Consider the following 48,614-nt stretch of genomic DNA (forward strand, 5'->3'; position numbering starts at 1 on the left):
AAGCGCGAATTCCCCGTCGAAGACGACGGAGCCGAATAGGAACGTCTGATAGATGCTGTATTTCCTCGTCGAGTTTGCCGACCATTTCTCCGCGCTGAACGTGTTCCGCTACATCACGTTCCGGACCGGCGGGGCGATCATGACCGCCATGCTGTTCATCTTCCTGTTCGGACCGATGATCATCTCGTCGCTCAGGCTGCGCCAGGGGCACGGCCAGCCGATCCGTGCGGATGGTCCGCAGAGCCACCTGCTGACGAAGAAGGGCACGCCGACGATGGGCGGCCTGATGATCCTGTCGGGCATGCTGGTTGCCACGCTGCTTTGGGCGGACCTGCTCAATCCCTATACCTGGATCGTGCTCGGGGTGACCGTCGGCTTCGGTGCCATCGGTCTTTACGACGACTATCTCAAGGTGACGAAGTCATCCCACAAGGGGTTCAGCGGACGCAGCCGGCTCGGGCTGGAATTCCTGATCGCCGGCCTGGCGGCGTGGTGCGTGACCGTGCTGGAGGAAGGAGCCTACGGCACGTCCATCGGCTTCCCGTTCTTCAAGGATCTTGCCTTCAACCTGGGCGTCTTCTTCATCCCCTTCGCCGCTTTCGTCATGGTCGGCGCGGGCAATGCGGTCAATCTCACCGACGGCCTCGACGGCCTGGCCATCGTTCCGGTGATGATCGCCGCCGCCTCGTTCGGCCTGATCGCCTACCTGTCGGGCAATGCGGTCTTTGCCGATTATCTGCAGATCCATCATGTGTCCGGATCCGGCGAACTCGCCGTCCTTTGCGGTGCGGTGATAGGTGCGGGTCTCGGCTTCCTCTGGTTCAACGCTCCGCCAGCGGCGATCTTCATGGGCGACACCGGGTCGCTGGCGCTTGGCGGCATGATCGGCGCCATTGCCGTTGCCACCAAGCACGAGATCGTTCTGGCGATCATCGGCGGACTGTTCGTGCTGGAAGCGGTCTCGGTCATCGTGCAGGTGGCCTCGTTCAAACTGACCGGCCGGCGCGTCTTCAAGATGGCGCCGATCCACCATCACTTCGAGCATCTCGGCTGGACCGAGAGCCAGGTGGTGATCCGCTTCTGGATCATCGCGGTGGTTCTCGCCCTCGTCGGCCTCGCCACGCTGAAGCTGAGGTGAGGCGATGATCGCGGTCAGCTGCTTCACGGGCAGGACTGTCGCCGTCTTCGGCCTTGGAGGGTCGGGGATCGCGACGGCGCGCGCGCTTCTTGCCGGTGGCGCCAGGGTTGTTGCATTCGACGATAATCCGGCCGGTTGCGAGACGGCGCGCACCGCAGGGATCGAGGTCGCCGACCTGCGCCAGGCCGACTGGACCGGCATCGCGGCGCTGGTATTGGCACCCGGCGTTCCTCTGACCCATCCGCAGCCGCACTGGAGCGTCGATCTTGCGCGGGCGCACGGGGTCGAGGTGATCGGCGATATCGAGCTTTTCGTCCGCGAGCGGAACCGCACTGCGCTGGATGCGCCGCTTGTCGCGATCACCGGGACCAACGGCAAGTCGACGACCACGGCCCTGATCGCGCATGTCCTGAAGGCGGCGGGCCGGGACGTGCAGATGGGCGGCAATATCGGCGTTCCGATCCTGGAACTGGAAGAGGCGAGCGCCGGTCGCATCCACGTGATCGAATGCTCCTCCTACCAGATCGATCTGGCACCCTCGCTTGCGCCGTCTGTCGGCGTTCTGCTCAACATCACGCCGGACCATCTCGACCGACACGGCACGCTTGCCGGTTACGCGGCCGTCAAGGAGCGCCTGATCGCCGGCAGCCGCATGGCCATCGTGGGTGTCGACGACAGCCTGAGCGCGGCGATCGCCGATCGGGCCGGGCAGGGGGGAACCGAGACCCTGCGCATCAGCGCGCGCCATCCGGTGGCCGACGGCGTCTATGCCGAGGGCAGCAGCGTATGGCTGGCGCAGGCCGCGATGCAGACGCCGTTTGTCGACCTTGCCCCGATCACCTCGCTGCGCGGTGCGCACAACGCGCAGAACGCGGCCGCCGCGATTGCTGTTTGCCGGAAACTGGGTCTGTCGGATGAGGAGATCCGCGGCGGACTGGAGAGCTTTCCCGGACTTGAACACCGGATGGAAGTGGTGGCGCGCGCAGGTCGCGTGCTCTTCGTCAACGATAGCAAGGCGACCAATGCCGATGCCGCGGAGCGTGCGCTGGCAAGCTATGAGCGGATCTACTGGATCGCCGGAGGGCGTGCGAAGGCCGGCGGGATCGACAGCCTGCAGCCGTATTTCGGGCGGATTGCCAAGGCCTACCTGATCGGCGAGGCGGCGGATGCCTTCGCCGCCACGCTCGATGGGCGTGTGGCTTTCGAGACTTGCGGCACGCTGGCTGAGGCAACCATGGTGGCCGCGCGCGACGCGGGCCGGGACGCCCATGACGAGCCGGTGGTGCTGTTGTCGCCGGCCTGCGCCTCCTTCGACCAGTTTCCCAATTTCGAGGCCCGCGGGCGGGCGTTTTCCGAGGCGGCACGGTCCGCCGCCTCGCGCCACGCCGGACAGGAGGTTGCCTGATGGTCAGCCGCGCAGATCGCAGTCCCTTTGCCGAATGGCTCTGGACCGTCGACCGGTATCTGGTTGCCGGCTTCATCATCCTCATGATCGGCGGCATCGTCCTGTCCTTCGCCGCCAGTCCGGCGGTGGCCGAAAGGCTCGGGATCGACAGCTATCATTTCATCAAGCGGCAGGCGATGTTCCTGCTGCCGGCTCTCGCCTTGATGCTGGCGATCTCGGCCCTGAGCCCGCGCATGGTGCGCCGGGCCGCTCTCCTGCTCTTTGCGGTCGCGCTGGTGATGATGGTGGCGACACTCTTCATTGGTCTGGAGGCCAAGGGCGCCCGGCGCTGGATCAACCTGCTCGGCTTCTCGATCCAGCCCTCGGAGTTTCTCAAGCCCGCACTGATCGTTCTGGTTTCCTTCCTGCTGTCGGAAGGAGGTCGCCGGCCAGAGGTTCCCGGCACCCTGTTCTCGCTGCTGCTGTTCATCATGGCGGCCGCCTTGCTTGTCGCCCAGCCCGACTTCGGCCAGACCATGCTGCTGGCCCTGGTCTTCGCGGCGCTGATCTTCCTGAACGGCCTGTCATGGATGGCAATCGTGCCGATCGGCACGCTCGGCATCGGCGGCCTTGTCGCCGCCTATGTCATGCTTCCGCACGTGCAAAGCCGTGTCGACCGGTTCCTCGATCCAAGCTCGGGCGATACGTTCAACATCGACCGGGCGATCGAGGCCTTCGTCGCGGGCAGCTGGTTCGGCCGCGGGCCCGGCGAGGGCACCATCAAGCGCGTCCTTCCGGAAAGTCACACCGATTTCATCTTCGCTGTCGCCGCGGAGGAGTTCGGCATCGTCGTCTGCCTGCTGTTGCTTCTGGTCTTCACCTTCGTGGTGCTGCGCGGGCTCTCGCACGCCGCACAGGACAGCGACCCCTTCGGCCGGTTGGCGACCGCAGGACTGATGGTGCTTTTCGGCATCCAGGCCTGCATCAACATGGCGGTGAATCTCAACCTGATGCCCGCCAAGGGCATGACCCTGCCCTTCATCTCCTATGGCGGTTCCTCTCTGCTGGCGACCGCCATCTCGATGGGCTTCGTCCTGGCGCTGACGCGACGACGCCCGCAAGCCTCACGCTCCGACAGCGTGGTCGTCTCGCGGCTGTCTCCCGCCAGCCTGTCGTAAGCGAGGCGTCATGACACGGACGTTTCTCCTTACCGCCGGCGGTACCGGCGGCCATCTCTTTCCCGCGCAGGCGCTGGCCGGCGAACTGGTCCGGCGCGGCCATGTGGTGGAACTTGCCACCGATCACCGGGTCAGCGACTACGGCTCCGACTTTCCCGCCCGTGCGGTTCATGTGGTTTCCTCGGCGACGCTGGGTGGGCGGTCGCCCGTCGCGCTCGTGCGCACAGCGTGGAAGCTCGGCAAGGGGCTTTTGCAGGCGCGCGCGCTGATCCGACGTCTGCGGCCCGATGCGGTGGTCGGCTTCGGCGGCTATCCGACCTTCCCGCCGATGTTCGCGGCCTTCCTTGCCGGCGTGCCGAGCGTGCTGCACGAGGCGAATGCGGTGATGGGCCGAGCGAACCGGATGCTTGCCGGTCGCGCGAGCGCGGTGGCGACGAGCTTCCCGCTTGTGGGAGAGGCCGCCGGAGAGCATGCGGCCAAGTCGGTGCGAACCGGCAACCCCGTGCGCGAGGCGGTCATCGCGGCAAGCGGAACGCCCTATTCGGCGCCGCGCGCCGGCGAGCCCTTCGACCTTCTGGTCTTCGGCGGATCGCAGGGTGCGCGTTACTTTTCCCAGGTGATGGCGGGTGCGCTGGAGTGTCTTGCGCCGGAAACCCGTGCCCGTCTTGCGCTGGTACAGCAGTGCCGCGCAGAGGACATCGACACTGTGCGCTCCGCGTGCGACCGGCTTGGTGTGACGGCGGAACTCGCGCCGTTCTTTTCCGACATGCCGGCGCGGATTGCCGGCGCGCATCTGGTGCTGTGCCGCTCGGGCGCTTCCAGCGTCAGCGAGTTGGCCGTGATCGGGCGACCGTCGGTGCTGGTCCCATTGCCGCATGCACTGGACAATGATCAGGGCCGCAATGCGGAAGTGCTGGCGCGTGCCGGCGGTGCCTGGCCGGTCAACCAGGCCGAATTGAGCCCGGAACGGCTCGCGGCGTTGCTCACCGAGCTGATGGATACTCCGGAGCGTCTCGCGCAGGCGGCGGAGGCCGCGCGCGCTGCGGGTCGTCCGGATGCGGTCTCGCTGCTTGCCGATCTTGTCGAACATGTCGCCGCGAGGACGCCGCTGGACGCGCTTGCGGCGCGCGAAACCCAAAACGGAGACGCATCATGAAGATGCCCCAGGACCTTGGTCCGGTTCATTTCATCGGTATCGGCGGCATTGGCATGAGCGGCATCGCCGAAGTGCTGCACATGCTTGGCTACACGGTGCAGGGATCGGACCTTTCCGAGAGCGCCAATGTCAAGCGGCTGCGCGACAAGGGCATTGCGGTGAAGGTCGGTCACGACGGCGCCAATATCGGCGACGCCCGTGTCGTTGTCGTCTCCTCGGCGATCAAGCGCGACAATCCCGAGCTGATCGCCGCGCGCGAACGGTTCCTGCCGATCGTGCGCCGCGCCGAGATGCTGGCCGAGCTGATGCGCTTCAAGCAGGCGATCGCCATTGGCGGCACGCACGGCAAGACGACGACCACCTCGATCATCGCCGCCGTGCTCGATGCCGGCGGTCTGGATCCGACCGTCATCAACGGCGGCATCATCAACGCCTACGGTACCAATGCGCGCATGGGACAGGGCGACTGGATGGTGGTGGAGGCGGACGAAAGCGACGGCACCTTCGTCAAGTTGCCGGCGGATATCGCCGTCGTCACCAATATCGATCCGGAGCATCTCGACCACTACGGCGACTTCGACGGGGTGCGCGACGCCTTCCTGCAATTCGTCGAGAACGTGCCGTTCTACGGTTTCGCGGTGATGTGCCTCGACCATCCGGAAGTGCAGGCCATGGTCGGGCGGATCGAGGATCGCCAGGTGATCACCTATGGCCAGAACCGGCAGGCGGACGTGCGGTTCTTCGACCTTCGCACGCAAGGGGCGGCGTCGGTGTTCTCCGTCGAACTGCGCGACCGGGTTGCCGGCACGGCCGAGACGGTTGAGGACCTGAGCCTGCCGATGCCCGGGCTGCACAATGTCTCCAATGCGACGGCGGCGATCGCGGTTGCCTGGAAGCTCGGCATCTCGCCCGAACAGATCCGCAAGGGCCTGGCCGCTTTCCGGGGGGTCAAGCGGCGCTTCACCCATACCGGCTCGGCGGACGGGATCGAGGTCTTCGACGACTACGCCCATCACCCGGTGGAAATCCGCGCCGTCCTGTCGGCCGCCCGCGCCGTTGCGCCAGGCAAGGTGGTCGCGGTTGTCCAGCCGCATCGCTACACACGGCTGGAAAGCCTGTTCGACGAGTTCTCCGCCTGTTTCAACGACGCGGACCACGTGATCTGCGCGCCGGTCTATGCGGCGGGCGAGGCACCGCGCGAGGGCATCGACCATCATGCGCTTGCCAACGGCATCCGCGCCAGCGGGCACCGCAGCGTCCATGCCATCGCCAGCGAGGACGAGCTTGCCGGCACGGTGGCGCGGATTGCGGAGCCGGGCGACTATGTCGTCTGCCTGGGCGCGGGGAGCATCTCGCAATGGGCCCAGCTTCTCCCCGAAGCGCTGACGGCCGCACGCGGCGGTGCCGGGGCATGAGCTTTCCCGATCTCATCGGCAGGCACGGGCTGGACCGCATCGGGCTGCGAGGCAAGCTGACGGCGAACCAGCCGCTTTCGGCGGTGACCTGGTTTCGCGTCGGCGGACCGGCGCAGCTTCTGTTCCAGCCCGCCGATACGCAGGACCTGGCCAACTTCCTGTCGCACCTGCCGGACGAGGTTCCGGTGCTGCCGGTCGGCCTGGGATCGAACCTGCTGGTGCGCGACGGCGGCATTCCGGGCGTGGTGATACGACTTGGCGCAAAGGGGTTCGGCTCGGTCGTCGTGGAAGGCGACGGTGCAATCCGCGCCGGCGCGGCGGTGCCCGACCGGCGGCTTGCCGAGGCGGCGGCGGAAGCCGGGCAGGGTGGTTTCGCCTTCTATGCCGGCATCCCCGGAGGAGTTGGCGGGGCCCTGCGCATGAACGCTGGCGCGCATGGCAGCGAGACGGCGGGTGTGGTCGTCGAATTGGCCGGCGTCACGCGGGCCGGGGAGATCGTGCGCCTGAGCCGTGCCGACATGGATTATCGCTACCGGCACAGCACCCAGCCCGGCGACACGGTCTTTACCGAGGCAGTGTTTCGCGGAGAGCCGCGCGAGCGCGAGGCGATCCGCGCCGAGATGGCCGACGTCCAGGCCCATCGCGAGGCGGCCCAGCCGATCCGCGAAAAGACCGGCGGTTCGACATTCAAGAACCCCCCGGGACATTCCGCCTGGAAGCTGGTCGAGGCGGCCGGCGGGCGCGGGCTGCAGATCGGCGGCGCCCGGATGTCGGATATGCACTGCAATTTCATGATCAACACCGGCGAGGCCTCGGCGGAAGACCTGGAGCGGCTCGGCGAGACGGTGCGCGCCCGCGTCCTGGAAACCAGCGGGATCGCGCTGGAGTGGGAAATCAAGCGGCTCGGGCTTTGGCCGGACGGGGTCGAGATCGCGCCATTTCTCGGTGCACGACAGGAAGAGGACGCATCCCATGGCTGAGCGCAAGCATGTCGCGGTGCTGATGGGGGGCTGGTCCGCCGAACGCCCGGTCAGTCTGTGGTCCGGCGAAGGCTGCGCGGCGGCTCTTGAACGGGCCGGTTACCGGGTGACCAGGGTCGATGTGCAACGGGATATCGCCGCCGTACTCCAGGAGCTGAGGCCGGATGTCGCCTTCAACGCCCTGCACGGGCCGTTCGGAGAGGATGGCTGCATCCAGGGGCTGCTGGAGATCCTGGGCATTCCCTATACGCATTCCGGCGTGGCCGCTTCGGCGCTCGCCATGGACAAGCAGAAGGCCAAGGCGGTGATGAAGGCAGCCGGTATCCCGGTCGCCGAGCACAAGGTGCTGCACCGGCTTGAAGCGGCCAAGGCGCATGCGCTGCCGCCACCCTATGTCGCCAAGCCCGTGCGCGAGGGATCGTCCTTCGGCGTGCTGATCGTCAAGGAGAATGCCGAGCATCCCCCGCAGGAGCTTTACCGCGAGGACTGGCCCTACGGGGATATCGTCATGGTGGAGCGATACATCCCCGGCCGGGAGCTGACCTGCGCGGTGATGGGCAATGTGGCGCTGGGGGTCACCGAGGTGATGCCGCTCGGCCACGGCTTCTACGATTTCGACGCCAAATATGCGCCCGGCGGATCACAACACGTCCTGCCGGCAGAAATTTCACCATTTGTTTACCAAGAAGTACAGAAACTCAGCTTAAGGGCGCATCAGGCACTCGGTTGCAAGGGCGTTACACGGGCAGATTTCCGCTTCGACGAACAGCGAGGCGGTGGCGGCGAGCTGATCTGTCTTGAAGTGAATACACAGCCCGGAATGACCCAGACCTCGCTTGTGCCGGAGATCGCCGCGCATGCCGGGCACTCGTACGAAGACCTGACCAGCTGGATGGTGGAGAACGCAAGTTGCGGACGATAAAGGCAAAACGGGGTGAGGACATGGTCCTGCCGATCGAGGCGGCGCTCGCGCCGCGCGGTCGCGGCGTGCCCCGATTGCATCGGCGTCCCCTGTGGCGCGCCGCCGGCTTTCTGCAGGACCTGCCCGAGTGGACGGGCACGGCCGGGGCGCTGGCCTTTCTCTCGGCAACGGTTTTTTACGCTCTGGTTGTGGGCGGCTACGCGCGCACGGTAAGCGAATCACTGACGTCGGCGGCCGGATTCGAGATCGCGGCCGTCAAACTTTCCGGCCAGAAGGAAACCACCGAGTTCGAAATTCTCGAGGCGCTGGAAATCCAGGCGGGGACGTCGCTGGCGCTGTTCGATGCCGCGGCGGCGCGCGAGCGGCTTTCGCGGATTCCGTGGATCGAGACGGTTTCGGTGCAGAAGCTCTATCCGGGAACGCTTCAGGTCAGCATCGACGAGCGCGACGCCTTCGCGCTCTGGCAGCGCGGCGACAGCCTGTCTGTGATCGACGCCAAGGGGCAGGTGATCAGCGACGATGTCGACGGGCGTTACGCCAACCTGCTGATGCTGGTCGGCCACGGCGCGCAGCATCGCGGGGCGGAAGTCCTCGACGCGCTCGGCGCCGTGCCGGAACTGCGTTCGCGGGTGCGGGCCGCCCGACTGGTGTCGGACCGCCGCTGGGACCTGCTGCTGGAGAACGGCATCACCGTGCGCCTGCCGGAACATGATGTGGCGCGCGCGCTGGACGATGTGATGCGCATGGACAACGAGACGGGCCTTTTGACCCGGGACATCACCGTCGTCGACATCCGGCTCCCTGACAGGGTGGTCGTGCGGCTGACGGACGAGGCGGCCCTGCGCCGCAAGGCCGAGATGAAGACACGCAGCAAGACGCGACGGTCGGGAGGCGACGCATGAGCCGCCAGAAAACCCCGATCTACCTGCCGCGCATGCGCCCGCTCCCCGGACGCCGTGCGGTCGTCGTGTCGGTTCTTGACATCGGCTCGACCAAGGTCTGCTGCCTGATCGCCAAGCTGAGCCCGCGCAACGACGATTGCGTGCTGCCCGGGCGCACCCATGCGATCGAGGTGCTCGGTTATGGCTATCAGCGTTCGCGCGGCCTGAAGTCGGGCGTGGTGGTCGACATGGATGCAGCCGAACAGGCCATCCGCCTGGCGGTGGACGCGGCCGAGCGGATGGCCGGACTGACGGTGGAATCGCTGATCACCAACGTCACATGCGGCCGGCTGCATTCCGAGATCATCACCGCCAGCGTGGGCCTTGCCTCCGATGCGGTGTGCGAGGCGGACATCCAAAGGGTGCTTTCCGCCGGCAGCGCCCACACGGTCGCCGAGGGGCGGGCCGTCATGCATGCCCTGCCGATCGCCTACACGCTCGACGGCAATCGCGGCATGCGCGACCCGCGCGGCATGATCGGGCGCCGGCTGGGGGTCGACATGCAGGTGGTGACCGCCGAAGTGGCGCCGGTGCGCAACCTGGAGCTTTGCATCAATCGCGGCCATCTCGCGGTCGAGACGATGGTCGCGACCCCTTATGCGAGTGGTCTTTCGACCCTGGTCGAGGACGAGACCGAACTCGGCGTCGCCTGCGTCGACATGGGCGGGGGCACGACGACGCTCTCGGTCTTTGTCGAGGGACAGATGGTTCACACGGACGCGATCGCCGTGGGCGGTCACCACGTGACGATGGACATCGCGCGGGCGCTGTCGACGCGGCTGGCCGATGCCGAGCGGATCAAGACCTTGCAGGGATCGGCACTGCCCAGCGGTGCGGATGACCGCGATCTGATCATGATCCCGCCGGTCGATGCCGACGGCGACCTGCCGCACCAGATCCCGCGCTCGATGCTGACGCGCGTGATCGTGCCGCGGGTCGAGGAAATCATGGAGCTGGTGCGCGACCGGCTGACCGCCTCCGGCTTCGCCGGACGGGTCGGCAAGCGCATCGTTCTGACCGGTGGCGCGAGCCAGCTCACGGGGCTGAGCGATGTCGCGCGCCGGGTTCTCGGCCGTCAGGTACGGCTCGGACGCCCGCTCGGTGTCGCGGGCCTGCCCGAGGCGGCCAAGGGACCTGCCTTCGCTGCCGCCGTCGGCCTGCTGATCTATCCGCAGGTCGCACAGGTGGAACAGTTCCAGCCGCGCGGCGCGGGCACACGTTGGACATTGGGATCGAGCACGCTGGCCAGGGTCGGCAACTGGATCCGCGAAAGTTTCTGAGGCGGGCAACTGCCTCGGAAAACGCCGGGCGCACTCCCGGCGGACGACGAGGGAAACGAGGATTAGTGAAGGAGCCAGAACGGGTCCTTCAAGGGGTCGCGAGGAAGCCATGACCATCAACTTGAAAATGCCAGATCTTCAGGAACTGAAGCCAAGAATTACGGTGTTCGGCGTCGGTGGCGCCGGTGGCAACGCCGTCAACAACATGATCCAGGCCGGTCTGCTGGGCTGCGACTTCGTCGTGGCCAACACCGATGCCCAGGCGTTGGCCAGCAATCACGCCGAGCGTGTCGTCCAGATGGGCGTTGCCGTGACCGAGGGCCTTGGCGCCGGTTCGCAGCCCGATGTCGGCGCGGCGGCGGCCGAGGAGGTCATCGACGAGATCAATGATCACCTGTCTGGTTCGCATATGGTGTTCATCACCGCTGGCATGGGCGGTGGCACCGGTACCGGCGCTGCTCCGGTGATCGCCCGCGCGGCACGCGAGATGGGCATCCTGACCGTCGGCGTTGTGACCAAGCCGTTCCAGTTCGAGGGCGTGCGCCGCATGCGCATCGCCGAAGCCGGCATCACCGAGCTTCAGAAGGCGGTCGACACGCTGATCGTCATTCCGAACCAGAACCTGTTCCGCATTGCCAATGCGCAGACCACCTTCGCCGACGCCTTCGCGATGGCCGACCAGGTGCTCTATTCGGGCGTGGCCTGCATCACCGACCTGATGGTCAAGGAAGGCCTGATCAATCTCGACTTCGCCGATGTGCGCTCGATCATGCGCGGCATGGGCAAGGCGATGATGGGCACCGGCGAGGCCTCGGGCGACAAGCGCGCGATGCAGGCGGCGGAAGCGGCGATCGCCAATCCGCTGCTCGACGAGACCTCGATGAAGGGCGCGCGCGGCCTGCTGATCTCGATCACCGGCGGTAACGACCTGACCCTGTTCGAACTCGACGAAGCGGCAACCCGCATTCGCGAGGAAGTCGATGCGGATGCCAACATTATACTCGGCGCAACCTTCGACGAGAGCCTCGACGGGATCATCCGGGTGTCGGTCGTGGCGACCGGCATCGACAAGGAACTGCGCGAGGACGTCTCGCCGGCCGAGGCCCGCATGGCGGAACTCACCGAGCGGCTGAAGACGATCTCCGATCCTGCCCCGGCGGCCCGGCCGAAGCCGGCCATCGCTGCAACGCGAACGCCCGCCCCGATGCGTGCCGCCGCCGCAGAGCGTATCGAGCAGGAACTCGAGATCCCCGAGCCGGTGCAGGCTTCGACCGACCCGGACGTGGAGATCGCGCCGTTCTCGCCGGCTCCCGGCATGATCGGCGGGGACGCGCCGCTGGCCGACCTCGATGAGGCGGACCTGGCCGAGCCGGTCGCCGATGCGCCCGCCGTCGAGCCCTATATTCCCCCGGTTGCCGAAAGCGTTGCGCAGCCTTCGCGGATGCCCTCCATCGAGGATTTTCCGCCGGTGGCGCAGCGTGAGATGCGGGCGCATACCCGCGTCGAGGACGACGAGCACCATCACGGCGACGAGCGTCGCCCGATGAGCCTGCTGCGCCGCCTCGCCAGCGGCTTCGGCCGTCACGACGAGGACGAGGAAATGGAGCATGCCGCCGGTGTCGAACCGGTGCAGGCCCCGCGCGCCCAGCAGCCCGTCGCCCCGGCCCCGCGGCCCGCTCCCGCTCCGGCGCGCGAGCCCCAGGCGGCGCAGCGTCCCGCCCAGGCCCCGGTCCGGCAGCAGGCTCCGGCCCAGCAGCAGGCTCCGGCCATGCGTCCGGCCGCTCCGCGCCCGGCGGCGCAGGGCGCGGCCGGCCAGCTTGACCTGACCGGTCGCCCGGCTCCGCAGCCGCGTACCCTGTCGGAAGAAGACCAGCTCGAGATCCCGGCTTTCCTTCGTCGTCAGGCGAACTGACCGGGGCTCGTCCTCACGACCCTCCCTCAACGGGCGATCCGGCTCCTCACCGGATCGCCCGCCGTCGGGAGGCTGACTGAAATTCTCTATATTTTTCAATGTCATGAAATTTAATGAACCGTTACAAATCGTAACAAAGCTTTATTTCTTATCCCTCATGCCCTGCCTGTATGGTCAGCCTGCGATTGATCAGGTGCGCGAATCGTGCATCCGCGCCCGGCAACCCTAGATCCTTGGGTATTTTCCGGTCCTGCATCGCTCGCGTCAGGGTTTCAAGGCCATTGCAGACAGGACGATCTGGTGATGAAAGTAGGCTCCGACCGGCAGACGACACTTGCCGGATCCGTCTCTCTGCAGGGAATTGGCGTCCATTCCGGCAATCCGGCCGAAGTCACGCTGCATCCCGCCGATGCCGGCACCGGCTTCGTCTTCGTCAACCGGGATCCTGAAAGCGGCCGCGAGGTCGAACTTCCGGCGCATTGGCGCGCCGTTTCCGCCACCGCCCTTTGCACCGTCCTCGGCGATCCGAAGGCCGGTGGCGTTTCAACCGTCGAACATCTCATGGCTGCCCTGCGCGGACTTGGCGTCGACAATGCCCTGATCGAGATGGACGGGCCGGAAATGCCGATCATGGACGGCAGTTCGGAGGCCTTTGTCGCGGCCATCGATTCCGTCGGCCTGCGCAAGCTTGCCGCTCCCCGCCGCTATATCCGCATCAAGAAGACCGTGCGCGTCGACCAGGGCAGTGCCTGGTGCGAGCTGCGCCCCTTCGACGGATGCCGCTTCGACGTCACCATCGATTTCGACGCGGCGGTCATCGGCCGCCAGTCGATGGTTCTCGATCTCGAGGCGGAGAACTTCCGCAACGAGCTCTGCCGTGCCCGCACCTTCGGTTCGGTGCAGGATGTGGAGAAGCTGTGGTCGATGGGCTTTGCCCTCGGCTCTTCGCTCGAGAACTCGGTGGCAATCTCCGAGGGGCAGGTCCTCAACCCGGAAGGCACGCGCTGGTCGGACGAGTTCGTCCGCCACAAGATGCTCGATGCGGTCGGCGACCTGGCGCTTGCCGGACTTCCGTTCCTCGGGCTTTACCGCTCCTACAAGGGCGGGCACCGGATGAACCACGCCATTCTGGTCGAGCTGTTCGAGAAGGCCGGCAAGGATGCCTTCGAGATCGTCGAGCGCTCTTCGGACCGCACGGCTCCGCCGGTTCACGCCGACGAGCCGCGTCTTGCGGTTGCGCAGGGCGCCTCCTGAGCCGCTGCTTTGCGGCGCTCCGGGTGCGGGCCTCCTCCGTTCGCGGCGGCGACTTCGCCTTCTTGGCCATAAAAAAGCGACAAATGTCCCTCACACGGCGTGACGCGAACGGGTTTTTTCCGTTACAACACGGCCTGGTCGCGGTTTGATGGCGGGCGAGGCGGGGCGTTGCTCCGCTCCCGTCAACCGTCGGGGCGAGTGATCCGGAATGGCAGTGCCCGACAGGGTGTCGGAGTGCGGCACGGGAGCGGCGTCAGCGGCCGGAGCGAGTTGAGGAGTGAGTTTACGTGATGGCGGCAGTGCCCATTTCAAACGCGGACGGATCGGTTTCCGGTCGACTGCGCAGAACGACGATTGCCACGCTTGCCGTTGCCGCGCTGGTGCTCGGCGCCTGTTCCTCGACCGATGACGAAGACTTCGCGACCAACGACACGCCACCGGAAGTCCTGTTCAACGAAGGTCTGGCGCTGCGCAATGACGGCAAGCTGAGCGATGCGCGGTTGAAATTCCAGGAAGTGGACAAGCTTCACCCCTATTCGGAATATTCCCGCAAGTCGCTGATCAATCTCGCCTATCTGAACTACTCGACAGGCAAGTACACCGAGGCGATCACGGCGGCCAAGCGCTTCACGACGCTCTATCCGGGCAATGAAGACAGCGCCTATGCGCTCTATATCATCGGCCAGTCCTATCACAAGCAGATCCCGGATGTGACGCGCGACCAGGAGATGACCCAGCGGGCGCTCGCCGCCTATGGCGAACTGATCCAGCGCTATCCGGACTCCGAGTATGCCGAGGATGCCCGCACCAAGATCCGCGTCGCCCAGGACCAGCTGGCGGGCAAGGAAATGGAAGTCGGGCGTTTCTACCTGAAACGGAATCACCAGATCGCGGCGATCAACCGTTTCAAGGTCGTGGTCACCAACTACCAGACCACCCGTCACATCGAAGAAGCGTTGTTCCGGCTTGTCGAGACCTATTACGCCTTGGGCGTGGTCAACGAGGCACAGACGGCGGCCGCCGTGCTCGGGCACAATTTTCCCGACAGCCAGTGGTACAAGGACGCCTTCAGCCTGCTGAAGACCGGCGGTTATTCGCCGAACGAGGATTCCGGCAGCTGGATCAGCCGCGCGTTCAAGGGCATCTCGCTGTAGCGTTTTCCCGGACGCAGGAATGATCCCGGCGCGGGACGGCTTGCGGGTTTCGTCATTCTGGGCGTTGCGGCGGGGCGCCTCCTGCGGCTACATCTGAAGCGTCATCCTCGCGCGGCGCGCTTTCCGGCGTTGCCGCATCAACCCGGTCCGGTCATCCGCTCGCATGCTCGCCGCGCTTGCCATTCGCGATATCGTCCTGATCGACCGTCTCGACCTGTCCTTCGGCGCCGGCATGTCGGTGCTGACGGGCGAGACGGGTGCAGGCAAATCCATCCTCCTCGACGCGCTCAGCCTTGCGCTTGGTGGGCGCGGCGACGCCGGGCTTGTCCGTAACGGCCAGTCGCAAGGGCAGGTCACGGCCGCCTTCGATGTCCCCATGGCGCATCCGGTGCGCGCGCTGCTGCGCGACAACGACCTGGAGGCGGACGGCGACGTCATCCTGCGCAGGGTACAGGCCGAGGACGGCCGCAGCCGTGCCTTCATCAACGATTCTCCTGTCAGCGTCGCGCTGCTGCGCCAGGCTGGGGGGCTGCTGGTCGAGATCCACGGCCAGAACGAGGCGCGCGCCTATACCGATCCGGCCGAGCACCGGCGTCTGCTCGATTCCTTCGGCGAATGCGATGGCGACCGGGCCGCGGTCAACGCGGCCCATGGCGCGATGCGCAAGGCGTCGAAGGCGCTGGCCGAGCACGAGGAACGGATCGCGGCCGCGCGCCGCGAGGCGGATTACCTGCGCGCTTCGGCCACGGAACTGGCAACGCTGGCGCCGCTTGCCGGCGAGGAGGAGGAACTGGCCGCATCGCGCCAGTCGATGATGCAGGTGGAGAAGATCGCCGGCGATCTTGGCGAAGCCTTCGAGGCGTTGAACGGGACTGCCTCGCCGATTTCGGAGATTGCCTCGCTGTGGCGGCGGCTGGAGCGCAAGGCGGAACAGGCGCCGCAACTCCTTTCGGTTCCCGTCGGTTTCCTTGCCGAGGCACTGGACCGGCTGGAGGATGCAAGGGCCGGACTCGAGGCGGCCGTGCGCGAGACCGAGTTCGACCCGCGTGCGCTTGAAGCAACCGAGGAACGGCTTTTCGCGCTGCGCGCGGCGGCCCGCAAGTATCAGGTCGCGGTCGATGACCTGCCCGACATCAAGGCGCGCTTCGAGGCGGATCTTGCCGCGCTCGATGCCGGCGAGGAGGCGCTTGCCGGCCTCGCCGAGGCGGCTCAGGCGGCACAGGACGACTACGACGCGAAGGCGCTGGCGCTGTCCGCCCGGCGCCGTCAGGCCGGGGCGGCCCTGGAAAGCGCGGTGGCGCGGGAACTGCCGGACCTGAAACTGGAGCGGGCGCGGTTCATCGTGCAGGTGGAGACGGATGCGCAAGAGCGCGGCCGCGACGGCATCGACCAGGTTGAGTTCTGGGTGCAGACCAACCCGGGAACGAAGCCCGGGGCGATGATGAAGGTTGCTTCGGGCGGCGAGCTGTCCCGGTTTCTGCTGGCGCTGAAAGTATCGCTCGCGGACAAGGGATCGGCGCCCACGCTCGTTTTTGACGAGATCGACACAGGCGTCGGCGGTGCCGTGGCGGAGGCGATCGGCAACCGACTTGCGCGGCTTGCCGGCAAGGTGCAGGTGCTGACCGTCACGCATGCCCCGCAGGTGGCCGCAAAGGCCGGAGGACATTTCCTGATCCTCAAGGAGGATGCCGGGGAGGACCGGGTCGCGACGCGGGTGCAGCGCATCGATGTCGATCATCGGCGCGAGGAGATCGCGCGCATGCTGGCCGGTGCAACCATCACCGACGAGGCGCGCGCCGCCGCCGACCGGCTGCTGACCGACGCGCCGGAGGCCTGATCCCGGTCTCGCTCCTGGCCCGGGCGGTGGGTAATTCTGCCTTTGCGGTTTCCCGGAGGGCGGTTGCGCTCCATACTCCGCACGGGTCGCCGCCGGGGTTTTCTCCTGGCGAGCGGACCTGAGAACCTTCCGACCGCCGGTCCGCCAGGGTCAGGACCCTGAACCGGCCAACCAGCTGCGATCCCGCCATGTCCGATACAGACCTTGCCGCCCGCGCCGTCGAAGACCTGACGCTGGAGGAGGCTGCCGCCGAACTGGCAAGGCTCGCCGAGGAGATCGCCGGGCACGACCGGCACTATCACGGCGAGGATGCGCCGGTCATCTCGGATGCCGAGTATGACGCCCTGAAGCGGCGCAACGATGCGATCGAGGCGCGGTTTCCGAGCCTGTTGCGCAGCGACAGTCCCTCGCAGCGGGTCGGCAGTGCCCCCTCGGAGGGGTTCGGCAAGGTCACCCATGCGATCCCCATGCTGTCGCTGGACAATGCCTTTTCCGACGAGGATGTTGCCGACTTCTTTGGTCGCATCCGCCGTTTCCTGAAGATCGATCCGCTGATGGGGGCGATTGCCGTCACCGTCGAACCGAAGATCGACGGGCTGTCGCTGTCGCTGCGTTACGAGAAGCGGCGGCTGGTCAGCGCGGCGACGCGCGGCGACGGGGCGGTCGGCGAAAACGTCACCCAGAACGCGCTGACAATCGAGGACATTCCACAGCGCCTGCCGGATGATGCTCCGGACATCGTCGAGGTGCGCGGCGAGGTCTATATGCGGCACGAGGACTTTCGCACCCTCAACGCCCGCATGGAGGCCCAGGGCGGCAAGGTCTTCGCCAATCCGCGCAATGCGGCCGCCGGGTCGCTGCGCCAGCTCAACCCGGAGGTGACGCGCTCGCGACCCTTGCGCTTCTTCGCCTATGCCTGGGGCGAGATGAGCGCCATGCCCGCGGACACGCAATACGAGATGGTCCAGACGCTGGGGACCTGGGGCTTCACCGTCAACGACCGGATGCGGCGCTGCGAGACCGTGAAGGAGATCCTTGAGGCCTATCACGGCATCGAGGAGGAGCGGGCTCTGCTCGGTTACGACATCGACGGCATGGTCTACAAGGTCGACCGGCTCGACCTGCAGGCCCGGCTTGGCTATGTCTCGCGCGCGCCTCGCTGGGCCATCGCCCACAAGTTCCCGGCCGAGAAGGCCTTTACGGTGCTGCGGGACATAGAGATCCAGGTCGGGCGCACCGGCGCGCTGACGCCGGTCGCCAAGCTTGAACCGGTGACCGTCGGCGGTGTCGTCGTTTCCAACGCGACGCTGCACAACGAGGACTACATCAAGGGCATCGGTCAGGATGGCGAGCCGATCCGCGGCGGCAAGGAGATCCGCGTCGGCGATACGGTGCAGATCCAGCGGGCCGGCGACGTCATCCCGCAGATCGTCGATATCGACCTCGACAAGCGGCCGGCGGATGCCGAACCTTTCGCGTTCCCGACCGTCTGTCCGGCCTGCGGCAGCCATGCGGTACGCGACACGAACCCGGCGAGCGGGCGGATCGACGCGGTGCGCCGCTGCACCGGCGGGCTGGTCTGCCCGGCACAGGCCAAGGAAAAGCTGAAGCATTTCGTCTCGCGCCTTGCCTTCGACATCGAGGGGCTCGGCGACAAGCAGGTCGAGTTCTTCTTCGACCTGCCGATGGAGGAGGGAGGCATTCGCCAGCCTGCCGACATCTTTACGCTGGAGGATCGCGACGCCGCCTCGCCGCTGATCAAGCTGAAGAATCGCGATGGCTGGGGCGAGACGAGCGCGGCCAATCTCTTCGCCGCGATCGAGGCGCGACGGGAGGTGCCGCTCAACCGGGTGATCTACGCGCTCGGCATCCGGCATGTGGGCGAGGGCAATGCCAAGCTGCTCGCCCGCCACTATCTTGATTGGGAAAGCTTCCAGGCAGCGATGCTTGCGGCGTCTGATTCCGGCTCGGATGCATGGGCCGAACTGATGGACATCGACGGCATCGGCGAGACGGTGGCGCGCGCGGTGGTCGAGTTCTTCGCCGAGAGCCACAATCGCGAGGCGCTGGATGCCTTGATGCACGAGATCCGGCCGCAGGCGATGGAACGGGTCGAGGTCGATGCAAGCCCGGTCGCCGGCAAGACGCTGGTCTTCACCGGCAGCCTGGAGAAGATGAGCCGCGACGAGGCAAAGGCGCGGGCCGAGGCGATGGGGGCGAAGGTCTCCGGTTCGGTGTCGAAGAAGACCGACCTTGTCATTGCCGGCCCCGGCGCCGGTTCCAAGCTGAAGAAGGCTGCCGATCTCGGCATCGAGGTCATCGATGAGGATGCCTGGATCGAGATGGCGGGCGGGTGACACTGGATTTCGGGCGCTTTTGCTGGGTTGCGGCCGGCCGCCCCTCCTAAGCTCGGGCAAACTTGCTATATTGGTCCAAACAGCGAACAGATTCGCGGTGGCCCGATCGCGACCAACCCATCGAGACATGACAGTCAATGCCCGATTCCAATGGCGAGCGCTTCTCCACCTCCTACCATGCCTCAGGTCACGGAGAACCGGTGCCCGTGCGGCCGGCAGGCGGCAGCGGCATCGCTGCCCGGGCCCAGGCAGGACTCGCGCGGCCGTCGGCGAATGTCTCCTATCTCGAGGGTCTGAACCCCGAACAGCGTGAGGCGGTGGAGTCCCTGGACGGGCCGGTCCTGGTGCTGGCGGGTGCCGGCACCGGCAAGACCCGGGTGCTGACCACCCGCATTGGCCATATCCTGGCAACGCGGCGCGCCTTCCCGGGGCAGATCCTGTCGGTGACCTTCACCAACAAGGCTGCGCGGGAGATGAAGGAGCGGATCGAGCGGCTGATCGGCGACAGCGCGGAAGGCATGCCCTGGCTCGGCACGTTTCATTCGATCTGCGTCAAGATCCTGCGCCGCCACGCGGAGCTTGTCGGCCTGAAGTCCGGCTTCTCGATCCTCGACACCGACGACCAGATCCGCCTGATCAAGCAGATCATCCAGGCAGAGGGGCTGGACGACAAGCGCTGGACGGCACGTGCCTTCGCCAGCCAGTTGGATGGCTGGAAGAACCGTGGCCTGACGCCCGCCCAGGTGCCGGAAGGCGAGGCGCGCTCCTTTGGCAACGGCAAGGGCCGCTCGCTCTACGAGCAGTACCAGGAGCGGCTGTCGATCCTCAATGCCGCCGATTTCGGCGACCTGCTTCTCCATGTCATCACGCTGTTCCGAGACAATCCGGACGTTCTGGCGGACTATCAGCGCCGCTTCCGGTTCATGCTGGTCGACGAGTACCAGGACACCAATATCGCCCAGTACCTGTTCCTGCGCCTGCTGGCCCAGGGCAACGCGAATATCTGCTGTGTTGGCGATGACGACCAGTCGATCTATGGCTGGCGCGGTGCCGAGGTCGACAACATCCTGCGCTTCGACCACGACTTCCCCGGTGCCAAGGTGATCCGGCTGGAGCGCAATTACCGCTCCACCAGCCACATCCTGGCAACCGCCTCGCACCTCATCGCCCACAATGAAGGCCGGCTCGGCAAGACGCTGTTCACGGACGTGGTGGACGACGAGGAAGAGGATGTCCGCGTCTCGGTGGCGGCAGCCTGGGACTCGGAGGAGGAGGCGCGCGCCATCGGCGACGAGATCGAGGCGCTGCAGGCCAAGGGCCACGGTCTCGACACGATGGCGATCCTGGTGCGCGCCTCGTTCCAGATGCGCGAGTTCGAGGACCGGTTCGTGACGCTTGGCGTCAACTACCGGGTCATCGGCGGACCGCGCTTCTACGAGCGCATGGAGATCCGCGATGCGATGGCCTATTTCCGCTGCATCGTGCAGCCGGCCGACGATCTCGCCTTCGAGCGCATCGTCAACACGCCGAAGCGGGGGCTGGGCGAGGCCAGCCTGAAGATCGTTCACGCCTATGCGCGGGCGAACCGCATTCCCCTGATGCAGTCGGCCTCCGACATCTGCCAGACCGAAGAACTGAAGCCGAAGGCCCGCACGGCCCTGCGCATGCTGCTTGCCGAGTTCGACCGCTGGCGGGACCTGATGCCGACCATGTCGCATACCGAGCTTGCCGAGATCGTGCTCGATGAAAGCGGCTACACGGAGATGTGGCGCAACGACCGTTCGGCCGAGGCGCCGGGCCGGCTCGACAACCTCAAGGAACTGGTCCGTTCGATGGACGAGTTCGAATCGCTGCCCGGTTTCCTGGAGCATGTCGCGCTGGTCATGGATCGGGACGCGCAAGGCTCGAACGAGGCCGTCTCCATCATGACGCTGCATTCGGCCAAGGGGCTGGAGTTCGACACGGTGTTCCTGCCCGGTTGGGAGGAGGGGCTTTTCCCGCACCAGCGTGCGCTGGACGAGAGCGGGCGTGCCGGGCTGGAGGAAGAGCGCCGGCTTGCCTATGTGGGCGTCACGCGGGCGCGTCGGCGGGCCAAGATCTGGTTTGCCTCCAACCGGCGTATCCATGGCATGTGGCAGAGCTCGATCCCCTCCCGCTTCCTCGACGAGTTGCCGGCCGATCATGTCGACGTGATCGAACAGTCGAACAGCTACGGGGGCTATGGCGGGGGCGGATACGGCGCCAGCCGCTTCGATACGCGCGATCCGTTCAAGTCGAGCTATTCGACGCCGGGCTGGCAGCGGGCGCAGAAGGCGCAGGCGCAGGGGGCGGACACGGGCGGCTTTGCCGGACGCATGGGGAATGAGCGGGCGCGGGGCGGACCGCGAACCATCGAGGGGGAACTTGTCGCTCGCTCCGTGGCGGACGAGCCGTCGGCCTATGCCATGGGCGAGCGCGTCTTCCACCTGAAGTTCGGTTACGGCGAGATCGTTGCCATCGAGGGCAACAAGCTGACGATCCAGTTCGACAAGGCCGGCCGCAAGAAGGTGCTCGACAGCTTCGTCGAGCGCCATTGACGGCGTCTGGTGCCGGCCGCCGTCGCATTGCGGACATCCCGCGATATCGGCCAGTTGACTGACGCGCTGCGGGAGTTCGCCACATGCATTCCGTCGTCACCGCCATTGCCCTGATCGCCGTTGCGGGCGTTGCCGCGCAGTGGCTCGCCTGGCGCTTTCAGTTGCCGGCGATCGTGCTTCTGCTGGCGGCGGGCGTGCTCGCCGGGCCGGTGACGGGACTGGTACAGCCGGACGTGCAGTTCGCGGGCATCGTGCAGCCGCTGATCGCGGTCGCCGTGGCGATCATCCTCTTCGAAGGCGGCCTGACGCTGAATTTCCACCAGATATCGGAAAGCGCCAAGGCGGTGCGCCGGATCGTCTTTGTCGGTGCGCCGATCGCCTTCGTGCTGGGTGCGGTCAACGCCTTCTACGTTGCCGAGCTCAGTCTCTGGCCGGCCCTGATCTTCGCCGGCATCCTCGTGGTCACCGGCCCGACAGTGATCATACCGCTGCTGCGACAGGCGAAGCTGACCCGGCGCCCGGCGGCGATCCTGCGCTGGGAGGCGATCCTGGCGGATCCTGTCGGGGCGCTGCTTGCGGTCTTCGTCTACGAGATATTCCTGGTCTCCTCCGGCCATCACGCGGCGGATGCGCTGGCCTTGCGGGTGATCGCCGCGCTTGTCATCGGTCTTGGGGGCGGGTGGTTCGCGGGCCGTGCGCTGGTGCGCGCCTTCGTCCATGGCCACGTGCCGGAGTTCCTGAAAATCCCGGTCATTCTCACGGTCGTTCTGGTCACCTACGCGCTGTCCAACGCGGTGCTGGAGGAGAGCGGCCTGCTGACGGTGACCATGCTGGGGCTTGCGCTTGGCAACTCGCGCATTGCCTCGCTGGGGGAGGTGAAGCGCTTCAAGGAAACCATGACGATCCTGCTCGTCTCGGGGGTCTTCATCATTCTCACCGCATCGCTGGAGCCGGCGGCGCTGATATCGGCGCTTGACCTCAGGACATTGGCCTTCGTGCTCGTCCTTCTTCTGGTGGTGCGCCCGCTGTCGATCTGGCTGTCGACCATCGGTGCCGGTCTTACCTTGAAGGAGCGGCTGCTGGTCGGCTGGATCGCGCCACGCGGGGTGGTCGCCGTCGCGGTGTCGGGTCTCTTTGCCGGTCTCCTTGCCTCGCGCGGCATCGCCGATGGCGAGCGCCTCGTCCCGCTCGCCTTCGCGGTGGTGGTGGCGACGGTGGTCGCGCATGGCTTCTCGATTGCCCCGCTGGCCCGGGTGTTGGGGCTTTCCAGCGGCGGCGATGCAGGGCTGATAATCGTCGGCTCGGGCCGTTTCACCGTGGCGCTGGCGGCCAAGCTGAAGGAGCGCGACATTCCGGTGATGATCTCGGATCGCAACTGGGCACGGCTGCGGCTGGCGCGACAGGCGGGCATCGACACGCATTATGGCGAGATCCTCTCGGAAGTGGCGGAACACACGATCTCACTGACCTCCTACAGCCATCTCCTCGCGGCGACCGACAACGACGACTACAACGCGCTGATTTGCACGAATTTCGGCCCCGAGATCGGGCGCTCCAACGTGCTGCAGATCGGGCGCGACAAGGACGAGACGCCGGAAAGCCGTCAGCTCATGGTGACGCTTGGAGGGCGTCCGTTCCTGGGCAGCGCCGGCGGCATCCATGCGCTCGACGCCAGGGTCGCGGGCAACTGGCGTATCTCAGCAACCACGCTCAGCAAGGAATATGACCGCGAAGCCCATGCCGCCGACCGGCCGGCCGATGCGGTCACGCTGCTCGTCATCACCTCGGGCGGAAAGTTGCGCCCCGACGGCGGGGCGAGGAACGAGGCCTTGCGTGTCGGCGACACGATCGTCAGCCTGCTGCCGCCGGAAAAGGCGGGCAACTGATAGCGGCCGGCCGTCGCGGGCCGTCGGCGGGCGGTTGGCCATTGCGACGCGGCATCGGCAGGGCTATTAGGCAGGCCATCGCGTCCAGCCGGAAGAGACCATGTCCACCATTCGTGTCCGCATCACCGCCCTCGAGATCGAGGCCAAGCGCATCTATGAATTGCTGGTGCGCGACTTCGAGGACGACGGCAACCCGGTGACGGTGTTCGAATCCTCCGCCGACGGGCGCGAGTGGACGGCCGAGATCCTGCTGTTCGACATGAGCGAGGCAGAGGCTGCTGCCCTTGTCCGCGACAGGCTGGGGGCGGATGCCTTCGCGGCGCCGGTCGAGGCCGTCTTGCTGGAGGACATCAACTGGGTGGAAAAGAGCCTGGAAGGCCTCTCCCCGGTGTCGGCGGGGCGGTTCTTCGTGCATGGCAACCATGACCGGACGAAGCGCCCGGTAAATGGCATTCCGATCGAGATCGAGGCGGCTCTTGCCTTCGGTACCGGCCATCATGGCACGACCGCGGGCTGTCTGATCGAGATCGACCGGTTGCTTTCGCGCCGCCGCTACAAACGGATGCTCGACCTTGGGACCGGCACAGGCGTGCTTGCCATCGCGATGGCGCTGCTTTCGCGCCAGCCGGTGCTGGCAACCGACATCGACCCGGTCGCGACCCGCACGGCGGAGGCGAATGCCCGCCACAATCTCGCCGGCAGCTTGCTGCGAACGGCAACGGCGGCGGGCGTCGACCACCGGATCTTCGCCGAGGAAGGGCCGTTCGACCTTGTGGTGGCGAACATTCTCGCGCGTCCCCTGATGCGTATGGCTGCGGGCCTTGCGCGCCGGATGACGCCGGCGGCGACCCTCATCCTGTCGGGGCTGCGTGTCGAGGACGGTCCGCGCATCCTGTTCGCCTATGGAGCGCAGGGCTTCCATCTGGCCCGCAGGCAGAATCGCGACGGCTGGCTGACGCTGACGCTTGTGCGCGGGCGCCGCGAGCCTTGAGGCTCGCAAGAGCCTTCCCCGCGATCACAAGCCAGTCCTGAAACGAAAACGGGCCCGGCGATCCGCCAGGCCCGTGTTTTGTCGTGCTGTGCCGGTTCTTGATCAGAACGCGGCGGTCAGCGATCCCTGACGCTCCAGCTCGGCGCGGTCGTAGCCGTAGGCGGCAAGCGTCGCGTCGTCGAGCGAGAGGAGGTAGCCGTTGACGTAACGGCGGGCCTGACGCTCACGCGCTGCGACCATCGAGTCGATGGCCTTGCGGAAGAGGCCCTTGGAGCCGTTGCGGGAAGCGCCGGCAATGGCAGTGGTGGTCGTGGTGGCAATGGCCATGATCTTTATCTCCGGTTCGAGGTCTCTCTAAAAGAGCTTCCTCCCTCAAACTCTCAAGACAGAGTATGGGGGTGAGCGAGCCATGCGAAAAGTCCGATAAGTGCATGGCAGCGCTGCGAATGCTGCATGTGCGAATTCATAATATTGCAATGCAGCGGAGCAATTGCCGCATTGCGAAGCGCTGATTGCCCGTTGCGTGTGCAGAAGCCGGGGCCGGCCGCTGCAATGCCCTTTCGCCGGACCGCGTTTGGCGGTAGCGTTTCGCCATGTTCCAGAGCTTCGACAATGTCATCGACCCGTCCGTCGGCCCCGCGCGTTGCGCGGCCCTGCGGCAAGAGCTTCTCCGCCTCGGCCTCGACGGGTTCCTTGTCCCGCGTGCCGATGCGCATCAGGGAGAATATGTGCCGCCCTCGGATGCGCGGCTCGAATGGCTCACCGGCTTTGCCGGTTCGGCCGGCATGGCCGTGGTGCTGGCTGAAAAGGCGGCGATCTTCGTCGACGGTCGCTACACCATCCAGGTGCGGGAGCAGGTGAACACGGACGTGTTCCAGCCGCAGCACCTGATCGAGACCCCGCCCTCGGACTGGCTGGCGGCAGAGCTGAAGGCGGGACAGAAGCTCGGCTATGACCCGATGCTGCACACGATCAACGGCGCGCGCCGGCTTGCCGAGGCCTGTGCTTCCGCCGGCGCGGAGCTCGTTGCAGTGGAGGTCAATCCGGTCGATGCGGTCCGGCACGACCGGCCGGCCGCGCCGCTCGGCCCGGTCTCGGTCCATTCCGATGATTTTGCCGGCGAGGCGGCGCCTTCGAAGATCGCCCGCATGGCAGCGGCTGTGGCCAAGGCGAAGGCGGATGCCTTCGTGCTGACGCAGCCGGATTCGATCGCCTGGCTCTTCAACATCCGTGGCAGCGACGTTTCGCACACCCCGCTGCCGCTGTCCTTCGCGCTGCTGCCGGCCAGCGGTATGCCGCAGGTCTTCATCGACGACCGCAAGCTGACAAACAGCTCGCGCGACCATCTGGCCTCGCTTGCCGAGATCCGCGGTCCGGCGGACCTGCTGCCCGCGCTCGCCGCGCTGGGGCGCGATGGCGCCACCGTCATGCTCGATCCCGACTGGGCCGGAGCAGCCCTTGCCGCAGCCGTCAGCGAAGCCGGCGGCACGGTGCGGCACGGGGCGGACCCGATCACCCGGGCCAAGGCGGTCAAGAATGCCGCCGAGATCGCCGGGGCACGTGCCGCGCACCTGCGCGACGGCGCTGCCTTCGCCCGGTTTCTGGCCTGGTTCGATGCGGCCGTGGATGCAGGCCCGCTTGACGAGATCGGCGTCGCCGAGCGGCTGGAGGCCTTCCGCGCGGAAACCGGCAAGCTGAAGGAGATCTCCTTCGACAGCATCTCGGCGGCCGGCCCCAACGCCGCGATCTGCCACTATCGTGTCGATCGGCGCAGCAACCTGACAATCCCCGCCGACAGCCTGTTCCTCATCGATTCCGGCGGCCAGTACGAAGACGGCACCACCGATATCACGCGAACCCTTGCGGTCGGCACCGTTCCGGAAGAGCAGAAGCGGCATTTCACGCTGGTCCTGAAAGGGCATATCGCGATTGCCACGGCGCGCTTTCCCGTTGGCACCAGTGGTGCCCAGATCGATGCGCTTGCGCGTATCGCGCTGTGGAAGGCGGGGCTCGATTTCGACCACGGCACCGGCCACGGGGTCGGCTCCTATCTCTCCGTTCACGAAGGACCGCAGCGCATCGCCAAGACCGGTCATGTCGCGCTGGAACCGGGCATGATCGTCTCCAACGAGCCGGGCTACTATCGCGATGGCGGCCACGGCATCCGCATCGAGAACCTCGAACTGGTGACGCCGGCCACGCAGATCGAGGGGGGCGAGCGGCCGATGCTCGGCTTCACTCCGCTGACCCTGGCGCCGATCGACCGCCGTCTGGTTCTCGTGGAAATGCTGAGCACCGAGGAGCGGGCCTGGCTCGACGCCTATCACGCGCGCGTTCAGGCGGAGATCGGGCCGCTGGTCGACGCAGAGACAGGCGCCTGGCTCGAACGGGCGACCGCACCGCTGTGAGGCGCGGGGCCGCTGCGCCCTAGCGGTGTTCCTCGACCTGATTGTTGATCAGTGCGGCGTTGAAGAAACGCAGCGCCCGGACGTGGCTGGCATGGCCGATCACCTCGTCTGGGCGCGCCCGGTCGATGACCGGCAGGCGGTTGGTGCCGCTTTCGTCGAAGACGCGCAAGGCCGTCTCCAGCGTGTCGCCAAGCGTCAGGTAGGGTGCGCCCGCCTCCGTGTCGAAAGGCTGGTGTTCCTCGTCCTCGGCCAGCCGCTCGACGAAATCCGAGACATGGACGATGCGCACCAGCCATTTGTGCGCGCCTTCCTGCAGCATGACGCCGCGCATCTCCAGCTGCCAGTGGAAGTAGGAGCGGCCGTGCACCGCCTGGGTCAGGCCGGTGGCGATGGAAACGGCGATCAGCAGGGCAATGGAAAGCGCATAGCCGCCGGTGAGCTCGAACACGATCATCGTCGTGGAGAAGGGGGCGCCGAGGACGGCGGCCGCCACCGCGCCCATGCCGAGGATGGCGTAGAGCCCGTGCGAGGAGGCGAGCTCGGGAAACACCGAGGCGGCGATCAGGCCGAAGGCGCCGCCGGTCATCGCGCCGAGATAGAGGGCGGGGGAGAAAATGCCGCCGCCAAAACGCGAGGCGAGCGTGATCGAGGTGGCCGCTGTCTTGGCGACAAGCAGGATCAGCATCGTCGTCAGGGGCAATTGCTGCTTGAGGGCGGAATCTGTCGCCTCGTAGCCAACGCCGAGCACTTCGGGAAAGACGATGCCGATGGCCCCGACGGCAAGTCCGCCCACCACGGGGCGCAGCCAGAGCGGCATGGTGACGTTGCGCGCCATCCAGTCGGTGCCGATCAGCGCGAACTGGAAGATGACGGCAACCGCCGCGCAGGTCAGCCCGAGCAGGGCAAAGGCCGGGATCTCCAGCGTCGAGGTGATCTGGTAGTCGGGAATGACGAAGGCGGCGACGTCGCCGAACCAGGCGCGCGACAGCAGGGTGCCGAGCACCGAGGCGATGACGATGGGAACGAAGGCGGTCATCGCGTAATGCCCGAGGATCACTTCATGGGCGAAGAGAACCCCGGCGATGGGCGCGTTGAACGAGGCGGAGACGGCGCTGGCGACGCCGCAGGCCAGCAGGATGCGGCGTGAGGCGTCGGGCAGGCGGAAGGTCTGGCAGATTGCCGTGCCGATGGTCGCGCCCAGATGCACGACCGGTCCCTCGCGGCCGGCGCTGGCGCCGCAGCCGAGCGACACGGTCGTGATGAAGGCCGAGGAAATGCCGGACCAGAAGGGCAGGCCGCGGCCCCCTTGTGCGCGCGCCTCGATCACGTCCGCGACACCGCCGGCGCGTTGCTTCGCCTGGAGCCTTTCCAGATAGATACCGACGAAAAGGCCGCCGACGGCCGGGGCCAGCAGGATCGTCCACCAGGGCACATGCGCGGCGGCCGTCACCACGGTCTCGGCCGTCGTGCCTAGCCACGTCCACTGGATGACGCCGATGGCAAGGCGGAACAGGATCGCGGCGATGGCCGTCAGCAGACCGATCACGATCGCCAGTCCCCAGACGAGCGGAAGCCGCGTCGTGCGGAACAGCCGCACGTTGGGCTCGATCCAGCGCGCTGCTATTTCCGGCAGCCGCCGCAGCTGGGTGTAAAGGCCGGTCATCGCTGTCGCCGCGCTGTCGTCCGTTTCCGGTCAGCGCCTGTTGATGGATATGCTTCGACCGGCCCTTTCCGGGCGGCCGAGCACGGCATGGGCATCCTTCATGTCCTGCAGGCGTTGCAACACATCCTCGGGCCAGGGCGCCACCTTGCGCGCCTTGAGATCGACATGCAGCGAGACCTGCTCCGAGGTCGCCGAGAGGAAACCTTCGTCGGCGTGAAAGAGCTCCTGATAGAGATGCGCCCGTTTCCCGTCGAAATCAACGAGTTGCACGGTTGCCCGGACGCGATCTCCCCCGTTCAGTTCGCGCAGGTAGCACAGGTGGGTCTCGGCGGTGAAAAAGGAGGCCTTGTTCCGGCGCGCATAGTCCGGGCCAAGGCCCAGATGGATGAAGGCCTCGTCGAGACAGGTGTCGAAGAGAACATTGTAGTAGGCCATGTTCAGATGGCCGTTATAGTCGAGCCAATCGGTGCGAACGGTCTGAATGGAGCCGTGAAACGGGGCATTGGCTTGCGCAGTCGGGGACATGATGGGCCGGTCCGTGGGTGCGGCATTTGGCCCGGCGCCGGAGCACCGCCCTTCAGGGCCGGAAGTCTTTGGCCGGGATTGCCGTTTTTGCTAGTGTGCGGCAAGCCTAGTCCGAGACTGGCGGCGAACGCAAACAGGGCAATCGGCTCCGGCCGGGCCGCCACCGCTCCGGCAGCGATATTTCGGGAGACAATTGATGAGCCTTGCAACGCTCCAGGCGCCGGTAAACCGCAATGACAGCGGCATCGAGCTCGTGGTCAAGATCCTCGCCCAACGGTTCGGCGAGCGCTTTTCCAGTGCCGCGGCCGTGCGCCAGCAGCATGGCCATACGACAACCTGGCTGCCGAATCAGGCGCCCGACGGTGTTGTCTTCGCGCATTCGACGGAGGAGGTGGCGACGGTTGTCGGCATCTGCGCCGAGCACCGCGTGCCGATCATTCCCTTCGGCACCGGGTCTTCGCTCGAGGGCCATGTCAACGCACCGGCGGGGGGCATTTCCATCGACCTGTCGCAGATGAATTCGGTCATCAAGGTCAATGCCGAGGATCTCGATTGCGTCGTGCAGGCGGGAGTGACGCGCAAGCAGCTCAACGAATACCTGCGCGACACAGGCTTGTTCTTCCCCATCGATCCTGGCGCGGATGCAAGCCTTGGCGGCATGGCGGCGACGCGGGCCTCGGGCACCAACGCGGTGCGCTATGGCACGATGAAGGACGCGGTGCTGGCGCTGACGGCGGTGATGGCCGACGGGCGGGTCATTCACACGGGTGGGCGGGCGCGCAAATCGGCGGCCGGTTACGACCTGACCCGCCTGCTTGTCGGTTCGGAGGGGACGCTCGGCATCATCACCGAGGTCACGCTGCGCCTGCACGGCATTCCGGAAGCCGTTTCCGGCGGCGTCTGTCCCTTCCCCGATCTCGAGACGGCCTGCAACGCGGTGATCATGACGATCCAGTGCGGTCTGCCGGTGGCGCGTATCGAGATCCTCGATTCGCACCAGATCCGGGCGAGCAACGCCTATTCCAAGCTGGAGCTTGCCGAGACGCCGACATTGTTCCTCGAGTTTCACGGCACGGAGAACGGCGTTCGCGAGCAGAGCGAGATGTTCAGCGAGATCGCACGCGAGTGCGGCGGCGGGGAGTTCGTGTGGGCAACCAGGGCGGAGGACCGGACGCGGTTGTGGGCGGCCCGGCACGATGCCTATTGGGCAGCGCTCGGCTTGCGGCCCGGGTGCAAGGGGGTGTCCACCGATGTCTGCGTGCCGATCTCGCGGCTTGCCGAGTGCATCGGCGAGACCTATCGCGACATCGAGGAACACGGCCTGCTGGCGCCTCTCGTGGGACATGTGGGCGATGGCAATTTCCATGTGCTGGTGCTTGTGGATGTCGACAATCCCCAGGAGGTCGCCGTTACGGAGGCTTTCATCGAGCGGCTGAACTGGCGCGCGATCGAGATGGGTGGCACCTGCACCGGCGAGCACGGTGTCGGCCAGGGGAAGATGAAGTATCTTGCCCGCGAACACGGCGCCGGGCTCGATGTCATGGCGGCGATCAAGACGGCGCTCGATCCGGACAACATCCTTAATCCGGGCAAGATCGTGCGGATTGACTGACGGCGTCCAGGGCGGGGCCGGGGCCAATATGGGAGAGAGACCCTGAACTCGATCTACATCACGATCGGCGTTGCCGTGATCGCGGTCCTTCTGGCGGCACTTGTCGGACCGTTTCTGATCGACTGGACCGCCTATCGCACGACCTTCGAACGTTACGGCGAGCAACTGCTGGGGCACCGGGTGGCGGTCATGGGCGAGGCGGAGATGCGCCTCCTGCCGACACCGACGCTCACCTTCTCCGACGTGCGGGTCGGCGAGCCGGAGGACCCGCTGCTGGCCGTGTCGCGCTTCGAGATGCGGATCGAGTTGCCTCCGCTCCTGAAGGGCGAGGTGCGGATCATCGACATGACGCTCGAGCGGCCGGCGCTGCGGCTGTCGATCGACGAGGCAGGCCGTCTCGACTGGTTCACGGCGCGGGCGCGCAACGGCATGATCTCCGACGTCGACCCGGACCTTGTCATGCTCGAGCAGGCGAATATCCGGGACGGCAGCCTGACGGTGATCGATGCGCGCAACGGCCAGAGCCACCGGGTCGACGACATCGATCTGGTGGTGGCGGCGCGGTCGATGCTCGGACCCTACAAGCTGGACGGCATGGCAAGCTTCATGGGGCAGCGCGCCACGCTGGTGCTCGCCACGGGGCGCGGCGATGCGCAGGGCGGCGTCCGGCTCCGCGCCGGCGTCACGCCCGTCTCGCTTCCCGTCGATCTGGTGATGGACGGGAAGCTGGCGCTGGCCGACGGCCGGCCGGGCTATGAGGGCGGCTTCACCTTCGCATCCGTGACGCCGGCCGAACAGGCGGAGCGCGCATGGCGGAGCGAAGGCAAGTTCGAACTGGATGTCGGCAAGCTTTCGCTGAGCGAGGCCACGCTCCGCTATGGCCCGGAGGAGCGCCCGGTCACGCTGGACGGCGACCTCGCCCTTGCCCTCGCCGAACCCTATCGGTTCGATCTGGCGGCGACGGCGAAGCAGATCGATCTCGACCGGATTTCCGGGCGTGGACCGCAAGAGCCGTTGAGTGTCTCCGAAGCCGGCGACATGCTTGTGGGCGCGCTGCGGGCACTGCCGCATCCGCCCATCGATGGCACGGTGCAACTTGCCGTCCCTGCTCTCGTATCCGGCGGCGGGCTTGCGCAGGACATCACGCTCACGGCCGACAGGCTGGCCACCGGCTGGCGGCTGACGGAGCTTTCGGGACGGCTCCCCGGTCGCACGGAGTTTCTTGCTCTCGGCGATCTCGGCTTGCAGTCCCGCACGAGCTTCCGCGGCAGTTTTGCCGTTTCCGTTGCCCAGCCAGCCGTTTTCTCGGACTGGTGGCGCAAGGGGGCGGTGAGCGGTGTCGCGGCCACACCCTTTGCCATGGAGGCTCGGGTCGATGCCGGGCCTGACAGCGTGTCGCTCACCGACCTACTCTTCGAGATCGGCGCCGACACCGGGCGCGGCGCCGTCTCGTGGTCGAAACCCGAGGCCGGGCCGGCGCTTTTCACCGCCGATCTCGACGCCAAGCGGATCGACGGCGACCAGGCACTGAAACTTGCCCGACTGTTCCTCGGCAGCGAGGGCGGGCTGGTCGAAGGTGTTTCGCGGGCTGGAACGCAGTTCGACCTCCAGCTGTTCTCCGAGGAAGTCGATTTCGGGTCGTTTGCCGCCAACACGCTTTCGCTGAAGGCGACCTATCGTGACGATGCCCTCGTCATCGACGACGCGAGCATCGCCGATCTCTCCGGTGCAAAGGTCTCGGCCAAGGGACGCATCGACGCGCTGGCGACCGCTCCGGCGGGCGATCTCGACATCAGCATCGATGCTGAGCGTGTGGACGGCGTTGCGGCCCTGCTTCTGGCGATCGACCCCGAGAGTCGCGTCCTGCGGGAGCTCAATGCGCGGTCCGATGCCTTCGCGCCGGCACGGCTGCAACTGTCCTTCAAGGGCGAGGCGACCGGATCCGGCGCGGATGCGGCGACCCGGGCCAGTGCCAGCATCCGGGGCGAAGCGGGCGGCACCAGCGTCGATGTCAATCTCGGACTGGAAGGACGCCTTGATGCCTGGCGCTCCGCGTCCATCGATTTCGAGGCCGGCTTCGGGGCGGCCGACGGGGCCGGGCTGCTGGCGCAGGCCGGGATCCCCGTGTTGCCGGTCGCGGCCGTTGGCGAGGCGCGGATCGAGCTTGGCGGGGCGGGCATTCCGGAGGAAAGCCTCGAGGGACACGCGCGCATCTATCTTGGGGACGCCTCGCTTAGCGCCGTCGGGTCCTTGTCCCTGCCCGAAGCCGGCGGGGCGGAGTATTCCGCCGATGTGGTGGCGAAGGCGCCTGACCTTTTGCCCTTCACCCTCTTGACCGGGCGGTTGCCCTCGCTCTCCGCCTCGGCCGGGGCGCTCGACCTTGTCGCCGGACTGCAGGGCAAGGGGGACGCCTTCCGCCTGACGGACCTTTCGGGCAGCATCGCCGGAACGCGGATCGACGGCGACCTGCAGGTCGACCTGCGGCGGGCTCTTGCCAGCCTCGACCCGCGCCTGCGCGGCTCGGTGAGCCTGTCGCGGCTCGATCTGGCCGAACTCGGCGACCTGGTGCTGGGCGCGGACCAGCTTTCGGCGATGTCGGACGGCTCCTGGTCGAAGGCGGCCTTCGGCCCGCCGATCCTGTCGGGCATCGACCTTTCGCTCGATCTGGCGGCGCGCCGGATGAGCCTTGCCCCCGCGCCCGATGCAAGTGACGTCAAGGGGCGGATCGGCTTCAAGGACGGGACGATGTCGATGGAGATCTCGCAAGCCGGATTTGCCGGCGGCGATCTCACCGGCACTTACTCGCTCAAGCGGACCGACGGCCAGGCGAACCTGGCCGCGTCGATGCGCATCAGCGATGCGGAACTGGGGGAACTCGTCTGGGAGCGCGCCGCCCGGCCGGTGGCGACCGGGCGCATGGCGCTGAACCTGGATTTCGAGGGCACGGGCCGCTCGATCGCCGGCATCGTCGCCGGTCTTTCCGGCGGCGGCACGATGAGGGTCGAGAACGGCGAGATCCGCGGCCTCAACCCGGATGCCTTCGCGCTGGTCATCCGGGCCGTCGATGCCGGGCTTGACCTCGATGACGGGGCGATCCGCGAGGCGTTTTCGAGCCATCTTGATGCGGGGCGGCTGCCGTTCGCGGCGCTCGAGGCGAATGCCTCGATTGCCGGCGGCATCGTCAGGGTCAGCAATGCGCGCGTCGACAATGCCGACACGACCCTGTTCGGCAATGCCCAGGTCGATCTGGAGAAGCTGGCGCTGCAAAGCGACTTCTCGCTCAAGGTGGATCCGGGCGAGGAAGCGGTCACGGGTGCGGAGGCGCAGGTCGGCCTGGTGTTTTCAGGGGCGCTCGACGATCCCGCCCGGAGCATCGACATTGCTCCCTTCACCGCGTTCCTGACGCTTCGCGCCTTCGAGGAGGAAGTCCGCCGGGTCGAGGAACTGCAGGCGGAGATCACCGAACGCGATCGCCTGATGCGCGAATTGCGGCGCACGCGCGAAGAGCAGCGCCGGAAAGAGCGCCAGGAAACGCTTGAGGAGCAACGCCTCAGGGAAGACGCCGCGCGTGCGGCGGAGGATGTCCGCAAGGCCGAGCAGGCCGCGCGGGAGCAGGCAGCCAAGGACAAGGCGGCCAAGGAAAAAGCGGCAAGAGAACAGGCAGCCAGGGAGAAGGCGGCAAGCGAGGCGGCGGCCAGGGCCGAGGCGCAACGGGCGGAAGCTGCCCGGGCGGAAGCGGAACGGGCTCAGGCCGCGCAGCAACGCAATGCCCGCAACCGCCCCGGCGGGGATGCATCCGAACGGCCCGCCGAGGCACCGCCGGCGGCCTTTGGCGACCAGATAAGGCGTGCCTTGGAAGACCTGGACACGCGCGGCACGCTGACACCGCAGGAGCAGTCGACGGGCAAACCCCTGCAACTGCTGCCGCCGCTCGACCCTCCCGTCTTCATCGGCGTTACGCCGGACCGGTAGGCGTATTGTTGGGAGGGAGCATGTGCCATCTCGCGCCGGACATCGACGTTCGCATCACGTGAGGCCGGCCGGTCAGGGAGTGTCAGAGCTTCCCGGGAAGGCCGGCTTGCGGCAATGAACGAGCGCGGCGACGCGCAGTGCCGAGGACAGGGAAGCCGGCATTCCGACCTGATCATGGCCGCGGGCGTCGTCGATGCGCGCCACCAGGGCGGGTACGGTCAGCCCTTCATTCTCGGCCATCTCCTCGATCACCTCCCAGAACTCCGGCTCAAGCGCCAGGCTGGTGCGGTGTCCGTGCAGGGTCAGGGAGCGTTTGACAAGCGTCACGACCGGTCGGGCTCGTCGGTCTTGCCGGCGTCGCCTGCTGTGCCGTCTCCGCGCGGCTTGGGGCCGGCTTGCGGGTGTTCGCGCTTGTGGGCGTCGACATGCGCGGCGGATTTTTCCACCGTTGTCCGGGTGAGGTTCTTTTCCGACTTGCTCCGGCCGAACTGCACGCGGTTTTCCGCCGCGCGGGTTTCCTTCTCGCGGCGCGCGCGCGCCTTGCGGGCCTGTCTCAGATTGACGATGTCACCCGTCATCACGGCCTCCGGCGCATGTCTGCAGTGGATCAGGTCTTCTTTCGGAAGGAATCCAGCGAAACCACGTCGGCCCCGGCATTTCCATCCTTGGCCGCGTCCTCGCCATCCTGTGTCGCATCCGCCGGCTGGTTGTCCGACTTGGGTGCGGAGCGCTTGGCCGCCGGCTGCTTGGCGTCGCTCGTGGCCTGCTCGACCTCGGCAAGGGTCGACGCGGCGCGTTCCTGGTCGCGTGCCGCGTCGACCAGTTCCTCGGGAAGTTCCTCGGCCGTCTTGCCGGGCTCGAACTCGAGCGCGAACTGGACGGACGGGTCGAAAAATCCCTTGATGGAGGAGAAGGGCACGAACAGCTTTTCCGGAATGCCGCCGAAGGACAGGCCCACCTCGAATGCGTGGTCTGTGACCATGAGATCCCAGAACTGGTGCTGAAGCACCACGGTCATTTCCTTGGGGTAGCGCTCGTGCAGCCGCGAGGAGATGCGCACGCCCGGCGCGTTCGTGTCGAAGGCGATGTAGAAATGGTGCTCCCCTGGCAGGCCGATCCGGCTTACCTCGGTCAGAATCTTGCGGACAGCGCCGCGCAGCGCATCCTGGATGACGATATCGTATCGGATCAGGTCTTCGGCCATCGCTTGCAACAAACAGTGTGAGTCGGATTACGCCCAACATGGCGCGCGGGAAGCGAATTGGAAAGCGCCGATCGCACCTGTTTCGGGCTTTCACCCTGTCCTGTTGCGCTCTGCCCCTCATTGTGGCGGATTTTCGCGACAGTCGCCATGCCGAAACGGCGGGGTTCGGCTGTTGTGGTGCAGGACGAACGGGGCTTGGAGAGTGAAGTGGAGGCTTCTGTTGCCAGGTGCCTCCGAACCCCGCCTGAAGGTGCTACCCCACAGGGCTTAAAGGACTACCGGCACCGCATTACGCGGCGACAGCGTTGTCCATAGCATAGTTGTCATTTGCAACTATTGAGACGGCCCGATAACGGCGGAACCATGCCGAGCAAAAGAACGACCTTTACACCCTCGTCGATCCTATTTCGCCCCCGCCGAAACCCGCCATCTTCGCAGTTTCCTGCGCGCTCTGGCGGGCTTGGGTGGAGGCGCCGGGTACCGCCCCCGGGTCCGATAGGCTTATTTCGAAGTCCGTTTATCGCCATAGCCGGCTTGCACCGGCACTTTCGAATATAGGCGCTCCATGACCCGGTGAAAAGGGGCAAGCCGCACGGGGGAGGGGAAAGCGCCCGGTCGCAGGCTTGTGAGAGGACGTCATTGGCGCGTGCGGCCGGCTTGCAGGTACAAGGGTTGCAAGATCCACTCATCCGGAGAGAGCATCATGACGACCGCAACGCGCAGAAAGGTTCTCGTTGCCGCCCTCGGCCTGTCGCTGGTGGCTGGCGGGGCGAGCGCCGGCTGGTTCGGGCTGGGGGGCAGCGACGACACGGGGCGTGTCTTTACCGGCATCGTCGAGGGCGTTGCCGTCGGCGGCTACGATCCGGTCGCCTATTTCACCGAAAAGAAGCCGGTCAAGGGGTCGCCGCAGATCACCGCGACCCATGCCGGGGCCGAATGGCGCTTTGCCAGCGAGGCAAACCGGGAGGCGTTCCTTGCCGAACCGGCGAAGTACGCGCCCGCCTATGGCGGCTACTGCTCCTGGGCGGTGGCCCAGGGCAAGCTTGCCAAGGGCGATCCGCAGAACTGGGACATTGTCGATGGCCGTCTCTATCTGAACTACAACGACAACATCCAGACAAAGTGGCGCGCCGACGTTCCGGGCTTCATCTCCAAGGCGGAGAAGACCTGGCCGGGGCTTGCCGCCAAGTGAGGACGTACAGCGCTGCCGCGGGCTGAATAGCGGGCGAAACCGCGCGGCGCGGCTTGCCCGCGCCCCGCTTGCGGGCGACGATGGGGGCCATGAGAATCGGCAAGCGGACGACCACGGCGTGCGGCAATATCACGACTTGATGCAACGCATCCTCGACGAGGGCGCAGAAAAGACCGACAGGACGGGAACGGGAACGCTCTCGGTCTTCGGCCACCAGATGCGCTTCGACCTTGCCGACGGCTTTCCGATGGTGACGACGAAGAAGCTGCACCTGAAGTCGATCGTGCACGAGCTGTTGTGGTTCCTCGCCGGCGACACCAACATCCGCTATCTCAAGGAGAACGGTGTCCGCATCTGGGACGAGTGGGCCGACGAGAATGGCGACCTGGGGCCGGTCTATGGCTATCAGTGGCGCTCATGGCCGGCGCCCGACGGCACGTCGGTCGACCAGATATCCAACCTCGTCGCGCAAATCCGCCGCAATCCGGACAGTCGCCGGCTGATCGTCTCGGCCTGGAACCCGGCGCTGGTCGACGAGATGGCGCTGCCGCCCTGCCACGCGCTGTTCCAGTTCTACGTGGCCGACGGACGGCTTTCCTGCCAGCTCTACCAGCGTTCAGCAGACGTCTTCCTCGGCGTGCCCTTCAACATCGCTTCCTACGCGCTGCTGACCATGATGGTGGCGCAGGTGACGGGCTACGAGCCGGGCGAGTTCATCCACAGCTTCGGGGACGCGCATCTTTATCTCAATCACCTTGAGCAGGCGAAAGAGCAGCTTTCGCGTTCGCCGCGCGCCTTGCCGACAATGCGGATCAACCCGGAGGTCAAGGACCTCTTCGGCTTCCGCTTCGAGGACTTTGAACTCACCGGCTACGACCCGCACCCCCATATCAAGGCGCGGGTCGCTGTGTGAGGCGCTGCTGCGTCAGGCTTTCAGCCGGTAGCCGGTCTTGAAGATCCAGGCAATGACCGCCAGGCAGGCGAACAGGAAGACGAATGTCATGGCGAGGCTGACCTCGACCCCGACATCGGCCTGTCCGTAGAAGCTCCAGCGGAATCCGCTGATCAGGTAGACGACCGGATTGAACAGCGTCACCGTCTGCCAGAACGGCGGCAGCATCGAGATCGAGTAGAAGCTGCCGCCAAGGAAGGCGAGCGGCGTGATGATCAGCAGCGGCACGAATTGCAGCTTCTCGAAATTGTCGGCCCAGATGCCCAGGATGAAGCCGAGCAGCGAGAAGGTGATCGCCGTCAGCACCAGGAACAGCATCATCCAGGCCGGATGCTGGATCTCCAGCGGCACGAACAGCCCGGCGGTTGCCAGGATGATCAGGCCGACGATGATCGCCTTGGTGGCGGCCGCGCCGACATAGGCGATGACGATCTCCAGATAGGAGACCGGCGCCGACAGCACCTCGTAGATCGTGCCGGTGAAGCGCGGGAAGTAGATGCCGAAGGAGGCGTTGGAGACGCTCTGCGTCAAGAGCGACAGCATGATCAGCCCGGGCACGATGAAGGCGCCGTAGCTGACGCCGTCCACCTCCGAGATGCGCGAGCCGATGGCGGCGCCGAAGACGATGAAATAGAGCGATGTGGAGAGAACCGGCGAGACGATGCTCTGGAAGATCGTGCGGCCCGTGCGGGCCATCTCGAACCGGTAGATCGCCTTGATGGCATGGATGTTCATGACGGCGTCCTGACCAGGTTGACGAAGATTTCCTCGAGCGAGCTTTGACGGGTCTGCAGGTCGCGGAAGCGGATGCCGGCCGTGTTGAGATCCTGCAGCAGCGCGGTGATGCCGGTGCGCTCGCCCTGTGTGTCGTAGGTGTAGACGAGCTCGCTGCCGTCGCCGGAAAGCTCGAGATTGTGGGCGGCAAGCGCGCCGGGGATCGCGTCGAGCGGGTCGGCCAGGTGCAGCGTGAGCTGCTTGCGGCCGAGCTTGCGCATCAGTTCCGCCTTGTTCTCGACCAGCACGATCTCGCCCTTGTTGATGACGCCGACCCGGTCGGCCATCTCCTCCGCCTCCTCGATGTAGTGGGTGGTGAGGATGATGGTGACGCCCGTGTCGCGCAGCTCGCGGATCACGCGCCACATGTCGCGGCGCAGTTCCACGTCGACGCCGGCGGTCGGCTCGTCGAGGAAGAGGACACGCGGCTCGTGCGCCAGCGCCTTGGCGATCAGAACGCGCCGTTTCATGCCGCCGGACAGCGTCATCAGCTTGCTGTCCTTCTTGTCCCACAGGGACAGGTCGCGCAGCACCTTCTCGACGATTGCCGGCGCCTTCGGCTTGCCGAACAGCCCGCGACTGAAGGAAACGGTCGCCCAGACCGTCTCGAAGGCGTCCGTGGTCAGTTCCTGCGGCACCAGGCCGATCAGGGAACGGGCGGCGCGGAAGTCGCGGACGATGTCGTGGCCGTCGACGGTGACCGAGCCGCCGGTGCCGTTGACGATGCCGCAAATGATGCTGATGAGCGTCGTCTTGCCGGCGCCGTTGGGGCCGAGAAGGGCGAAGACCTCGCCTTTCTCGATGTCGAGCGACACGGATTTCAGTGCCTGAAAGCCGGTGTCATAGGTCTTGGAAAGACCGGAAATCGATAGAATGGGTGCCATGGAATGCCCGGATGGGAAGGCGGGCGGACGAGACGATGCGTCGCACCGATGGCCGCGTCGGCCCGGCAATGGGATAGGGTTCCCGCAGCATATAGGGATGCAACGGGGCTGCAACCAAGCTTTGTGGACGAAAAAAGTTCATCCCGCGTCTGATCTTGCTTGTCATCAAGCACGTTCCTCCGCCACCGCATCACCCGTAGCCCGAACGCTTCGCCGTCTACTACGACAACGAGTGCCTGTTCAACACGCAGCAGGTTGACCTCCTCGCCGAGCGTCCCGACTTGAAGCGGGTCTCCGCCGCAGATCAATGCACAACCTTCTCGGCACGTGGTACCGTCAGCGCCAGCTTCAGGAATAGGTCCGTGAAGCGACCGAGGCCGTCAGCCATATTTGACCTTGCTGTGGTGCGTCGATGGAAGAGGTCAATGTCTGAAAGTCGCGTCAAAAGCGGTCTCAGCGTCCTGTGTACGGCCATCGTAGCCCTTGCTGCTTGGCTTTTTTCCATGGGGACGCTTGATAACGCGGAGCGGGCGGCACGTGTCGAAATCGACGTTCCCGGTCGCACCCTTCATGTCGAGATCGGCGCCGATGCGTACGGGTTCATGTGCCTGACCTCCCTCGAGTACGATCAGGCCTATCTTCCGAAAGAATTTCTCTGCCTCGACTGCGTGAGATCAGAGAAAACACGGGAAATTCTACGGAAAGGGTGGTCGAAAGAGAGCATATATCTTGTCTATAAGACGGGAAACGAAATGAACGTCCAGGAGATCGATGTTTCCAATCTGGACAGCAGCTCGATCATTACCTACTACCAATCTCCATCCAGTAATGGCGGCAGGCTCGGCGAACAAACTCAATGCACCCGCTCCAACCGCGCCAGAGCCTCGTGCGTGACTTATGCCGGCGGCTGTCTGTTGCTTTTTGAAGAAACAGACGGCTGATCTCGCCCGCCTGACCCTGCCGCAACGTTTTTCATCGCGTCAGGAAAACCGCCAGCCATAACGGCGAGACGGAGACGGGCCTGTGAGAACGCCTCGCGAAAACGACAGGAGAACCCGTGCGACCGTCCGACGTCGGACGAAAGTCGGAAACGGTCGGATGTTCACTATCCGTTCACGTTGCGAACTTGCCGCCTCGCGGCGAATTCTTCTTTGTTTCCAACGGAAAAGAAGTGGTGGGTGCACGGGGATTCGAACCCAGGACCGGCTGATTAAGAGTCAGCTGCTCTACCAACTGAGCTATACACCCACTAGCCGTTTCGGCCAGAGGAGGTTTCAGTTCCGGCCATGGCCGGTTTCAAAACATCCTCGCGGCGGGGAGCGAGATGCGCCCGCCGTCGTGAGCGGGTATATACAAAGGCGATCCCGTGCATGCAAGGGCTTTTCGCATGGCGTGCGTCCCACGATGGTTTTCGCACTCTCGCCTGGGGATATCTTTGAAGGGCGGAACAGGGAAGGGGGCGGCGATATGCCTGCGTCTTTCCGGTCTTTGCAAGATTCGGCAAGCCTTGCGGGGCCGGCGCGAAATTTCCTGACATTGCGCTTGACCGTCGACCGACCCCCGTCTAGGTTGCGCGGCGACCCGATCATGCGGTGTCGGCGACTTGGTCGTGCGCATGCATGCCGGGTTCCGCAAGATCCCCTCCAGAAAGGGGCCTGCGGAAATGAAGAAGACAGGACGGATGGTACTGAAGTGACCAAGAGCATCGGACTCATTCTTGTATGCGGGGCGCGCGCGGCCGGGACGAGGTAACACTCGCTTTCCCAGACAGCTCAGCGCGCGCAAGGCCTCCTCGGGGGCCTTTTTTATTGCCTGCACGACAGGAAGACGATGCACCTGGTGTTTGCGGGGCCGACCGCGATGACGAACGGATTGATGTAATGTTGATGCAGGACGACTGCGGCAATCGAGGACAGGAACGATGAAGCGCGAGATGACCGGCGCCGAAATGGTGCTCCAGGCACTCAAGGACCAGGGGGTCAAGCATGTGTTCGGGTATCCGGGCGGTGCCGTGCTTCCGATCTATGACGAGATCATCCAGCAGGACGAGATCGATCATATCCTGGTACGTCACGAGCAGGGCGCGGGACATGCGGCCGAGGGCTATGCGCGCTCCACCGGCAAGCCCGGCGTCGTTCTGGTCACCTCCGGTCCCGGTGCGACCAACATGGTCACCGCGCTGACCGACGCGATGCTCGATTCCATTCCGCTCGTGTGCATTACCGGCCAGGTGCCGACCCATCTCATCGGCAGCGACGCCTTCCAGGAGTGCGACACGGTCGGCATCACCCGCCCCTGCACCAAGCACAACTGGCTGGTCAAGCGGATCGAGGACCTGCCGCGCATCCTGCACGAGGCCTTCTACGTGGCGACCGCGGGCCGTCCGGGTCCCGTCGTCGTCGACATCCCGAAGGACATCCAGTTCGCCACCGGCACCTACGAACCGCCCAAGAACATCGCCCACAAGAGCTACCGGCCGCGCGTCAAGGGCGACATGGACGCGATCCGCCACGCGATCGAGCTGATCGCCCGGGCGAAGAAGCCGATCCTCTATACCGGCGGCGGCGTCATCAACTCCGGTCCGGCGGCCTGCCAGCTGTTGCGCGAGTTCGCGCAGATCACCGGCATTCCGGTGACCTCGACCCTGATGGGGCTGGGCGCCTATCCGGCCTCGGGCGAAAACTGGCTGGGCATGCTCGGCATGCACGGTACCTATGAAGCCAACATGGCGATGCATGACTGCGACGTCATGGTGAATATCGGTGCGCGTTTCGACGACCGCATCACCGGCCGGCTCGATGCCTTCTCGCCCAATTCGCTGAAGGTCCATATCGACATCGATCCGTCTTCGATCAACAAGACGGTGCAGGTCGACATTCCGATCGTCGGCGATGTCGGCCATGTGCTGGAGGACATGGTCCGGCTGTGGCGCACGGGCTCGCACGGCCTGGATGCCGGCGCGCTGAAGGGCTGGTGGGAACAGATCGACCGCTGGCGGTCGCGCAACTCGCTCGCCTATCGTCCGACCGACGATGTCATCATGCCGCAATACGCCATCCAGCGCCTCTATGAGCTGACCAAGGGCCGCGAGACCTATGTCTCGACGGAAGTCGGCCAGCACCAGATGTGGGCGGCGCAGTTCTACGGGTTCGAGGCGCCGAACCGTTGGCTGACCTCCGGCGGTCTCGGCACGATGGGCTACGGCCTGCCTGCCGCGATCGGGGCCCAGGTCGCCCATCCGGACGCGCTTTGCATCGACATTGCTGGCGATGCCTCGATCCTGATGAACATCCAGGAGATGTCGACCGCCGTCCAGTTCGGGCTGCCGGTCAAGGTGTTCATCCTCAACAACCAGTACATGGGCATGGTGCGGCAGTGGCAGCAGCTGCTGCACGGCAACCGTCTGTCCAATTCCTACATGGACAGCCTGCCGGACTTCGTGAAGCTGGCCGAGGCCTATGGCGGCCACGGCATTCGCGTCGACAAGCCAAAGGACCTGGACGGCGCCATCGAGGAGATGATCGCCTCGCCCAAACCGGTGATCTTCGACTGCCGGGTGGCGAGCCTTGCCAACTGTTTCCCGATGATCCCCTCGGGCAAGGCGCATAACGAGATGCTGCTGCCGGACGAGGCGAATGACGAGGCGGTGGCGAACGCCATCTCGAGCGAAGGCAAGGCGCTGGTTTGACCGCGGACAGGGGATTGAAGACATGAACGCACAGAACCTCAATGCGCCGTCCGCCTATTTCATGGCGGATATCGAGCAGCCGGCCGAGAGCCACACGCTTTCGGTGCTGGTCGACAACGAACCGGGCGTGCTTGCCCGGGTGATCGGCCTGTTCTCCGGGCGCGGCTACAACATCGACAGCCTCACGGTCTCGGAGACCGAGCACGAAAAGCACCTGTCGCGGATCACCATCGTCACCACCGGCACGCCGATGGTGATCGAGCAGATCCATCATCAGCTCGACCGGCTGGTGCCGGTGCACAAGGTGACCAATCTCACGGTCGACGCGCGCCGCCGCAATTTCGAAAAGCCGCTGGAGCGCGAACTTGCCCTGATCAAGGTGGCCGGCGTCGGCGAGAAGCGGCTCGAGGCGCTGCGCCTGGCGGACGCCTTCCGCGCCACGGTGATCGACGCGACGGCGGAACATTTCGTCTTCGAGATCACCGGCCGCACCAACAAGGTGGAGCAGTTCATTGCGATCCTGAAGCCGCTCGGCCTGGTCGAGGTGTCGCGGTCCGGCGTCGCCGCCCTGCAACGCGGCCCGGACGGGTTCTGAAACGACGCCCGGGCGGGGGAAGGCGAACGCGGCGTCAACCGTTTTGCCGGCCGCCCGGGTTTCACGCCCGGTTGCCCAAGTGTCTTGCAACGACGCAGGCAATCGGGTACGAGCTTGGGATATTAACGATTTGATCAGGAACCTGCCTGCAGACTTGGCGCAGGTTTTTGAACCACCGGCTCTTCCGCGACGGGACGGGCCAGACGCAAGGAACTGGACGACCCCATGATCGCCGCTGGCACACATGCCGCTTTTGCGATCGACGCGCGCGCTGCGCGTGGCGGGCTCCTGCGTCATGGTGGCCTCCTTCTCCTTATTTGCCCCTGAGCACCGACTGCCTCCCTGGCAAACGGAGGCGGGCGCTCAGGGGATCAAGACCTTCACCAGCACCATCATTGTTTTTCGGCCCGTACGATCCGTGACATGCGCGGCGGCGGGCCCGACCTGAAAAGGGAACCGGTTCCATGTCTGGCCAGGACCAAATCTTCATCTTCGACACCACCTTGCGCGACGGCGAGCAGTCGCCCGGCGCCTCCATGACGCTGGAGGAGAAGCTGCAGGTCGCCGAAATTCTCGACGAAATGGGCGTCGATATCATCGAGGCCGGCTTTCCGATCGCCTCGAACGGCGACTTCGAGGCCGTCTCCGAGATTGCCAAGCGTACCAAGCGGTCGGTGATCGCCGGTCTGGCGCGCGCGATCCACGCCGATATCGACCGGGCGGGCGAGGCGGTACGTCATGCCGAGCGCGGACGCATCCATACCTTCGTCTCCACCTCGCCGATCCATCTGGAGCACCAGATGAAGAAGAACGAGGCGCAGGTGCTCGACATCATCACCGACACGGTGACGCGGGCCCGCAACCTCATTGACGACGTGGAATGGTCGGCGATGGACGCCACCCGCACGCCGATCGAGTATCTGTGCCGCTGCGTGGAGGCCGCGATCCGCGCCGGCGCCACGACGATCAACCTGCCGGACACGGTCGGCTACGCGACGCCGGACGAGTACAAGTCGATGTTCGAGCAGATCCGCGCAAGGGTGCCGGATGCGGACAAGGCGATCTTCTCCGTTCACTGCCACAATGACCTGGGCCTCGCGGTTGCCAATTCGCTGGCCGGTGTCGCCGGCGGCGCACGGCAGATCGAGTGCACGATCAATGGTCTGGGCGAGCGCGCCGGCAACGCCGCACTGGAAGAGATCGTCATGGCGGTGCGCACCCGCTCCGACGCGCTGCCCTATGCCTGTTCCGTCGAGCCGCGCTTCCTGACGCGTGCCTCCAAGCTCGTCTCGGCGGTCTCCGGCTTCCCGGTCCAGTACAACAAGGCCATCGTCGGCAAGAACGCCTTCGCCCACGAGAGCGGCATCCACCAGGACGGCATGCTGAAGAACGCCGAGACCTACGAGATCATGCGTCCCGAGGATGTCGGCGTGAAGGCGACCTCGCTGGTGATGGGCAAGCATTCCGGCCGCCACGCGTTCCGCCAGAAGCTGGAGGAGCTGGGCTACGAGATCGGCGACAATGCCTTCGAGGAGGCGTTCCGCCGCTTCAAGGATCTCGCCGACCGGAAGAAGCATGTCTATGACGAGGACATCGAGGCGCTGGTCGAGAACGAGATCGCGACCCAGGGCGAGCAGATCAAGGTCATCGCGCTCACCGTCATCGCCGGCACCGGCGCCAACGGCAAGGCGATCCTGACGCTGGACGTCAACGGCCGCCACGAGACCCGCGAATGCACCGGCGACGGCCCGATCGACGCGACCTTCAACGCGATCAAGGAAATCGTGCCGCACGACGCCAAGCTCTCGCTCTATCAGGTGCATGCGGTGACGGAAGGAACGGACGCGCAGGCGGAAGTTTCCGTCCGCCTCGAGGCCAGCGGCCGCATGGCAACCGGCAAGGGCGCGGATACCGACACGCTGGTCGCCTCGGCCCGTGCCTATATCTCGGCGCTGAACAAGCTGCTCGCCCGCCAGAACCGCCCGGACCACCAGGAACTCAAGGCAGTGTGATCCGGCGCGACACACATGGCCTGCTGAAGTGAAAAAGCCCCCGGCGGAGCGATCCGCCGGGGGCTTTTTCTGTCCCGGGAGGGGGAGAAAGGCGTGTCGTCAGGCGCTGGCTCGGGCGTAGCGGGCGAGCGCCGGGGAAAGCACCTGCAGGCAGTCGAAGGCATTGTCGTCGATCACGGTGCGCTGGCGCAGGGTGAAGCCGATACCTTCCACCATCCGTCGTGCCGGATCGTTGCCGGCGGCGACGAAAGCGATCAGATGCGTGAAATAGGTGTTCTCGAAGAACCAGGCGACCAGTGCGGCGGCCAGTTCCGAGGCATAACCCTGACGCCAGTAGGCGGGCCTCAGGCAGATGCTGAGCGCGACTTCGGACGTCTCCGGATAGACGGAAAACCCGGCGCGCCCGGCGAAGGTGCCGTCGGCGAGGGTCGCCTTCCACTGGCTGAAGCCGCGATGCTCCTGGCCCTGGACATAGTCCTCCAGGTGACGTGCGGCATCTTCGCGTGTCTCGATGATCTCGTGCGAGGCGAGAAACCGGTTGACGCTCTCCTCGCGGTGGAGGGCAAGCAGGTCGCCCGTGTCCGCCACGTCGAACGCGGTCAGCCGCATGCGCGGCGTTGCAAGTATCGTTCTGTCCGCCATGCTGTTCTCCTCCGGTCCGTTTCCGGCGTCCTGCCGGCACGGGTGCCGTAAAGACATGTCTGGCGGGATCGGGGCACAAGGCCCGTCCTCCGAACAGGTCTTCCGATGGTCAGGCTGTCAGCCTGCCTCCGGTAACTTTTCTTGAACCCATGCCTGCACCGATTCGCGCCGTAGCGGTAGCGATGACAGCCACTTCCTACGGTCAGTTTATGCGCAAAACATGGCGCTGCAATCACTGGCTGTATTGCCGATGATCTAAAATGCAGCCGCTCTCCAGGCCGCTGAATCGCTCGGATCGAGGCGCGGCCAGTCGCCGAGTTGCCCGCGAAAGAAGGTTTCCTGCCGTTTCGCGTAGCGGCGTGTCTCGGTCGTCGCCCGCTCGATCGCATGAGCGAGGCATTCGGGCGTACCGTCAAGATTGCCAAGCTCGCGCAGGCCGATTGCCTTCATCGCCGGAAGGGCGGGGTCGAGATCGCGGGCAAGCAGGCGCCGGGTCTCCCCGATCGCGCCCTGTGCGACCATGGTTGAAAAGCGCTCGGCGATGCGGGCATGCAACCAGGGACGGGGCGGGGCGAGAACTAGTCGGCGCGCCGTCGGACCGATGAGGCTGTCCCCGCTCTCCTTCTGCCAGGCATTGAGCGACCGGCCGGTTGCTTCCATCACTTCCAGGGCACGGGCGATGCGCTGCGTGTCGCCCGGCTCAAGCCGGACCGCCATCGCCGGGTCGAGTGCGGCCAGTCTTGCGTGCAGCGCACCGGTGGCGGCAGCCACGGCCTCGGCGCGGATGCGGGTGCGAATATCTTCCGGGATCGGCGGCACTTTCGACAGGCCGCCCAGCAGCGCGCGGAAATAGAGGCCGGTGCCGCCGACAATGACGAGCGGCTGGCCGCAGGCCCGGGCCGCGCCAAGAACGCCGGCGACATCGTCCAGCCAGCGCGCGACCGAATAGGGCTCGGCCGCGTCGACATGCCCGTAAAGCAAGTGGCGGGTCCGTGCCAGGTCGGCGGCGGCGGGCCGGGCCGTCAGAACGTCGAGGTCGGCATAGACCTGCATGCTGTCCGCATTGACGATCCAGGCGTTGTCGCGCTCGGCCAGGCGCAGGGCGAGCGCCGACTTGCCGCTCGCCGTCGGGCCAGCTATCAACGTCACCGGTTCGCTCACGTCCTCTTTCCTTTCAAGGCGCTTTCACGATGTCGCTCGTCGCTACCCTTGTCGCCAATCCCCTGCATCCGGCGATCGACGCCGAACTCGTTGCGCGCGCGCTTGCTGTCCTGCCGGCCGGGACCGGAGTGAACGAGCTTTCCGCCGGCATCGCCGTCGACCTGGTTTTCGACGGCGATGCCTCGCGCACCGCCGACCATGACAGGGATCTGCGCGCGGCGATGGGCACCGTCCCGGTCGACCTCCTTGTGCAGAAGCGCGAGGGCCGACGCAAGCGACTGCTGATCGCGGACATGGATTCCACCATGATCGGCCAGGAATGCATCGACGAACTGGCCGACGCGGTCGGCAAGAGAGACGTCGTCGCGGCGATCACGGAACGGGCCATGCGCGGCGAGCTGGAGTTCGAATCTGCCCTGCGCGAGCGCGCCGTGATGCTGGCCGGGCTCGACGCGGGTGTCGTTGACACGGTCCTTGCCGAGCGGATCACCCTCACGCCGGGAGCGGCCGCCCTGCTCGCCACCATGAAGGCACACGGTGCCTATTGCGCGCTGGTCTCCGGAGGGTTCACCGCCTTTACCGGCCATATTGCCGCGACGCTCGGTTTCGACGAACACCGGGCCAACACGCTCGGCATCGCGGATGGCCGGCTGACGGGCACGGTCGGCGAACCCATCCTCGGCCGCGCTGCCAAGCGCGAGCGGCTCACGGAGCTTCTGGCCGAACACGGTCTCGATCCGGCGGACGCGATTGCGGTGGGCGACGGCGCCAACGACCTTGCGATGATCGAGCTTGCCGGCCTCGGCGTTGCCTATCACGCCAAGCCGTCGGTGGCAGCCGTGGCTGATGCTCGGGTCGATCATGGCGACCTGACGGCGCTCCTTTATTTCCAGGGCTATGCGGCGCGGGAGATCGCCGGCCTATGACCCACCGCCTTGCATGCCGCATGCAACAAAAGGGCCGCGACAG

The 48,614-nt window shown here is 66.0% G+C and carries 38 protein-coding genes, 1 tRNA gene and 1 other RNA gene (1 of these 40 running past the window's edge); 28 read left to right on the forward strand and 12 right to left on the reverse strand.

Features of this window, described 5'->3' with window-relative positions; genetic code table 11:
• The 18 genes from RBB46_RS18315 to RBB46_RS18400 all read left to right on the forward strand — a co-directional run.
• Positions 1-39 carry the final stretch of a UDP-N-acetylmuramoylalanyl-D-glutamyl-2,6-diaminopimelate--D-alanyl-D-alanine ligase gene (locus RBB46_RS18315; RefSeq protein ID WP_306030504.1) on the forward strand. The gene continues 1,509 nt to the left of window position 1, outside the view, so only the last 39 of its 1,548 coding nucleotides appear in the window; its start codon lies beyond the left edge, outside the window; the stop codon is at positions 37-39.
• 13 nt (positions 40-52) lie between these two features.
• The gene (gene mraY / locus RBB46_RS18320; RefSeq protein ID WP_306030466.1) at positions 53-1,138 is read left to right on the forward strand and encodes a phospho-N-acetylmuramoyl-pentapeptide-transferase; all 1,086 of its coding nucleotides are present in this window, start codon (positions 53-55) and stop codon (positions 1,136-1,138) included.
• A 4-nt stretch (positions 1,139-1,142) separates the two neighbouring features.
• Positions 1,143-2,543 carry a UDP-N-acetylmuramoyl-L-alanine--D-glutamate ligase gene (gene murD, locus RBB46_RS18325; RefSeq protein WP_306030467.1) on the forward strand — a complete coding sequence of 467 codons (1,401 nt, stop codon included), beginning with the start codon at positions 1,143-1,145 and terminating at the stop codon, positions 2,541-2,543.
• On the forward strand, positions 2,543-3,700 hold the full coding sequence (locus tag RBB46_RS18330; RefSeq protein WP_306030468.1) for an FtsW/RodA/SpoVE family cell cycle protein: 1,158 nt from the start codon (positions 2,543-2,545) through the stop codon (positions 3,698-3,700). The genes murD and RBB46_RS18330 overlap by 1 nt, the downstream gene beginning before the upstream one ends.
• A gap of 10 nt (positions 3,701-3,710) precedes the next feature.
• Positions 3,711-4,856 (forward strand): undecaprenyldiphospho-muramoylpentapeptide beta-N-acetylglucosaminyltransferase, encoded by a 1,146-nt coding sequence (gene murG / locus RBB46_RS18335; protein ID WP_306030469.1) that lies wholly within the window; start codon positions 3,711-3,713, stop codon positions 4,854-4,856.
• Positions 4,853-6,271, forward strand: a complete 1,419-nt coding sequence (gene murC, locus RBB46_RS18340; protein WP_306030470.1) for a UDP-N-acetylmuramate--L-alanine ligase — start codon at positions 4,853-4,855, stop codon at positions 6,269-6,271. The genes murG and murC overlap by 4 nt, the downstream gene beginning before the upstream one ends.
• Positions 6,268-7,251, forward strand: coding sequence for a UDP-N-acetylmuramate dehydrogenase (gene murB, locus RBB46_RS18345; RefSeq protein ID WP_306030471.1), 984 nt, complete (start codon positions 6,268-6,270; stop codon positions 7,249-7,251). The genes murC and murB overlap by 4 nt, the downstream gene beginning before the upstream one ends.
• Positions 7,244-8,173, forward strand: a complete 930-nt coding sequence (locus RBB46_RS18350; protein WP_306030472.1) for a D-alanine--D-alanine ligase — start codon at positions 7,244-7,246, stop codon at positions 8,171-8,173. Before murB ends, RBB46_RS18350 begins: the two co-directional genes overlap by 8 nt.
• A 20-nt stretch (positions 8,174-8,193) precedes the next feature.
• Complete coding sequence (locus RBB46_RS18355; protein WP_306030473.1) at positions 8,194-9,075, forward strand: cell division protein FtsQ/DivIB; 882 nt, start codon at positions 8,194-8,196, stop codon at positions 9,073-9,075.
• A complete protein-coding gene (gene ftsA, locus RBB46_RS18360) occupies positions 9,072-10,394 on the forward strand; it encodes a cell division protein FtsA (RefSeq protein ID WP_306030474.1) in 1,323 nt (440 codons plus the stop codon). Before RBB46_RS18355 ends, ftsA begins: the two co-directional genes overlap by 4 nt.
• A 109-nt stretch (positions 10,395-10,503) precedes the next feature.
• Entirely contained in the window at positions 10,504-12,306 is a 1,803-nt protein-coding gene (gene ftsZ, locus RBB46_RS18365) for a cell division protein FtsZ (protein WP_306030475.1), read from the forward strand.
• Between the two features lie 303 nt (positions 12,307-12,609).
• Positions 12,610-13,560 carry a UDP-3-O-acyl-N-acetylglucosamine deacetylase gene (gene lpxC, locus RBB46_RS18370; protein ID WP_306030476.1) on the forward strand — a complete coding sequence of 317 codons (951 nt, stop codon included), beginning with the start codon at positions 12,610-12,612 and terminating at the stop codon, positions 13,558-13,560.
• 290 nt (positions 13,561-13,850) lie between these two features.
• Entirely contained in the window at positions 13,851-14,714 is an 864-nt protein-coding gene (locus RBB46_RS18375) for an outer membrane protein assembly factor BamD (RefSeq protein WP_306030477.1), read from the forward strand.
• 163 nt (positions 14,715-14,877) lie between these two features.
• Entirely contained in the window at positions 14,878-16,551 is a 1,674-nt protein-coding gene (recN, locus tag RBB46_RS18380) for a DNA repair protein RecN (protein ID WP_306030478.1), read from the forward strand.
• Between the two features lie 188 nt (positions 16,552-16,739).
• Complete coding sequence (gene ligA / locus RBB46_RS18385) at positions 16,740-18,908, forward strand: NAD-dependent DNA ligase LigA (protein WP_306030479.1); 2,169 nt, start codon at positions 16,740-16,742, stop codon at positions 18,906-18,908.
• Positions 18,909-19,045: 137 nt separating this feature from the next.
• Positions 19,046-21,484: an ATP-dependent helicase gene (locus tag RBB46_RS18390; RefSeq protein WP_306030480.1), complete on the forward strand. Its 2,439-nt coding sequence runs from the start codon at positions 19,046-19,048 to the stop codon at positions 21,482-21,484.
• 83 nt (positions 21,485-21,567) lie between these two features.
• Positions 21,568-23,370: a sodium:proton antiporter gene (locus RBB46_RS18395; RefSeq protein ID WP_306030481.1), complete on the forward strand. Its 1,803-nt coding sequence runs from the start codon at positions 21,568-21,570 to the stop codon at positions 23,368-23,370.
• Between the two features lie 100 nt (positions 23,371-23,470).
• Positions 23,471-24,361 carry a 50S ribosomal protein L11 methyltransferase gene (locus tag RBB46_RS18400; RefSeq protein ID WP_306030482.1) on the forward strand — a complete coding sequence of 297 codons (891 nt, stop codon included), beginning with the start codon at positions 23,471-23,473 and terminating at the stop codon, positions 24,359-24,361.
• Positions 24,362-24,463: 102 nt separating this feature from the next.
• Here RBB46_RS18400 and RBB46_RS18405 read toward each other — a convergent pair whose 3' ends face one another.
• Entirely contained in the window at positions 24,464-24,688 is a 225-nt protein-coding gene (locus tag RBB46_RS18405) for a hypothetical protein (protein ID WP_306030506.1), read from the reverse strand.
• 266 nt (positions 24,689-24,954) lie between these two features.
• Here RBB46_RS18405 and RBB46_RS18410 point away from each other — a divergent pair, with 266 nt between their 5' ends.
• Complete coding sequence (locus tag RBB46_RS18410; protein WP_306030483.1) at positions 24,955-26,769, forward strand: aminopeptidase P family protein; 1,815 nt, start codon at positions 24,955-24,957, stop codon at positions 26,767-26,769.
• 19 nt (positions 26,770-26,788) lie between these two features.
• On the opposite strand, the gene RBB46_RS18415 is transcribed toward RBB46_RS18410, so the two are convergent.
• The gene (locus RBB46_RS18415; protein WP_306030484.1) at positions 26,789-28,432 is read right to left on the reverse strand and encodes a chloride channel protein; all 1,644 of its coding nucleotides are present in this window, start codon (positions 28,430-28,432) and stop codon (positions 26,789-26,791) included.
• A gap of 30 nt (positions 28,433-28,462) precedes the next feature.
• Positions 28,463-28,957, reverse strand: coding sequence for a thioesterase family protein (locus tag RBB46_RS18420; RefSeq protein ID WP_306030485.1), 495 nt, complete (start codon positions 28,955-28,957; stop codon positions 28,463-28,465).
• 196 nt (positions 28,958-29,153) lie between these two features.
• Here RBB46_RS18420 and RBB46_RS18425 point away from each other — a divergent pair, with 196 nt between their 5' ends.
• Together RBB46_RS18425 and RBB46_RS18430 are read left to right on the forward strand one after the other, a co-directional pair.
• Positions 29,154-30,569 carry an FAD-binding oxidoreductase gene (locus RBB46_RS18425; RefSeq protein WP_306030486.1) on the forward strand — a complete coding sequence of 472 codons (1,416 nt, stop codon included), beginning with the start codon at positions 29,154-29,156 and terminating at the stop codon, positions 30,567-30,569.
• Positions 30,570-30,632: 63 nt separating this feature from the next.
• Positions 30,633-34,541 carry an AsmA family protein gene (locus RBB46_RS18430; protein ID WP_306030505.1) on the forward strand — a complete coding sequence of 1,303 codons (3,909 nt, stop codon included), beginning with the start codon at positions 30,633-30,635 and terminating at the stop codon, positions 34,539-34,541.
• 72 nt (positions 34,542-34,613) lie between these two features.
• Here the strand turns inward: RBB46_RS18430 and RBB46_RS18435 are convergent, their stop codons facing one another.
• The 4 genes from RBB46_RS18435 to ssrA form a co-directional block, all read right to left on the reverse strand.
• The gene (locus RBB46_RS18435) at positions 34,614-34,868 is read right to left on the reverse strand and encodes a ribbon-helix-helix domain-containing protein (RefSeq protein ID WP_306030487.1); all 255 of its coding nucleotides are present in this window, start codon (positions 34,866-34,868) and stop codon (positions 34,614-34,616) included.
• The gene (locus tag RBB46_RS18440) at positions 34,865-35,119 is read right to left on the reverse strand and encodes a DUF4169 family protein (RefSeq protein ID WP_306030488.1); all 255 of its coding nucleotides are present in this window, start codon (positions 35,117-35,119) and stop codon (positions 34,865-34,867) included. Before RBB46_RS18440 ends, RBB46_RS18435 begins: the two co-directional genes overlap by 4 nt.
• A 29-nt stretch (positions 35,120-35,148) precedes the next feature.
• A complete protein-coding gene (locus RBB46_RS18445) occupies positions 35,149-35,745 on the reverse strand; it encodes an SspB family protein (RefSeq protein WP_306030489.1) in 597 nt (198 codons plus the stop codon).
• 206 nt (positions 35,746-35,951) lie between these two features.
• Positions 35,952-36,329, reverse strand: a transfer-messenger RNA (tmRNA) gene (ssrA, locus tag RBB46_RS18450).
• A gap of 119 nt (positions 36,330-36,448) precedes the next feature.
• On the opposite strand from ssrA, the gene RBB46_RS18455 reads away from it, so the two are divergent.
• Positions 36,449-36,937 carry a YHS domain-containing (seleno)protein gene (locus RBB46_RS18455; protein ID WP_306030490.1) on the forward strand — a complete coding sequence of 163 codons (489 nt, stop codon included), beginning with the start codon at positions 36,449-36,451 and terminating at the stop codon, positions 36,935-36,937.
• Between the two features lie 118 nt (positions 36,938-37,055).
• On the forward strand, positions 37,056-37,850 hold the full coding sequence (locus RBB46_RS18460; RefSeq protein ID WP_306030491.1) for a thymidylate synthase: 795 nt from the start codon (positions 37,056-37,058) through the stop codon (positions 37,848-37,850).
• 12 nt (positions 37,851-37,862) lie between these two features.
• Here RBB46_RS18460 and RBB46_RS18465 read toward each other — a convergent pair whose 3' ends face one another.
• Both RBB46_RS18465 and RBB46_RS18470 read right to left on the reverse strand, forming a co-directional pair.
• Complete coding sequence (locus RBB46_RS18465) at positions 37,863-38,624, reverse strand: ABC transporter permease (RefSeq protein WP_306030492.1); 762 nt, start codon at positions 38,622-38,624, stop codon at positions 37,863-37,865.
• Positions 38,621-39,547, reverse strand: a complete 927-nt coding sequence (locus tag RBB46_RS18470; protein WP_306030493.1) for an ABC transporter ATP-binding protein — start codon at positions 39,545-39,547, stop codon at positions 38,621-38,623. The genes RBB46_RS18465 and RBB46_RS18470 overlap by 4 nt, the downstream gene beginning before the upstream one ends.
• A 425-nt stretch (positions 39,548-39,972) precedes the next feature.
• On the opposite strand from RBB46_RS18470, the gene RBB46_RS18475 reads away from it, so the two are divergent.
• Positions 39,973-40,488, forward strand: coding sequence for a hypothetical protein (locus tag RBB46_RS18475; RefSeq protein ID WP_306030494.1), 516 nt, complete (start codon positions 39,973-39,975; stop codon positions 40,486-40,488).
• Between the two features lie 231 nt (positions 40,489-40,719).
• Here RBB46_RS18475 and RBB46_RS18480 read toward each other — a convergent pair.
• A tRNA-Lys gene (locus RBB46_RS18480) sits at positions 40,720-40,795 on the reverse strand.
• A gap of 673 nt (positions 40,796-41,468) precedes the next feature.
• On the opposite strand from RBB46_RS18480, the gene RBB46_RS18485 reads away from it, so the two are divergent.
• The 3 genes from RBB46_RS18485 (at position 41,469) to RBB46_RS18495 (ending at position 45,842) form a co-directional block, all read left to right on the forward strand.
• Positions 41,469-43,235, forward strand: coding sequence for an acetolactate synthase 3 large subunit (locus RBB46_RS18485; RefSeq protein WP_306030495.1), 1,767 nt, complete (start codon positions 41,469-41,471; stop codon positions 43,233-43,235).
• Positions 43,236-43,257: 22 nt separating this feature from the next.
• The gene (gene ilvN / locus RBB46_RS18490; protein ID WP_306030496.1) at positions 43,258-43,830 is read left to right on the forward strand and encodes an acetolactate synthase small subunit; all 573 of its coding nucleotides are present in this window, start codon (positions 43,258-43,260) and stop codon (positions 43,828-43,830) included.
• Between the two features lie 464 nt (positions 43,831-44,294).
• Positions 44,295-45,842, forward strand: a complete 1,548-nt coding sequence (locus RBB46_RS18495) for a 2-isopropylmalate synthase (RefSeq protein ID WP_306030497.1) — start codon at positions 44,295-44,297, stop codon at positions 45,840-45,842.
• Between the two features lie 99 nt (positions 45,843-45,941).
• Here RBB46_RS18495 and RBB46_RS18500 read toward each other — a convergent pair whose 3' ends face one another.
• Complete coding sequence (locus RBB46_RS18500; protein WP_306030498.1) at positions 45,942-46,484, reverse strand: GNAT family N-acetyltransferase; 543 nt, start codon at positions 46,482-46,484, stop codon at positions 45,942-45,944.
• Between the two features lie 255 nt (positions 46,485-46,739).
• Positions 46,740-47,645, reverse strand: coding sequence for a tRNA (adenosine(37)-N6)-dimethylallyltransferase MiaA (gene miaA, locus RBB46_RS18505; RefSeq protein WP_306030499.1), 906 nt, complete (start codon positions 47,643-47,645; stop codon positions 46,740-46,742).
• 29 nt (positions 47,646-47,674) lie between these two features.
• Between miaA and serB the strand changes: the two genes are divergently transcribed.
• On the forward strand, positions 47,675-48,571 hold the full coding sequence (gene serB, locus RBB46_RS18510; protein WP_306030500.1) for a phosphoserine phosphatase SerB: 897 nt from the start codon (positions 47,675-47,677) through the stop codon (positions 48,569-48,571).
• The last annotated feature ends 43 nt before the right edge of the window (positions 48,572-48,614 follow it).

This window comes from Stappia sp. MMSF_3263 (assembly GCF_030733745.1).
Taxonomy (GTDB): Bacteria; Pseudomonadota; Alphaproteobacteria; order Rhizobiales; family Stappiaceae; genus Stappia.

Bases quoted from the DNA above. Each gene is read 5' to 3' on its own strand.
- mraY (WP_306030466.1), top strand. From the start codon at position 53: ATGCTGTATTTCCTCGTCGAGTTTGCCGACCATTTCTCCGCGCTGAAC.
- murD (WP_306030467.1), top strand. From the start codon at position 1,143: ATGATCGCGGTCAGCTGCTTCACGGGCAGGACTGTCGCCGTCTTCGGC.
- RBB46_RS18330 (WP_306030468.1), top strand. From the start codon at position 2,543: ATGGTCAGCCGCGCAGATCGCAGTCCCTTTGCCGAATGGCTCTGGACC.
- murG (WP_306030469.1), top strand. From the start codon at position 3,711: ATGACACGGACGTTTCTCCTTACCGCCGGCGGTACCGGCGGCCATCTC.
- murC (WP_306030470.1), top strand. From the start codon at position 4,853: ATGAAGATGCCCCAGGACCTTGGTCCGGTTCATTTCATCGGTATCGGC.
- murB (WP_306030471.1), top strand. From the start codon at position 6,268: ATGAGCTTTCCCGATCTCATCGGCAGGCACGGGCTGGACCGCATCGGG.
- RBB46_RS18350 (WP_306030472.1), top strand. From the start codon at position 7,244: ATGGCTGAGCGCAAGCATGTCGCGGTGCTGATGGGGGGCTGGTCCGCC.
- RBB46_RS18355 (WP_306030473.1), top strand. From the start codon at position 8,194: ATGGTCCTGCCGATCGAGGCGGCGCTCGCGCCGCGCGGTCGCGGCGTG.
- ftsA (WP_306030474.1), top strand. From the start codon at position 9,072: ATGAGCCGCCAGAAAACCCCGATCTACCTGCCGCGCATGCGCCCGCTC.
- ftsZ (WP_306030475.1), top strand. From the start codon at position 10,504: ATGACCATCAACTTGAAAATGCCAGATCTTCAGGAACTGAAGCCAAGA.
- lpxC (WP_306030476.1), top strand. From the start codon at position 12,610: ATGAAAGTAGGCTCCGACCGGCAGACGACACTTGCCGGATCCGTCTCT.
- RBB46_RS18375 (WP_306030477.1), top strand. From the start codon at position 13,851: ATGGCGGCAGTGCCCATTTCAAACGCGGACGGATCGGTTTCCGGTCGA.
- recN (WP_306030478.1), top strand. From the start codon at position 14,878: ATGCTCGCCGCGCTTGCCATTCGCGATATCGTCCTGATCGACCGTCTC.
- ligA (WP_306030479.1), top strand. From the start codon at position 16,740: ATGTCCGATACAGACCTTGCCGCCCGCGCCGTCGAAGACCTGACGCTG.
- RBB46_RS18390 (WP_306030480.1), top strand. From the start codon at position 19,046: ATGCCCGATTCCAATGGCGAGCGCTTCTCCACCTCCTACCATGCCTCA.
- RBB46_RS18395 (WP_306030481.1), top strand. From the start codon at position 21,568: ATGCATTCCGTCGTCACCGCCATTGCCCTGATCGCCGTTGCGGGCGTT.
- RBB46_RS18400 (WP_306030482.1), top strand. From the start codon at position 23,471: ATGTCCACCATTCGTGTCCGCATCACCGCCCTCGAGATCGAGGCCAAG.
- RBB46_RS18405 (WP_306030506.1), bottom strand. From the start codon at position 24,688: ATGGCCATTGCCACCACGACCACCACTGCCATTGCCGGCGCTTCCCGC.
- RBB46_RS18410 (WP_306030483.1), top strand. From the start codon at position 24,955: ATGTTCCAGAGCTTCGACAATGTCATCGACCCGTCCGTCGGCCCCGCG.
- RBB46_RS18415 (WP_306030484.1), bottom strand. From the start codon at position 28,432: ATGACCGGCCTTTACACCCAGCTGCGGCGGCTGCCGGAAATAGCAGCG.
- RBB46_RS18420 (WP_306030485.1), bottom strand. From the start codon at position 28,957: ATGTCCCCGACTGCGCAAGCCAATGCCCCGTTTCACGGCTCCATTCAG.
- RBB46_RS18425 (WP_306030486.1), top strand. From the start codon at position 29,154: ATGAGCCTTGCAACGCTCCAGGCGCCGGTAAACCGCAATGACAGCGGC.
- RBB46_RS18440 (WP_306030488.1), bottom strand. From the start codon at position 35,119: ATGACGGGTGACATCGTCAATCTGAGACAGGCCCGCAAGGCGCGCGCG.
- RBB46_RS18445 (WP_306030489.1), bottom strand. From the start codon at position 35,745: ATGGCCGAAGACCTGATCCGATACGATATCGTCATCCAGGATGCGCTG.
- RBB46_RS18455 (WP_306030490.1), top strand. From the start codon at position 36,449: ATGACGACCGCAACGCGCAGAAAGGTTCTCGTTGCCGCCCTCGGCCTG.
- RBB46_RS18465 (WP_306030492.1), bottom strand. From the start codon at position 38,624: ATGAACATCCATGCCATCAAGGCGATCTACCGGTTCGAGATGGCCCGC.
- RBB46_RS18470 (WP_306030493.1), bottom strand. From the start codon at position 39,547: ATGGCACCCATTCTATCGATTTCCGGTCTTTCCAAGACCTATGACACC.
- RBB46_RS18475 (WP_306030494.1), top strand. From the start codon at position 39,973: ATGTCTGAAAGTCGCGTCAAAAGCGGTCTCAGCGTCCTGTGTACGGCC.
- RBB46_RS18485 (WP_306030495.1), top strand. From the start codon at position 41,469: ATGAAGCGCGAGATGACCGGCGCCGAAATGGTGCTCCAGGCACTCAAG.
- ilvN (WP_306030496.1), top strand. From the start codon at position 43,258: ATGAACGCACAGAACCTCAATGCGCCGTCCGCCTATTTCATGGCGGAT.
- RBB46_RS18495 (WP_306030497.1), top strand. From the start codon at position 44,295: ATGTCTGGCCAGGACCAAATCTTCATCTTCGACACCACCTTGCGCGAC.
- RBB46_RS18500 (WP_306030498.1), bottom strand. From the start codon at position 46,484: ATGGCGGACAGAACGATACTTGCAACGCCGCGCATGCGGCTGACCGCG.
- serB (WP_306030500.1), top strand. From the start codon at position 47,675: ATGTCGCTCGTCGCTACCCTTGTCGCCAATCCCCTGCATCCGGCGATC.